This window comes from Exiguobacterium sp. SH4S7 (assembly GCF_004336795.1).
GTDB lineage: Bacteria > Bacillota > Bacilli > Exiguobacteriales > Exiguobacteriaceae > Exiguobacterium > Exiguobacterium aurantiacum_A.
Genome location: NZ_SJUT01000005.1, coordinates 114,309 through 170,503, shown reverse-complemented (window position 1 = coordinate 170,503; position 56,195 = coordinate 114,309). Strand labels below are relative to the sequence as shown.

The 56,195-nt window shown below is 52.0% G+C and carries 59 protein-coding genes, 1 tRNA gene and 2 riboswitches (2 of these 62 cut by a window edge); of the genes, 38 read left to right on the top strand and 22 right to left on the bottom strand.

Annotated features, from left to right (window positions below; all coding sequences use genetic code 11):
• Positions 1-52, top strand: the final stretch of a protein-coding gene (locus EVJ29_RS11010; protein ID WP_131505108.1) for an LCP family protein. The gene continues 1,052 nt to the left of window position 1, outside the view; only the last 52 of its 1,104 coding nucleotides appear in the window; its start codon lies off the left edge, out of view; the stop codon is at positions 50-52.
• 35 nt (positions 53-87) lie between these two features.
• Here EVJ29_RS11010 and EVJ29_RS11005 read toward each other — a convergent pair whose 3' ends face one another.
• Positions 88-816, bottom strand: a complete 729-nt coding sequence (locus tag EVJ29_RS11005; protein ID WP_131456711.1) for a GntR family transcriptional regulator — start codon at positions 814-816, stop codon at positions 88-90.
• Positions 817-911: 95 nt separating this feature from the next.
• Here EVJ29_RS11005 and EVJ29_RS11000 point away from each other — a divergent pair, with 95 nt between their 5' ends.
• The 10 genes from EVJ29_RS11000 to lysA all read left to right on the top strand — a co-directional run bounded on the left by EVJ29_RS11000 (position 912) and on the right by lysA (position 10,736).
• Positions 912-2,072 (top strand): alanyl-tRNA editing protein, encoded by a 1,161-nt coding sequence (locus EVJ29_RS11000; protein ID WP_131465762.1) that lies wholly within the window; start codon positions 912-914, stop codon positions 2,070-2,072.
• The gene (locus EVJ29_RS10995) at positions 2,066-2,494 is read left to right on the top strand and encodes a GNAT family N-acetyltransferase (RefSeq protein ID WP_131465760.1); all 429 of its coding nucleotides are present in this window, start codon (positions 2,066-2,068) and stop codon (positions 2,492-2,494) included. The genes EVJ29_RS11000 and EVJ29_RS10995 overlap by 7 nt, the downstream gene beginning before the upstream one ends.
• Positions 2,495-2,571: 77 nt before the next feature.
• Positions 2,572-2,752, top strand: a riboswitch (Lysine riboswitch).
• Between the two features lie 114 nt (positions 2,753-2,866).
• Entirely contained in the window at positions 2,867-4,066 is a 1,200-nt protein-coding gene (locus EVJ29_RS10990; RefSeq protein ID WP_070328972.1) for an aspartate kinase, read from the top strand.
• Between the two features lie 12 nt (positions 4,067-4,078).
• Positions 4,079-5,074, top strand: coding sequence for an aspartate-semialdehyde dehydrogenase (locus tag EVJ29_RS10985; protein WP_131465758.1), 996 nt, complete (start codon positions 4,079-4,081; stop codon positions 5,072-5,074).
• A 12-nt stretch (positions 5,075-5,086) separates the two neighbouring features.
• On the top strand, positions 5,087-5,968 hold the full coding sequence (dapA, locus tag EVJ29_RS10980; RefSeq protein ID WP_070328830.1) for a 4-hydroxy-tetrahydrodipicolinate synthase: 882 nt from the start codon (positions 5,087-5,089) through the stop codon (positions 5,966-5,968).
• Positions 5,965-6,714: a 4-hydroxy-tetrahydrodipicolinate reductase gene (gene dapB, locus EVJ29_RS10975; protein WP_070328831.1), complete on the top strand. Its 750-nt coding sequence runs from the start codon at positions 5,965-5,967 to the stop codon at positions 6,712-6,714. Before dapA ends, dapB begins: the two co-directional genes overlap by 4 nt.
• Entirely contained in the window at positions 6,692-7,399 is a 708-nt protein-coding gene (dapD, locus tag EVJ29_RS10970) for a 2,3,4,5-tetrahydropyridine-2,6-dicarboxylate N-acetyltransferase (protein ID WP_070328832.1), read from the top strand. Before dapB ends, dapD begins: the two co-directional genes overlap by 23 nt.
• Before the next feature lie 46 nt (positions 7,400-7,445).
• Complete coding sequence (locus tag EVJ29_RS10965; RefSeq protein WP_071399081.1) at positions 7,446-8,372, top strand: branched-chain amino acid transaminase; 927 nt, start codon at positions 7,446-7,448, stop codon at positions 8,370-8,372.
• Between the two features lie 13 nt (positions 8,373-8,385).
• Positions 8,386-9,474: an alanine racemase gene (gene alr / locus EVJ29_RS10960; protein ID WP_131505107.1), complete on the top strand. Its 1,089-nt coding sequence runs from the start codon at positions 8,386-8,388 to the stop codon at positions 9,472-9,474.
• A complete protein-coding gene (gene lysA / locus EVJ29_RS10955; RefSeq protein WP_236633520.1) occupies positions 9,444-10,736 on the top strand; it encodes a diaminopimelate decarboxylase in 1,293 nt (430 codons plus the stop codon). Before alr ends, lysA begins: the two co-directional genes overlap by 31 nt.
• Positions 10,737-10,835: 99 nt before the next feature.
• On the opposite strand, the gene EVJ29_RS10950 is transcribed toward lysA, so the two are convergent.
• Complete coding sequence (locus EVJ29_RS10950) at positions 10,836-11,450, bottom strand: hypothetical protein (RefSeq protein ID WP_131505106.1); 615 nt, start codon at positions 11,448-11,450, stop codon at positions 10,836-10,838.
• Between the two features lie 186 nt (positions 11,451-11,636).
• On the opposite strand from EVJ29_RS10950, the gene EVJ29_RS10945 reads away from it, so the two are divergent.
• Complete coding sequence (locus EVJ29_RS10945) at positions 11,637-12,185, top strand: nitroreductase family protein (protein ID WP_131465752.1); 549 nt, start codon at positions 11,637-11,639, stop codon at positions 12,183-12,185.
• Between the two features lie 428 nt (positions 12,186-12,613).
• Here the strand turns inward: EVJ29_RS10945 and EVJ29_RS10935 are convergent, their stop codons facing one another.
• Positions 12,614-13,150 (bottom strand): gamma carbonic anhydrase family protein, encoded by a 537-nt coding sequence (locus EVJ29_RS10935; protein ID WP_070328839.1) that lies wholly within the window; start codon positions 13,148-13,150, stop codon positions 12,614-12,616.
• A gap of 119 nt (positions 13,151-13,269) precedes the next feature.
• Here EVJ29_RS10935 and ade point away from each other — a divergent pair, with 119 nt between their 5' ends.
• The 3 genes from ade (at position 13,270) to EVJ29_RS10920 (ending at position 17,320) form a co-directional block, all read left to right on the top strand.
• Positions 13,270-14,979: an adenine deaminase gene (gene ade, locus EVJ29_RS10930; protein ID WP_131505105.1), complete on the top strand. Its 1,710-nt coding sequence runs from the start codon at positions 13,270-13,272 to the stop codon at positions 14,977-14,979.
• A 117-nt stretch (positions 14,980-15,096) separates the two neighbouring features.
• A complete protein-coding gene (locus EVJ29_RS10925; RefSeq protein ID WP_070328841.1) occupies positions 15,097-15,369 on the top strand; it encodes a hypothetical protein in 273 nt (90 codons plus the stop codon).
• Between the two features lie 69 nt (positions 15,370-15,438).
• Positions 15,439-15,614, top strand: a riboswitch (Lysine riboswitch).
• Between the two features lie 113 nt (positions 15,615-15,727).
• Positions 15,728-17,320, top strand: a complete 1,593-nt coding sequence (locus EVJ29_RS10920) for a Na+/H+ antiporter NhaC family protein (RefSeq protein ID WP_131465748.1) — start codon at positions 15,728-15,730, stop codon at positions 17,318-17,320.
• Between the two features lie 110 nt (positions 17,321-17,430).
• On the opposite strand, the gene EVJ29_RS10915 is transcribed toward EVJ29_RS10920, so the two are convergent.
• The gene (locus EVJ29_RS10915) at positions 17,431-19,059 is read right to left on the bottom strand and encodes a peptide ABC transporter substrate-binding protein (protein WP_131465746.1); all 1,629 of its coding nucleotides are present in this window, start codon (positions 19,057-19,059) and stop codon (positions 17,431-17,433) included.
• A gap of 224 nt (positions 19,060-19,283) precedes the next feature.
• Between EVJ29_RS10915 and EVJ29_RS10910 the strand changes: the two genes are divergently transcribed.
• A complete protein-coding gene (locus tag EVJ29_RS10910; RefSeq protein ID WP_131505104.1) occupies positions 19,284-20,687 on the top strand; it encodes a basic amino acid/polyamine antiporter in 1,404 nt (467 codons plus the stop codon).
• A 42-nt stretch (positions 20,688-20,729) separates the two neighbouring features.
• On the opposite strand, the gene EVJ29_RS10905 is transcribed toward EVJ29_RS10910, so the two are convergent.
• On the bottom strand, positions 20,730-22,772 hold the full coding sequence (locus tag EVJ29_RS10905; protein WP_131465744.1) for an EAL domain-containing protein: 2,043 nt from the start codon (positions 22,770-22,772) through the stop codon (positions 20,730-20,732).
• Between the two features lie 157 nt (positions 22,773-22,929).
• Between EVJ29_RS10905 and EVJ29_RS10900 the strand changes: the two genes are divergently transcribed.
• The 3 genes from EVJ29_RS10900 (at position 22,930) to EVJ29_RS10890 (ending at position 24,976) form a co-directional block, all read left to right on the top strand.
• Entirely contained in the window at positions 22,930-24,132 is a 1,203-nt protein-coding gene (locus EVJ29_RS10900; RefSeq protein WP_070328846.1) for an ornithine--oxo-acid transaminase, read from the top strand.
• 92 nt (positions 24,133-24,224) lie between these two features.
• On the top strand, positions 24,225-24,629 hold the full coding sequence (gene crcB / locus EVJ29_RS10895) for a fluoride efflux transporter CrcB (RefSeq protein WP_131441166.1): 405 nt from the start codon (positions 24,225-24,227) through the stop codon (positions 24,627-24,629).
• Positions 24,629-24,976 (top strand): fluoride efflux transporter FluC, encoded by a 348-nt coding sequence (locus EVJ29_RS10890; protein WP_236633519.1) that lies wholly within the window; start codon positions 24,629-24,631, stop codon positions 24,974-24,976. The genes crcB and EVJ29_RS10890 overlap by 1 nt, the downstream gene beginning before the upstream one ends.
• 29 nt (positions 24,977-25,005) lie before the next feature.
• On the opposite strand, the gene yhfH is transcribed toward EVJ29_RS10890, so the two are convergent.
• Positions 25,006-25,167, bottom strand: coding sequence for a protein YhfH (yhfH, locus tag EVJ29_RS10885; protein WP_016509445.1), 162 nt, complete (start codon positions 25,165-25,167; stop codon positions 25,006-25,008).
• Between the two features lie 145 nt (positions 25,168-25,312).
• Between yhfH and EVJ29_RS10880 the strand changes: the two genes are divergently transcribed.
• Positions 25,313-25,678: an ArsR/SmtB family transcription factor gene (locus EVJ29_RS10880; protein ID WP_070328849.1), complete on the top strand. Its 366-nt coding sequence runs from the start codon at positions 25,313-25,315 to the stop codon at positions 25,676-25,678.
• Between the two features lie 109 nt (positions 25,679-25,787).
• Positions 25,788-27,824, top strand: a complete 2,037-nt coding sequence (locus EVJ29_RS10875; RefSeq protein WP_131465740.1) for a heavy metal translocating P-type ATPase — start codon at positions 25,788-25,790, stop codon at positions 27,822-27,824.
• A gap of 45 nt (positions 27,825-27,869) precedes the next feature.
• Here EVJ29_RS10875 and EVJ29_RS10870 read toward each other — a convergent pair whose 3' ends face one another.
• Entirely contained in the window at positions 27,870-28,493 is a 624-nt protein-coding gene (locus EVJ29_RS10870) for a hypothetical protein (RefSeq protein ID WP_236633518.1), read from the bottom strand.
• A gap of 261 nt (positions 28,494-28,754) precedes the next feature.
• On the opposite strand from EVJ29_RS10870, the gene EVJ29_RS10865 reads away from it, so the two are divergent.
• Positions 28,755-30,731 carry an alpha-amylase gene (locus EVJ29_RS10865; RefSeq protein WP_236633517.1) on the top strand — a complete coding sequence of 659 codons (1,977 nt, stop codon included), beginning with the start codon at positions 28,755-28,757 and terminating at the stop codon, positions 30,729-30,731.
• Between the two features lie 43 nt (positions 30,732-30,774).
• Here EVJ29_RS10865 and EVJ29_RS10860 read toward each other — a convergent pair whose 3' ends face one another.
• From EVJ29_RS10860 to EVJ29_RS10850, 3 genes are all read right to left on the bottom strand, one after another.
• The gene (locus EVJ29_RS10860; protein WP_236633516.1) at positions 30,775-33,363 is read right to left on the bottom strand and encodes a putative bifunctional diguanylate cyclase/phosphodiesterase; all 2,589 of its coding nucleotides are present in this window, start codon (positions 33,361-33,363) and stop codon (positions 30,775-30,777) included.
• Positions 33,364-33,478: 115 nt separating this feature from the next.
• Positions 33,479-34,345, bottom strand: a complete 867-nt coding sequence (locus EVJ29_RS10855; protein ID WP_070328853.1) for a YitT family protein — start codon at positions 34,343-34,345, stop codon at positions 33,479-33,481.
• Between the two features lie 86 nt (positions 34,346-34,431).
• Positions 34,432-34,839, bottom strand: coding sequence for a YkvA family protein (locus EVJ29_RS10850; protein WP_070328854.1), 408 nt, complete (start codon positions 34,837-34,839; stop codon positions 34,432-34,434).
• Positions 34,840-34,953: 114 nt separating this feature from the next.
• Here EVJ29_RS10850 and EVJ29_RS10845 point away from each other — a divergent pair, with 114 nt between their 5' ends.
• Complete coding sequence (locus EVJ29_RS10845; protein WP_070328855.1) at positions 34,954-36,192, top strand: aminopeptidase; 1,239 nt, start codon at positions 34,954-34,956, stop codon at positions 36,190-36,192.
• A gap of 54 nt (positions 36,193-36,246) precedes the next feature.
• Here the strand turns inward: EVJ29_RS10845 and EVJ29_RS10840 are convergent, their stop codons facing one another.
• Positions 36,247-37,029: an alpha/beta hydrolase gene (locus EVJ29_RS10840; RefSeq protein WP_070328856.1), complete on the bottom strand. Its 783-nt coding sequence runs from the start codon at positions 37,027-37,029 to the stop codon at positions 36,247-36,249.
• A 127-nt stretch (positions 37,030-37,156) separates the two neighbouring features.
• Between EVJ29_RS10840 and EVJ29_RS10835 the strand changes: the two genes are divergently transcribed.
• From EVJ29_RS10835 to EVJ29_RS10810, 6 genes are all read left to right on the top strand, one after another.
• Entirely contained in the window at positions 37,157-37,735 is a 579-nt protein-coding gene (locus tag EVJ29_RS10835; RefSeq protein ID WP_131505102.1) for a TetR/AcrR family transcriptional regulator, read from the top strand.
• An 11-nt stretch (positions 37,736-37,746) separates the two neighbouring features.
• Positions 37,747-38,076: a DMT family transporter gene (locus tag EVJ29_RS10830; RefSeq protein ID WP_070328974.1), complete on the top strand. Its 330-nt coding sequence runs from the start codon at positions 37,747-37,749 to the stop codon at positions 38,074-38,076.
• Entirely contained in the window at positions 38,073-38,387 is a 315-nt protein-coding gene (locus EVJ29_RS10825; protein WP_070328858.1) for a DMT family transporter, read from the top strand. Before EVJ29_RS10830 ends, EVJ29_RS10825 begins: the two co-directional genes overlap by 4 nt.
• A 67-nt stretch (positions 38,388-38,454) precedes the next feature.
• Complete coding sequence (locus EVJ29_RS10820; RefSeq protein WP_131465726.1) at positions 38,455-39,012, top strand: GNAT family N-acetyltransferase; 558 nt, start codon at positions 38,455-38,457, stop codon at positions 39,010-39,012.
• Between the two features lie 86 nt (positions 39,013-39,098).
• Positions 39,099-39,171 (top strand) — tRNA-Val (locus tag EVJ29_RS10815).
• A 158-nt stretch (positions 39,172-39,329) separates the two neighbouring features.
• Positions 39,330-40,034 (top strand): DUF554 domain-containing protein, encoded by a 705-nt coding sequence (locus EVJ29_RS10810; RefSeq protein WP_016509421.1) that lies wholly within the window; start codon positions 39,330-39,332, stop codon positions 40,032-40,034.
• Positions 40,035-40,059: 25 nt separating this feature from the next.
• Here EVJ29_RS10810 and EVJ29_RS10805 read toward each other — a convergent pair whose 3' ends face one another.
• From EVJ29_RS10805 to EVJ29_RS10790, 4 genes are all read right to left on the bottom strand, one after another.
• Entirely contained in the window at positions 40,060-40,275 is a 216-nt protein-coding gene (locus EVJ29_RS10805; protein ID WP_131465724.1) for a FeoB-associated Cys-rich membrane protein, read from the bottom strand.
• A 15-nt stretch (positions 40,276-40,290) separates the two neighbouring features.
• Positions 40,291-42,267, bottom strand: coding sequence for a ferrous iron transport protein B (gene feoB / locus EVJ29_RS10800; protein ID WP_131505101.1), 1,977 nt, complete (start codon positions 42,265-42,267; stop codon positions 40,291-40,293).
• On the bottom strand, positions 42,264-42,500 hold the full coding sequence (locus tag EVJ29_RS10795; RefSeq protein WP_070328862.1) for a FeoA family protein: 237 nt from the start codon (positions 42,498-42,500) through the stop codon (positions 42,264-42,266). The genes feoB and EVJ29_RS10795 overlap by 4 nt, the downstream gene beginning before the upstream one ends.
• Positions 42,501-42,685: 185 nt before the next feature.
• Positions 42,686-43,483, bottom strand: coding sequence for a pyrroline-5-carboxylate reductase family protein (locus tag EVJ29_RS10790; RefSeq protein ID WP_236633515.1), 798 nt, complete (start codon positions 43,481-43,483; stop codon positions 42,686-42,688).
• Between the two features lie 208 nt (positions 43,484-43,691).
• Here EVJ29_RS10790 and yidD point away from each other — a divergent pair, with 208 nt between their 5' ends.
• Together yidD and EVJ29_RS10780 are read left to right on the top strand one after the other, a co-directional pair.
• Positions 43,692-43,961 carry a membrane protein insertion efficiency factor YidD gene (yidD, locus tag EVJ29_RS10785; protein ID WP_083274114.1) on the top strand — a complete coding sequence of 90 codons (270 nt, stop codon included), beginning with the start codon at positions 43,692-43,694 and terminating at the stop codon, positions 43,959-43,961.
• A 132-nt stretch (positions 43,962-44,093) separates the two neighbouring features.
• Positions 44,094-45,452, top strand: coding sequence for an alanine/glycine:cation symporter family protein (locus EVJ29_RS10780; protein ID WP_131505099.1), 1,359 nt, complete (start codon positions 44,094-44,096; stop codon positions 45,450-45,452).
• Between the two features lie 19 nt (positions 45,453-45,471).
• Here the strand turns inward: EVJ29_RS10780 and EVJ29_RS10775 are convergent, their stop codons facing one another.
• Both EVJ29_RS10775 and EVJ29_RS10770 read right to left on the bottom strand, forming a co-directional pair.
• On the bottom strand, positions 45,472-45,834 hold the full coding sequence (locus EVJ29_RS10775) for a potassium channel family protein (RefSeq protein ID WP_131505098.1): 363 nt from the start codon (positions 45,832-45,834) through the stop codon (positions 45,472-45,474).
• Between the two features lie 89 nt (positions 45,835-45,923).
• On the bottom strand, positions 45,924-46,673 hold the full coding sequence (locus EVJ29_RS10770; protein WP_131505097.1) for a sugar nucleotide-binding protein: 750 nt from the start codon (positions 46,671-46,673) through the stop codon (positions 45,924-45,926).
• 101 nt (positions 46,674-46,774) lie between these two features.
• Here EVJ29_RS10770 and EVJ29_RS10765 point away from each other — a divergent pair, with 101 nt between their 5' ends.
• Positions 46,775-47,329, top strand: coding sequence for a GNAT family N-acetyltransferase (locus EVJ29_RS10765; RefSeq protein ID WP_236633514.1), 555 nt, complete (start codon positions 46,775-46,777; stop codon positions 47,327-47,329).
• A gap of 105 nt (positions 47,330-47,434) precedes the next feature.
• Complete coding sequence (locus EVJ29_RS10760) at positions 47,435-48,244, top strand: DUF368 domain-containing protein (protein WP_131505095.1); 810 nt, start codon at positions 47,435-47,437, stop codon at positions 48,242-48,244.
• An 80-nt stretch (positions 48,245-48,324) separates the two neighbouring features.
• Here the strand turns inward: EVJ29_RS10760 and EVJ29_RS10755 are convergent, their stop codons facing one another.
• Both EVJ29_RS10755 and EVJ29_RS10750 read right to left on the bottom strand, forming a co-directional pair.
• On the bottom strand, positions 48,325-48,879 hold the full coding sequence (locus EVJ29_RS10755; RefSeq protein ID WP_016509434.1) for a methyltransferase family protein: 555 nt from the start codon (positions 48,877-48,879) through the stop codon (positions 48,325-48,327).
• A 99-nt stretch (positions 48,880-48,978) separates the two neighbouring features.
• The gene (locus tag EVJ29_RS10750; RefSeq protein ID WP_070328869.1) at positions 48,979-49,824 is read right to left on the bottom strand and encodes an ABC transporter ATP-binding protein; all 846 of its coding nucleotides are present in this window, start codon (positions 49,822-49,824) and stop codon (positions 48,979-48,981) included.
• A 190-nt stretch (positions 49,825-50,014) separates the two neighbouring features.
• Here EVJ29_RS10750 and EVJ29_RS10745 point away from each other — a divergent pair, with 190 nt between their 5' ends.
• A complete protein-coding gene (locus EVJ29_RS10745) occupies positions 50,015-51,064 on the top strand; it encodes an NAD(P)/FAD-dependent oxidoreductase (protein ID WP_070328870.1) in 1,050 nt (349 codons plus the stop codon).
• Between the two features lie 10 nt (positions 51,065-51,074).
• On the opposite strand, the gene EVJ29_RS10740 is transcribed toward EVJ29_RS10745, so the two are convergent.
• Complete coding sequence (locus EVJ29_RS10740) at positions 51,075-51,488, bottom strand: VOC family protein (RefSeq protein WP_070328871.1); 414 nt, start codon at positions 51,486-51,488, stop codon at positions 51,075-51,077.
• A gap of 102 nt (positions 51,489-51,590) precedes the next feature.
• On the opposite strand from EVJ29_RS10740, the gene EVJ29_RS10735 reads away from it, so the two are divergent.
• Positions 51,591-51,962, top strand: a complete 372-nt coding sequence (locus EVJ29_RS10735) for a hypothetical protein (protein WP_070328872.1) — start codon at positions 51,591-51,593, stop codon at positions 51,960-51,962.
• A 62-nt stretch (positions 51,963-52,024) separates the two neighbouring features.
• On the opposite strand, the gene EVJ29_RS10730 is transcribed toward EVJ29_RS10735, so the two are convergent.
• Positions 52,025-52,906 carry a hypothetical protein gene (locus EVJ29_RS10730; protein ID WP_131490648.1) on the bottom strand — a complete coding sequence of 294 codons (882 nt, stop codon included), beginning with the start codon at positions 52,904-52,906 and terminating at the stop codon, positions 52,025-52,027.
• Between the two features lie 331 nt (positions 52,907-53,237).
• Here EVJ29_RS10730 and EVJ29_RS10725 point away from each other — a divergent pair, with 331 nt between their 5' ends.
• Positions 53,238-53,459 (top strand): hypothetical protein, encoded by a 222-nt coding sequence (locus EVJ29_RS10725; RefSeq protein ID WP_035385937.1) that lies wholly within the window; start codon positions 53,238-53,240, stop codon positions 53,457-53,459.
• 176 nt (positions 53,460-53,635) lie between these two features.
• Here EVJ29_RS10725 and EVJ29_RS10720 read toward each other — a convergent pair whose 3' ends face one another.
• A complete protein-coding gene (locus EVJ29_RS10720) occupies positions 53,636-54,550 on the bottom strand; it encodes a hypothetical protein (RefSeq protein ID WP_070328874.1) in 915 nt (304 codons plus the stop codon).
• 201 nt (positions 54,551-54,751) lie between these two features.
• Here EVJ29_RS10720 and EVJ29_RS10715 point away from each other — a divergent pair, with 201 nt between their 5' ends.
• Both EVJ29_RS10715 and EVJ29_RS10710 read left to right on the top strand, forming a co-directional pair.
• A complete protein-coding gene (locus EVJ29_RS10715; RefSeq protein ID WP_131465707.1) occupies positions 54,752-55,966 on the top strand; it encodes an LCP family protein in 1,215 nt (404 codons plus the stop codon).
• Positions 55,967-56,045: 79 nt separating this feature from the next.
• Positions 56,046-56,195, top strand: partial view of an NAD(P)-binding oxidoreductase gene (locus EVJ29_RS10710; RefSeq protein ID WP_071399121.1) — the start only. It continues 555 nt past the right edge of the window; only the first 150 of its 705 coding nucleotides appear in the window; its start codon is at positions 56,046-56,048; its stop codon lies beyond the right edge, outside the window.

Sequence of the window (56,195 nt, the reverse complement as noted above, 5' to 3'; positions counted from 1 at the left end):
GCTCGAGTCTTATATGCTCGACCCGTCCGGCATCACATACGAAGCCCAATAAAAAATGGTTTGCCCTCAGCGGGGCAAACCATTTTTTTAGGTGCGTTCCATCGCGACAGTGAACGAATACGCATCGCCGCGGAACAAAGAACGACTGTATTCGAACATGTCGCCGTTCTCGAGATACGTCCGTTGGTCGATCAATAGGACGGGCGCGTTCGGGGAGATGGTCAACAGCTTCGCTTCAACAGGTCCGGCGCTTCGGGCTTCGAGCGTCTGTGTCGCGTTTTTCAAACGCAGTCCGGACTGTTCGGCGAACTCATAAATCGAGCCGACGGCATCTGCCTCGGTCAGTTCGGGCAATAAGGCGACCGGGATATAGGCGGTCTCTAAAGCGAGCACGTCCTCGTCGGCGAGTCGGAGACGCTTCATCTCATAGACCGGCGTACTGGCTGCGACATTCAATTTCTGCGCGATTTTATTCGAGGCCGGAATCGTGTCGAATGACAATAGACGGCTGAACGGGCGCATGCCCCGGTGTTTGATTTCTTCTGAGAAACTCGTCAAACCGGACAACGCCATCGTGATTTTTTTACTGGCGACGAACGTACCACGTCCTTTTTGACGGCTCAAATAACCGGCGTTGACGAGGTTTGTGATCGCCTGGCGCACCGTCATCCGGCTGACGTTATACCGCTCCGAGTATTCCCGTTCGGACGGGATCGATTCGCCGGGTTGGAGCTCGCCAGCGTCTATTTGTTGCTTTAAATAAGCTTCGATTTGATAATAAATAGGTAGCGGGGACTTTTTATCAATCTGTAACATACATATCGCTCCTGACCTAAGGGTAAGTGTTACTTATTATAGACCAAATCAGACTAGTTGTCTGAACATATCATGCAGAAAAGGTGGCGACCAATATGAACTCATGGCAATTTGAAACGACGGTGACAGCGCAGCGGGAAGATGAGCGGGGCACGTGGATCGCGCTTGCAGCAACACATTTTTACGCGGAAGGTGGCGGACAACCGGCCGATACAGGGACGATTGGCGGACAAGCCGTTTTAGATGTGCAACGTGACGACTCGACCGTGTGGCACCTCGTCAACGAGCCAATCGACGAAGCAACGGTAGTGATCGGTCAAATCGACGCAGCGACACGTCACGACCACTCGATCCAACATACGGCGCAACACGTGCTGACGGCCTTGCTTGAAGACCGATACGGTATCGAGACGCTCAGTTTTGGAATCAGTGCTGACGATTCATCGATCGAGATCGCGGCCGAATCATTCGATTGGGAGTTAATCGAAACGTTAGAACGTGACGTTCAGCAGATCATCTTCGACAACCGACCGATTCATATTTTTGAATTACAGGATGGCGAAGTCGAGCATGACCGGTTACGTAAAGCGACGGATCGCACCGGCACGATTCGGATCGTCGAAATCGATGGACTCGATTATAACGCTTGCGGAGGGACGCATGTGTCGACGACCGGCCAGCTCGGGATCATTAAAGTGACCTCGATGAAAAAAGTGCGGGGAAACGTTCGTTTGACGTATGTCGCAGGGATGCGGGCACTAACGGTCATCCAATCTTCGCGCACCGCGCTACGGGCGATCCATCAAACGTTGTCGACGACGAACGAGACGGTCGCGGCCCGTGTCGCCGAAGAGCGGACGGCGCGACTCGAACGTGAAAAAGAAGTGAAGGTGCTCGAGGCCCGGGTCGCCAAGGCAAAAGTCGCAGCATTCTTACAAGAGGACAATTACGTCATCACGCACATCGGCAAGACCGAGGCGGAGACGCTCACGACGATGATCGTCGAACGGATCGCGGCGACCGGACGGATTGCCGTCGGTGCCAATCATACCGGACAAAAACTGTTACTCATGCATGACGGGACGCATGACATCGCCATCGGCAAGTTTTTAAAACGGACGTTAGACGACCTTGGCATCGGTCGGGGCGGTGGCAGTCATAAACAAGCCCAAGCCCGCTTCGAATCGATCGTCGACCTAGAACGGGCCACGGCAGAAGTCGTCAAACGGTTACAGGAAGGAGTGGTGTCATGTTGACGATTGAACACGGCAACGACACGTCGCTCATCGAACGAGCCCGTTCCGTACGGGAGGTTGTCTTTATCGGCGAGCAAGGGATTGACCCGGCGCTCGAATATGACGACCTCGATCCAATCTGTATCCATTTTGTCGGGATGATAGACGGGGAGCCCGTGACGACGGCACGACTGCGACCAATCGGAGACGGTGTCGGCAAAGTCGAACGGGTCGCCACGCTCGCATCGGCGAGAGGGAACGGATATGCGAAAAAGCTGATGCTCGAAATCGAGGATGTGGCGCGCGAGAGCGGGCTGCATGAGTTGAAGCTCGGCGCTCAACTGACGGCGCTCCCGTTCTATGAACGGCTCGACTATACGACGTTCGGTGACGAGTTTTTAGACGCCGATATCCCGCATCGGATGATGAAGAAGTCGTGGTGATTATTTTTAGAAAGTTTCTTTTTTTCTAAAAAAAGGTTGGCAAGCCGGGAAGCATTTGTTATAACTAAAACTAACAACTGACAGATAGAGGTTGCGAATGACATGAGTAAGCTTGATTGAAACGGACGCATTCCGGATCGAGCCGAAAGGGGAAATTCGCCGAAGTCAACGTTCGCATGCGTACGAACGAAGGCTGGGGTAGTCGTGAACAACGCCTACACTGCCATGGATGAAATGCCATGGAGCGCTATCTACGGAACGATTTTTTAATCGTTTTTCAACTGCGCGTACAAGCGGCAGACCGTAGGGAGAGTGCTTCCTACCGGTCTGCCGCTTTTTCTGTTGGTCGACATCATGAAAGTGGGGAACCTGATGACAACCGTACTAAAATTTGGAGGAAGTTCTGTTGCCACAATCGAACAGATTCAGGCAATTTCTGAATATTTACAGACACGAGTCGTCGCTGGCGAGAAACTCGTCGTCGTCGTCTCCGCGATGGGGAAAACGACCGATTCACTCCTGTCACTCGCAAAACAAATTACAGAGCGTCCGATGATTCGTGAGCTCGACCGCTTGCTCGCCGTCGGAGAAGAACAGACGATCAGTCTACTCAGCATCGCCTTGAACTCACGAGGCGTCGCCGCCATCTCGCTCACGGGGCAACAGGCCGGGATCGACACGATGGGCATTCACACGAAAAGTAAGATCAAAGCGATCCGGAAAGAAGTGTTGGAAGAAAGGCTCAGAACGAATGACGTCGTCATCGTCGCCGGCTTCCAAGGCGTCAACGAGTTCGGGGATGTAACGACGCTCGGACGCGGTGGTTCGGATACGACAGCCGTCGCACTTGCCGCCGTCCTCAGTAAACGTTGTGAGATTTATACGGACGTCGCCGGTGTCTATACGGCCGACCCGCGTATCCATAAGACGGCACGGCGCCTAGATACGGTCTCCTATGACGAGATGATGGAAATGAGCGCACTCGGCTCGAAAGTGATGGAAATGCGCAGCGTCGAGCTGGCCAAAAAATATGATGTGAACATCTTTGTAGGGAAGACGCTATCGAGCGAAGGAGGAACATGGATCATGGATATGACACAGGCGATGGAACAAAAAGCGGTGACGAGCGTGAGCGTCGTGAAAAACGTGCTCAGCGTCTCGATCAAACATATTCCGCATTCAGTGGCAGGGGTTGCCGATATTTTCGAGAAGTTGTCACAGCGTCACGTCAATATCGACATGATCAGTCAGACAGCGTTCGACGGTGAAGTGTTCCTGTCGTTCACTTGTCCACTTGACGAGGAGGCGTTCCTCGAAGAAGCGCTCGCCGAACTGACGGAGGCGTTCCCGCAAATTAAAATCGACCGTCATACCGAACATGCGAAAATCTCGGTCGTCGGGATCGGCATGCGCGACGCGACCGGTGTCGCAGCCGGATTGTTCGCCACGTTCCGTGAGAGCGGGATCCCGTTCTATCAAGTCACAACTTCAGAGATCAGCATCTCTTACACGATTAACGATCAAGACGTCGAAGCGGCGGTCGCGGCCATCGCGGAGCGTTTCCATTTATAAGGGGGAGTTACCATGTACAACGTTGCCGTCATCGGTGCGACAGGCGCCGTCGGTCAAAAAATGATCGACGTGCTCACAGAATATGAGTTTCCAATCAACGAACTATTACTATATGCGTCAGCCCGCTCGGCTGGGAAAACAGTCGAAGTGAACGGTCGCGACATCGTCATCCGTGAACTGTCGGACGCGATTTACGCAGACGCGATCGACATCGCCTTGTTCTCGGCCGGTGGTAGCATCAGTGAACAGTATGCACCGCGCCTGAGTGAACAAGGGGTCATCGTCATCGATAACTCGAGCGCGTTCCGGATGCAAGCAGGAATCCCGCTCGTCGTACCAGAAGTGAACCGAGTCGAACTGGGCCCGGACAAGATGCTCATCGCCAATCCGAACTGCTCGACGATCCAATCGGTCGTCGCCCTCGCACCGCTCGCAGAAGTGTACGGATTGACACGCGTCGCCTATACGTCTTACCAAGCCGTCTCCGGTTCGGGACAAAAAGGCATCGAAGACCTCGAACGGGGCGCCCGCGGTGAAGAGCCGCAAAACTACCCGTATCCGATCTACGATAACGTGCTGCCGCATATCGATGTCTTCCTCGAGAACGGCTACACGAAAGAAGAACAGAAGATGATCGACGAGACACGCAAAATTTTGAACGCACCAGAATTAGGTGTGACGGCGACGTGTGTCCGCGTCCCGGTCCGTAACAGCCACGCCGTCTCGATCACGGTCACGCTCGATCGTGAAGCGACGCTCGCGGAAGTGAAGGCGGTCCTCAGTGACGCGCCAGGCGTCGTCCTCATGGACAACCCGAGCGAGCTCGTCTACCCGACGCCGCTCGATGCGAACGGGACGGACGAAGTGTACGTCGGTCGCGTCCGCCGCGACGAGTCGCAACCGAACACGTTCCATCTCTGGTGTGTCGCCGATAACGTTCGCAAAGGGGCGGCGGCGAACGCCGTTCAAATCGCCCAGTGCATGATCGGGCAAGTCGCTACGAAATAAGGGGGAAATCATATGTTCACAGGAGTCGCTACAGCACTCGCTACACCGTTCCAAACGGACGGTCAGTTAAATCTCACAGCGTGGGAAGCATTGATTGAAGATCAAATCAAAGAAGGCGTCAGCGGTCTTGTCATCGGGGGGACGACAGGCGAAGGGATGACGATCACGGACGAAGAGTTCGAGACGCTCCTCACGAAGGCGATCGAAGTCGCCGCCGGTCGTGCCGTCATCATCGCCGGGACAGGGTCGAACAATACGGCGTTAAGTATCACGAAGACGAAACGGGCGGCAGAACTTGGTGCCGAGATGGCGATGGTCGTCACGCCTTACTATAATAAGTCGACCCAAGCGGGGCTGATCGCCCACTTCACGGCGATCGCCGACGCGTCACCGATTCCACTCATGCTCTACAACGTCCCGTCACGGACAGGCGTCGCGCTCGATCCGGCAACGGTCGGTGAACTCGCCGAACACCCACAGATCGCTGCGTTGAAAGAAGCGAGCGGGGACATCTCGGTGATGGCGCAAATGATGGCCCACTTGCCGGAAGGTTTCCCGGTCTACTGTGGAAACGACGACCAAATCCTGCCGTACATGGCATGGGGCGCCCAAGGTGTCGTCTCGGTGCTCTCGAACGTGTATCCGGGAGCGACGGTCGCGCTCGCCGAAGCGCTTCTCGCCGGAGATTTAGAGACGGCCCGCACATGGCAGATCCGCTTGCTTCCGGTCATCGATGAACTGTTCGCCGAAGTGAACCCGATCCCGGTCAAGGCGGCGTTGAACGCACGCGGCTTCGAATTTGGCTCGCCGCGCCTCCCGCTCGTTCCGATGAGCGCGACGGCCGAGGCACGTCTGTTGTCGGCGATGGAGCAGTTTAATGAGGTGAGACAGTGAACTTGTTAATTCACGGATACGGCGCGATGGGGCAGATCGTTGAAGAAGTCGCGCTCGCTCAAAACTTGAACGTCGCGGCCATCGTCTCACCGGCGGGCGGCGATCATCCCGTTTCACTGAAAGAAGTTGACGCCGCGATCGACGTCGTCATCGACTTCTCGAACCCGGCGCTGCTTGATGACGTGCTCGCGTTCGGGAAAGACAAGCAAATCCCGCTCGTCATCGCGACGACGGGCTTCTCGGAAGCGGAACTGGCAAAGATCGAGGACGCATCGAAACAGATCCCGATCTTCCAGTCGTATAACACGTCTTACGGGATTGCACTGTTGAAGCAGTTGCTTGACCAGCTCGTGCCGCTCACGCTTGGTTATGATATCGAAGTGATCGAAGCGCATCACCGTAAAAAAGTCGACGCGCCGAGCGGGACGGCTGAACTGCTCGCCCGTGCCATCGAGGCTAAGCGGGACGTGACGCCGGTGTACGAACGTGCGTCACGCCGTGAGGCGAGAGGTGCCGACGAACTTGGCATGCACTCGGTCCGCGGCGGTACGATCTTCGGTGAGCATACGGTGCTCTTCGCCGGAGACGATGAAATGCTTGAATTAAAACATACGGCCCTGTCGAAACGCGTCTTCGCGAACGGGGCACTCGCCGCGGCGGCGACAATTCTCGACCGCCCAGCCGGATTATACAATTTAACGAACCTATACGAGGAGGCCACTCATGTTACTCACAAACGCTTATGAAATCGCACAATACATTAAAGATGCCAAGAAAGAAACGCCAGTCAAATTGTACGTCAACGGTCAGTTGGCAGGTCTAACAATCGAAGAAGCAAAAGCATTCGGAACGGACGAGTCGAAACTATTCCTCACGACGGCTGAACGTGCGGCCGCTTTCCTTGAAGCGAACGCGTCAGTCATCACCGACTCGCACCTCGAGTTCGACCGCCGCAACAGCGCCGTGCCGATGCTTGACACGACGAAGTTGAACGCCCGCATCGAACCAGGTTCGTTCATCCGTGACCACGTTCAAATCGGCAACAACGTCGTCGTCATGATGGGGGCGGTCATCAATATCGGCGCCGTCATCGGTGACGGGTCGATGGTCGACATGAACGCCGTCATCGGCGCCCGCGGCACACTCGGTAAAAACGTCCACCTTGGCGCTGGCGCAGTCGTCGCAGGTGTCCTCGAGCCGCCTTCAAAAGATCCGGTCATCATCGAAGACGGGGTCATGATCGGTGCAAACGCGGTCATCTTAGAAGGTGTCCGTGTCGGCGAGAATGCGGTCGTCGCAGCAGGCAGTGTCGTCACAGTCGACGTCCCGGCAGGAAGTGTCGTCGCCGGCACGCCAGCCCGTGTCATCAAGCAAAAAGATGAAAAAACAGCAGAAAAAACACAACTAGTGGATGACTTACGCTCCCTGTAACGTATAATAGACAGAAAATATCAAAAGTGAATGGGAGAGTTGAACAATGGAACAATATGGACAATGGATGTGGAAAGACGGGGCTTGGATCGAGCCGAGTGACGCGAACACGAGTATCATGACGCACGCGATCCACTACGGTAGCGGGTTCTTCGAAGGAATTCGGGCGTATCACACAGAGGAAGGTCCAGCCATCTTCCGACTCCGTGAACACTTGGAGCGACTCGTTCGTTCGTGTGCTTACTATCACGTCGAACTACCGTACACGGTCGACGAGCTCGAACAAGCGACGATCGAATTGATCGAACGCAACGGCTTTGAAGCGTGTTACATCCGTCCATTCGTTTTCCTCGGCACACCTTGGCAGGCACTCATGCCGACGCAGGAAACGAAAGTACACGTTGCCATCTCATGCTGGCCGCTCGGCGAATATTTCAGCAAGACGGTCGGTATCCGGGCGAAAGTCGCGTCATATCGCCGCGTCTCGTCGACGATGATGCCGATGCAAGCGAAAGCGGCAGCCAACTATATGAATTCGCAACTCCTTAAAGGAGAAGCGGTCCGAGACGGGTATGACGAAGCGATTGCCCTCGACATGAACGGAAACGTCAGCGAGGCGAGCGTCGCCAACATCTTCCTCGTCAAAGGCAATAAAATTTTCACACCGTCACTCGACTGTTCTGTCCTCGACGGCATCACGCGTCAAACGGTCATCGATCTTGCCCGTGAAGAAGGGTTCGAGGTCATCGAGCGCCATATCGGACGTGACGAATTGTATGTAGCAGATGAGATCTTCTTGACGGGTACAGCAGCTGAAGTGACGAGTGTCATCGAAGTCGACAATATCTCGATCGGCGGCGGGGTCCAGACGGTCGCAACGACTATGCTCGCCCGTTACCGCGAGACCGTGACGGGACTGATCCCGGCACATCGCGATTGGATCACGTTCGTCAAAGAAGCAGTCAAAGAATAAGGGAGCAATGTGTATGGGAGTCACAATTGACTTAAACGCGATTCGCGAGAACAAACGTCGGATCGAGGCACTCGGCCGACCGGTGTTTGCCGTCGTGAAAAACAACGCCTATAACTTAGGGATGGAGCCAGTTGTGACGACACTGTACGCAGAGGGGGTGCGTCACTTCATGGTGACGACGCTCGAGGAAGCGACAGAAGTGCGGAGTCATGCGGAAGAGGCGCGTGTCTTGGTCATGAACCCGGTCTATGATTGGGCAGCGGTCCATGCCCATCGCCTCGATGTAGCAATCGGTTCGTACGATTGGCTCGTCTCACAACGCCATGAGCTCGACGGCGTCCGTCTTCATTTGAAGCTCGACGTCGGCATGAACCGGTTCGGTGCGAAGACGTTCGAAGAAGCGCTCGCCATCTTAGCGTTCTGCCAAGATGAAAAGCTCAATCTCGTCGGTTTATGCACACACTTTCCGCTCGCCGACGCCGATAACGCCGAAATCGAGCACAGCGTCCATGTCGAACGGTTTGCCGACTGGTCGACGCGTCTGATCGAACGGCATTCGTTTGAAGTCGTCCATGCCGCCAACAGCGCGGCGACGCTTCAAGCCGATCCGCGTCTCGGGCACTGCACGCACGTCCGGGTCGGAATCTTTCTCTACGGCTACTCATCGGTCGAGGCGGTCGATTGGCTCGTCCCGGCGTTTCATTGGGAGACGGAAGTCGTTGCCGTGCACGACATCGAGGCCGGCGCACACGTCGGCTACGGGACGGGCTACACGGCACCGTCGAAAGAGCGGATCGCCGTATTGTCAGTCGGATATGGTGATGGCTTGATGCGGGCTCGCCGGCATTTGCCGGTCCACATTAATGGACGGGCGTTCCTGTTCGTCAGCAATATTTTCATGAGCCACAGCTTCCTCCGCGTCGACGAGACGGTTCAAATCGGCGACCGGGTCGAGCTGTACGGTAATGAGACGAAGATCGATGACGTGACCCGGACCGGGCACGCCAACAACTCGGAACAACTATGCGCACGCTCATGGCGTGTCCCGCATCGCTTTGAAGGAGGCATTTTATGTACACCAGCAACCAATCCGTTTGTATGATCGAGGGCGTATCCGTCCAAGAACTTCAAGCGACGTACGGGACACCGCTCTATATCATGAGCGAGCCAGAACTTGAAGCTCGGCTCGGGCTCGTCCGGAGCGCATTTTTAGATAAGTATCCGAACACGTACGCGCTCTATGCGTCAAAGGCGATGTCGATCGCGGCCGTGTATGAGAAAGTCATGACGGCGGGCTTGAGCATCGACGTCGTCTCACGCGGTGAGATGTTCGTCGCGCTCCATGCCGGTGTCCCGGCTGACCGGATTCACGTTCACGGGTCAAATAAGACGGTGCAAGACATCTCGTTCGCGCTCGAGAACGGCATCACCCATTTCACGATCGACAACATGCGTGAGATCGGTCTGCTCTCGGGTCTCGCTGTAAAGCATGATGTCGATGTCGACGTCTTGCTCCGCATCGTCCCGCAAGTCGTCGGAGGCGCCCACGAGGCGATCCAGACGGGTGGGGTCGATACGAAGTTCGGTTTCCCGACGCATGACGACACGTATCTCGAAGCGGTTCGGGAAACACTCGCAACGGAACGTCTTCATCTGAAAGGGATCCATTGTCACGTCGGGTCACAGATTCAAGAACCGACGCTGTTCATCAATACGGTCAAGACGATGGTCAACTTCATCGAGACGATTCGTCGGGAGACCGGCTTTACGGCTGATGTGTTGAACATCGGCGGTGGCTTCGGCGTCGCCTATCTCGAGACGGACGACCCGCTCGACTTTGCCGCTACGATGACGCAAGTGATGGATACGCTCGTTTCAGAAGTGGAGCGATTCGGTCTACCGCTCCCGAAAATTGGCATCGAGCCGGGACGTTGGCTCGTCGCCAACGCCGGTGCGACGCTGTATGAAGTCGGGACTGTCAAAGACGTGAGCGGTGTCCGCACATACGTCTCGGTCGACGGCGGCATGACAGACAACATCCGCCCTGCCCTCTATGATGCCGAATATGACGTCATTGCGGCGACGCGGATGGATGAAGCGAAGACGCTTGAAGCGAAGATCGTCGGGGCATGCTGCGAGTCGGGAGACATCATCTCGAACCGTTCGCTCATCCCGCCGGTCGAAGCCGGGGATCTTCTCCTCGTCAAAGCGACAGGCGCCTATAACTTCTCGATGGCGAGCAACTATAACCAAATGCTCCGCCCGGCCGTCGTGTTCGTGAAAGACGGGACACATCGTCTCGTCGTCCGCAGACAGACACTCGAAGACTTGGTCGCGTGTGAAGTGATTGGACAATCGACATAATTTTGTAGGTAGATAAAGAAAAGGGGTTCAGTCATAAACACGACTGAACCCCTTTTCGTATGAACGACCGATGCGACCTTACCGAGTCGATCTATCAGGTTAATCTAGTTGTGCGTTGACTTCCGCTTCATAACAATCAACGAGCTCGTTGTTGTCGTCTGTCTGGTACTTCTTTTCCAACTCAAGTTTCAACTTTAGCCAAATCGTATTCTTTTCATAAAGGTCTCGATCGAACTGATGATTTAGTTGTTGCAGCGACAAGCCGAGGGCGCTCGCGTAGGCGAGATGACTCGGTAAATCACTCCGGTCCGGTCCTTGTTGAATGTAACGGTCAATTTCTTCTTCCGTTACGTGAATGTTGTACTGCTCTTTTGCGACCATTTTCCATGCGATGTCATGCTTCATCGCTTCCGTTGAGAGCGTGATGACTTGTTCATCCGTCAAGTCGGTTTCATAATACAGTTTCTCTTGGGACAATGTCCGAATTACCCACTTTCGTAACGGTTCCTCAACGTCGAACTGGTTTGCTTCGATGATGACGTCGTCAAACAGTGCTTTATAATCTTCGAACGCGAAGTTGTCTACGATTTGGCGTTGTTCTTCTTCGCTCTTCATGTCAATCGTCAAAGGTGACGATGTCGCGGATTGACATGCTGTTGTAAAGATGACGAACGAGAGCGTACATAATAGAAACGATTTGAAACGTGGGGGCACGGTGATCCTCTCCTTATCTGTATCGTCTTCAAACGGAGTGCAAGTTTCAATCAAAAGAACAGTCTAGTCATTTCTATATACGGGACGATGAGCTACCAAGTTCCCATGCTTTTCGGTCAAATTGCTACACGTGAGAACCGTTTTCACTTATGATGAAAAAGACTACATCAGGGGAAGTGATTTCTAATGGAGAAGACAGTCGGACAACAGTTGATCGAGTCGCGGCGGACGATTCGGATGTTTGTAGAGGAACCGCTTGATACGGCATTGCTGTATCAGTTGCTGACATCGGCCCACCAAGCGCCGTTTCATAACAAAGTCGAGCCGTGGAATCTTTATTTGTTCAATGGAGACGGGAAAGGCGTGTTGTTAGACGCGCTCGAACCGGCGTTTCAAAACGGTCCTGAGGCCAAGCGAGAGAAGATTACCGGACGAATCCGCAACGCGGCGGCGTGTGTGTACGTGACGACGAAGCCGTTTGAGACGGAGAAAGGGCAAAAGGATGCACTGCTCGCGACGGCGACGTTCATCCAGAACTTCCATTTGCTCTGTGCCGAGCAAAACATCGGGCTCGTCTGGCGGACGGGCGGTATCTTCGAAGACGCTCGCCTGCAGGAGATGATCGGGGCGGACGGGGAGACGTTCGTCGGTCTGCTCCAACTCGGACGATTTGAAGACGTTCCGCCGACGAAGGCGCGGCAGTCGCTTGATGCGTGTTTGACGATCTTCGAGTGAACATGAAAAAGCTCGAGCACGGCGTGGCCGCACTCGAGCTGGATGTATAAACAGGCTGAGACGTTTAAAAACGTCTCAGTTTATTTTTTGAGCTTGCCAGCAAGCCAGTTTTGAATGACATTCGTCGGAATCATGGTAATTATTTTCCCCCAGTTTGAGTTTCTTCTTCTATGTCATTATCCGATTGCATCCGTTCCCAAACCTCTCGATGTGTACCTTTTAGCGTATCATCGAACGAATCATCGATGTGAAGGCAATAGCTCGGGTTAATGGACGAGGCGTACAGGTCTAACATGAGTTGTGCATGGTTTGGATACATACAATTGGCCCCTTTCAACACGTCGGCTTGACTACATCCTCAGTATACAAGGGAAACATGAAGAAAAATCGGGGTAATCGTTAACAATTTATGAATCTTGTAAACGCTTTCACAAACTTTGTGTCGGTGTTAACGGTTCACACGTGTTCAAATACTGCTCGGCCCGCTTCGCATACTTGTTGACGGTCCGTTCCATGATGAAGCGGTCTTCGTCATTGAGCGGACGGACGACTTTGGCTGGTACGCCCATGACCATGACACCTTCCGGAATTTGCATATTCGGTGTGACGAGGGCGCCGGCGGCAACGAACGAGCCTTTCCCGACTTTCGCACCGTCAAGCACGGTCGCATGCATCCCGATGAGACAGCCTTCCTCGATCTCACACCCGTGAATCATCGCCATGTGACCGATCGAGACACGGTCATGGATGATTGTCGGTGATCCTTCGTATTGATGGATCATCGACCCGTCTTGAATATTGACGTAAGCGCCGATCTGGATCGGACCCTCGTCTCCACGGATGACGGTGTTGAACCAGACGCCGGAATGGGCTCCGATCGTGACGTCACCGATGACGTGGGCGCCAGGCGCGACGAATACCGTCTCGTCGACTTGTGGGATCAGGTCTCCTAATTTGTATTGCATATGTGTAACCCCTTTCAATTAGATATGCTTTCATTGTCGCACAACTACAAAAAGAAATTGCACCCGAAAGATTATTCTTGATAAGATAGGTAAAATACGTTGCAAAAGGAGACAGACAGATGGAAAAACAATATTTGATCGACATTGCCGCCAAGAAAAAGAAAGCGGCGGTCGTCTTTAAGGACGTAGCGGTCATCGACGTCTATAGCCGCGAGACGATTCGCACCGATGTCGCCATCGACTCGGGCTATATCGTCGCCATCGGGGAAGGTTACGAAGGGGAGACGGAATATCATGACCCGTCTTGGACGCTCGCTCCGTCATTCATCGACTCACACGTTCACATCGAGTCGTCGATGGTACCTCCGCATGAGTTTGCGAAAGCAGTCCTGCCGCTCGGTGTGACGACGGTCATCGCCGACCCACATGAGATCGCGAACGTCAACGGTGCGCTCGGGATCGAGTATATGCTTGCCGATGCGAACGGGTTGCCGCTCGACGTCCGGATGATGCTCCCGAGCTGCGTCCCGGCGACGCCGTTCGAACACGCGGGCGCCAAACTGTACGCCGAAGACCTTGCGCCATTTTTAGGAGACCCAGGGGTGCACGGTCTCGGGGAAGTGATGGATTATCCATCGGTCGAAGCCGGAAGCGAGGACATGCTCCAAAAAATCGCACAAACGGAACTCGCGGGAAAAGTCGTCGATGGTCACGCGTCAGGCCTCAATCCTGATCAGTTGAACGTGTACCGGACAGCCGGCATCATGACCGACCACGAATGTACGACGGCAGAAGAGGCGATCGAGCGGGTCCGTCGTGGCTTTTACGTCCAGATTCGCGAAGGTTCGGTCGCGCGAAACGTCGAAAAAGTGAGTCGGGCCATCACCGAAAGTAACGCCCACCGCTTCTTGTTCTGTACGGACGACAAGCACCTCGATGATCTCGTGGCAGAAGGTGGTATCGACTATAACATCCGCATGGCAATCCGTCAGGGCGTCAAGCCGGAGACAGCATACGCCATCGCCAGCCTTCATGCGGCCGAAGCATACGGCTTGAAAGACGTCGGTGCGATCGCGCCGGGCAAGAAAGCGAACTTTGTTATCTTGTCAGACGTCGAATCGGTTAACATCGAAACCGTCTACGTCGATGGTGAAGTAGTCGCTCGAGCGGGGAAAGCCACGTTCGAGGCCGAAGGGATTGAAGTGCCGAAGCCGATGAAAGGTGAGCTCAAACTCCCGGACCTGACAACTGACTCGTTCCGCTTGCCGATCAAGGAAGAAGCGGTCGATGTCATTCAAGTGTTGCCGAACAGCCTGTTGACGAAGCACGTCCGCCACGTGTTCAATCCGGATGAATCGGGCGCTGATCTTAACGAGGACATCGTGACGCTCGCCGTCATCGAGCGGCATCACGGGACGGGCCATATGGCGCTCGCACCGGTGACGGGCTTTGGACTCAAACGTGGTGCGCTCGCAGCGACTGTCGCCCACGACAGCCATAACCTTGTCATCGCCGGTGTCAGCCCGGAAGACATGTTACTGGCTGCAGAGACGCTCGAGAAGGTCGGTGGCGGTGTCGTCGCCGTCTCGGAAGGGGAAGTGCTTGCCGTCTTGCCGCTCGAGATTGGGGGGCTCATGACGAGGCGTCCGTATCATGAAGTCGCAGACGTGCTCGAACAGCTGAACGACGCACTTGACGTCGTCGGGGCTCACCGTCACTTCAACCCGTATTTGACGATGTCGTTCCTGGCACTTCCCGTCATTCCCGACTTGAAGTTGACGGACATGGGACTGTTTGATGTGACGACGTTCTCATTTATCGAAAATTGACTCGGTCTAACGTATGATTTTCGTAAAGACCAACCCGAAACGATTGAATGCGTGCGCTTAAGTTGATATAGTTACAACAAGTTTCATCGGTACAAATTGAAAGGGGGGATATAACAGATGGAACAAGTTGCTTACAACCGGTCGTATGATGAACATGAGGATTTGATCAATTCTGTGTATCGTGCCTTCAAGGACCGATGTGAAGAATTGCCTAGCGAGACGCAGACGAAGCGACGGTTGCGCCGTTTGATTTTATTGACGATCAAAGATCATACGTCATCGCATGCCGAACGGTTCGTGCTTTATCATTTCTTTAGTGATTTCTTTAAAGCCGTTGAGTCAAACGACCAAGCCGCGCTCGCTGTATTAAAACAAATCGTCCGTGACTAAAAAAACTATTGATATGTTACTGTAACCTATGATAATTTAGACGTAACTTTAAATGAATATTCGTGCTATCGATGAGGTAGAGGTGCGATGCTGATGAGTAAGTAGTCCGAGGATGACAACGGTGAAGACTACAGAAAGGCAGAATCGCCGAAGTGTAAAGTCATGTCTCTGACTTTATGCTGGGCTGACGGGAAACACCCGTCAGACTGCCATACATATATTACGTATGGAGCGCTCCAAGTCGGCTAAGAAAGACGGAACATCCAGCGAGGGTGTCGGCTTTGTTGCCGATGCCCTCGCTTTGCGTTTTTTTAAGCATTGGGGGGCCTCATCTCAAACAGAAGAGGAGGAAATCAGCATGGTAGATTATTCAACATCGGTACTTTCGTTAGTACCGGCACTACTCGCCATCATTATGGCGATCACAACTAGGAAAGTCATTCCGTCACTCGGTGTCGGGATCATCGCAGGGGTCTTGCTCCTTCATAGCTTCAATCCGCTTGAATCGATTCAGTACTTATGGTCGAACGTCATCGCCTTGTTCTGGGCAGATGGTGCCATAAACGAATGGAACGTGCTCTTGATCGCGTTCTTGCTCTTGCTTGGTATTTTATCGTCGATCATCCAAACATCGGGCGGCGCTCGCGCGTTCGGTGAATGGGCGGCTTCTAACGTCAAAACGGCGCGCGGCGCGCGCCTCGTCTCGTTCGGTCTTGGAATCTTGATTTTCATCGACGACTATTTCAACAGTCTCGCTGTCGGGAACATTAGCCGACCGCTGACGGATCGCAAGAAAGTATCGCGCGCTAAACTCGCGTATACGATCGACTCGACGGCGGCTCCAGTCTGTGTCATCAGCCCACTTTCGAGCTGGGGTGCCTACATCATCGCCATCATCGCTGGTATTTTAACGAAGTACTCAATCGACAGCTACTCGTCGTTCTCGGCGTTCATTCAAATCATCCCGATGAACTTCTATGCCATCTTCGCACTCATGTTGACGGGGTACGTCGCTTTCACAGGGCTTGCCATCGGACCGATGCGGACGCACGAGCTACGTGCGCTTAAAGGCGAGCTCTACGATGTGTCGAAAGGTGCACCGATGGGAATGAGTGAAGACATTAAAGAGCATGATGGTGGGAAAGTCCGCGACTTGATCGTCCCGATCATCGTCTTGATCATCGCGACCGTCTCGGCCATGCTTTACACAGGTGGCCAAGCGCTTGCTGCTGACGGTCAAAGCTTCTCGCTGCTCGGAGCGTTCGAATCGACGGACGTGACGCGTTCACTCGTTGCCGGCGCGGTCATCAGTTTGATCGTGGCGTTCTTGCTTCTCATCGGTCGCAACATTCCAGCTGTAGACTACGGTCATGCAGCGTGGGCCGGTATCCGGGCCATGTGGCCAGCCGTACTCATCTTGCTGTTCGCTTGGACGATCATTGCCGTCATCGGGGATATGAGAACTGGTGATTACTTGGCAAGCTTCGTCACAGATACGATCGCGGCGTCATACTTGCCGCTCATCTTGTTCGCGATCGCCGGTCTCATGGCGTTCTCAACAGGTACGAGCTGGGGGACGTTCGGTCTCATGCTACCAATTGGTGCTGATTTGATCATGGCGGTCGACCCAGAGCTGTTGCTCCCGACACTTGCCGCTGTGCTCGCAGGTGCCGTGTTCGGTGACCACTGTTCACCGATCTCGGATACGACGATCCTCAGTTCGACGGGTGCCGGGTCGCACCACATCGACCACGTGTTGACACAACTCCCGTACGCGTTAATCGCGGCAGGAGTGTCGGCGGTCGGTTACTTGGTGCTCGGAATCACAAGCTCGATGTGGATTGGATTCTTCGCGGCGTTCGCGACGTTCGTCGTCGCTCTCGTGATTGCTCAAATCATCTCGAAGCGCGGCCAAGTGCCGGCAGAGATGCGTGCTGAGCGTGAAGCGTAAACAGCTCGTCTAACAATCCGAAAAGATGTGTGTCACGAATCGCGTGACACACATCTTTTTTGTATGGAATGTAAAAACAAATCCTGCCGCTATGCGACAGGATTTGTTTTTTAGTTAACGTCCAACCACTTGAAGCTAGCGTCAGCTCCGAACGGATGGCGGTACATGTTTTGAATGTTTGAGCGCTCGAGGTAAGCTTCACCTTTTTGGTAGATCGGTGCGATCGCGAAGTCGTCTTCGAGCAAGATGCGTTCAGCTTCTTGCATCGTCTCCCAACGCTTCATTTGATCAGCTTCTTTCTTCGCGCTTTGGATTAACTGATCGTACTCATCGTTCGAGTACGCCATCCGGTTGAACGGACCGTCTGTGATCCACATGTCGAGGTACGTCATTGGATCCTGATAGTCAGGGCCCCAGCCGGCAGCAGAGATATCATAGTCGCCTGCACCTTCAAGCTCGAGGAAGTTTTTGAACGGCTGTTGTTTGATGTTAAGCGTGAGTCCAGGCAAGTTCTTCTCGAGTTCACCTTTGATGTACTCGTTGACTTTCTTGAACGCTTCTTCATCACGTGAGAGGAATTCGAGTTCGATCGTCTCGACGCCGAGCTCGGCAAGTCCTTTATCCCAGGCAGCTTTCGCTTCGTCGACGTTGTAGCTTTGAAGATCAGGATACTTCTCGCGGAAGTCAGCTCCGTCTTCCGTGAACGTGAAGTCTTTAGCGACGATGAAGTTGGCCGGCTGTGAACCGTCTGTCAAGATGACGTCGGTTACGCCTTGCTTGTCGAAACCTTTCGCCAACGCTTCACGAATATTCACGTTTTGGAGTGCTTCATTCTTTTGGTTGAAACGAAGGAAGTTGATCCGTGCGTCAGCACGTGTTTTAAACTCTTCTGCTTCTTGGAATTGTGGAACGAATTCAGAAGACAAGAGCGTATAGTCGACTTCACCTGACTCGAACAAGTTGACACCGGTCGCGACTTCTTTGACGACTTTGACGTTAATCGTGTCCATCTTGACGTTTTCAGCATCCCAGTAGTCTGGATTCTTTTTATAAACCCAACCTTCGTTGTCTTGCCAGCTATCAAGTACGTAAGGGCCGTTGTAGAGCGTTTTATCGACGGCTGTCGCGAACGACTCGCCTTGTTCTTCGACGAACTCTTGTTTTTGCGGCATGTACGTCGGGAATCCTGTCAACCCGAGGAAGTATGGAGCCGGTGCTTCCAATTGAACTTCAAGCGTCTTCTCATCGACTGCTTTCGCACCGAGTGAATCGAGTTCAGCTTCGCCGCCGAGGATTTTGTTGGCATTCTTCAAGTCTTGAAGGATGTATGCGTACTCGGCACCCGTTTCAGGGTTGAGGGCACGTTTCCACGAGTAAACGAAGTCTTCAGCCGTTACTGGTGAGCCGTCTGACCAGTTGGCGTCACGTAATTTAAATGTGTATGTAAGACCGTCTTCCGAAATCTCGACGTCCTCAGCAATACCTGGTACTGGTTGGTTGTTTTCATCAAGACGATACAGTCCCTCGAAGACGTTGTTCGTCACGATGATCGATGTCGAGTCGGTCGTGAGTGTCGGGTCAAGCTGTGGCAAATCAGTTGCCGAAACGAGCGTGACTTCTTTTTTCGCGTCACTTGATGACGATCCGTCCGTCGAATCTGTTGCCTCTTCTCCACCGCCACACGCTGCTGTAGCAAGCAAAGCGACACCCGATAAAGCTAACCATTTTTTATTCCGCATTGTCTTACCTCCCGAAAATTCTGATTGTTTCGAATATATTGCAATTAAACTACAAACAGAATGAATGCGCAATAAAATTTTTTAAATTATTCGAAAATACAAACATTACTGAAATACCTATCTAAACGTTCCTTTATTCAGTAGAATGAGAAAATCGTCGAATGTTTATACATTATGTGTGTATAGTTATTCGATAAATGTGAACTAATGTTGGAGGGTTTTGAATGAAGTCACAATCAGCCGGAATCGGCTTTTTCGGGCTTGCTGCCATGGTCGTCGGGACGATGATTGGCGGAGGAGCTTTTAATTTGCCAGGAGCGATGGCCCAAGGTGCCGGGGTCGGGTCAGTGATGATCGGTTGGACGATCACAGGGGTCGGTATGATTATGCTGGCGTTCGTATTCCAATTTTTGGCGGATTCACGTCCTGAACTTGAGGGTGGGATTTATGCCTACGCTAAAGAAGGGTTTGGGAAGTTCGTCGGCTTCAATAGCGGCTGGGGTTATTGGATGTCCGCTTGGATCGGGACGGTAGCGAACATCACGCTGATCTTTAGCACGCTCAGTTACTTTTTCCCGATTTTTTCAGCAGAGCATCGATCGTTCCGGTTAGTGATGAGCGCGTTCTTCATTTGGGGGCTGTTCTGGCTCATCTCCCGAGGGATGAAGGAGGCGGCGCTCTTGAACATCGTCACGACGATTGCGAAGCTCGTCCCGATCTTCTTGTTCATCGTGCTCATTTTGTTTGCGTTCCAGATTGAGACGTTCCAAATCGATGTTTGGGGCGAGTCTGGTTTCAGTTGGTCGCACGTGTTTCCCCAAGTGAAATCGACGATGCTCGTGACGCTTTGGGCGTTTGTCGGCATTGAAGGCGCGGTCGTCTTATCGTCGCGGGCGCGCAATAAGCGCGATGTCGGGCGGGCGACGGTGATCGGCCTCATCGGGACGCTGTTGATTTACATGATGATTTCAATCTTATCCTTCGGCGTCATGACGCAAGAACAACTCACGGCGCTCCCGGAACCGTCGATGGCGTACGTGCTCGAAGCGGTCGTCGGTCCGGTCGGTGCGACGATCATCAATATCGGTCTGCTCGTGTCGCTCGCTGGGGCGTTGCTCGGGTGGACGATATTGGCGACGGAGATCTCCTACGTGGCGAGCCGGGACGGTGTGTTCCCGAAATTGTTCAATCGACTCAATCGAAATGATACGCCGGTGAGCGCCTTGTTCATCACGCAAGCGTTCACGCAAGCAGTCACGGTCATCGCCTTGTTCTCGGAACAGACGTACTTGGTGCTCTCGAGCATCGCCGGTATCGCCGCGCTCGTGCCTTACTTATTCTCGGCCTTGTTCGGCTGGAAAGAGGCACGGCGGACTGGTGTTCGGAAAATGGTCCTCGTTTCGAGTGTCGCCTCGCTCTACGCGGCATGGTTACTCTACGCATCCGGGATTGAATACATGCTCATCGCAATGATTTTGTATGCGCCGGGAATCTTCGTTTTCATGCTCGCAGAACGGGAGCAAGGACGGAAGTTCCTAAGCGGGATCCAGTATGCGATTGCGACTGTCATCATCCTCGCGGCGACTTATGGTGTGTACGGACTATGGACGGCTGCGATTAGCCTCTAATCAAAAGAAGCACCGGTCGTCGAGATGACGACCGGTGCTTCTTTATGTCTCGTTATTCGTGAGCAACCGGACGACTTGGTCGGGTGGCATTGGTTTGGCATATAAAAATCCTTGGAACGAGTCGCAATCGGTCTCTTTTAAATGGTCGAGCATGATTTGGTCTTCGACGCCTTCGGCGACGACGTGAAGGTTCAAACTCTTGCCGAGGTGGACGATGACGTCGAGCAAGTGAGACTTCGACGTCAACCAGTCGTCGAGGAACACTTTGTCGATCTTCAGCTCGTCGACCGGGAACGATTTCAAGTATTGAAGCGACGAGAAGCCGGTTCCAAAGTCGTCGATCGACAGGCGGTAATCGAGCCGTTTGATTTGATTCATCCGAGCGATGGTTTCTTCCGTCTGTTGCATGACGAGACTTTCTGTGATCTCGAGAATGACGTCGGACGGGTTCAAATCGAGTTGTTGCTTGATGTTTCGGAGCGTGTTGATGAAACTCTCGCTGCGGAACTGGTTCGGCGAAATATTGACCGCCATCGATAGAGGATGATTGACGAGCGGTTGCCACGCCTTCAGTTGCTTGGTGGCCTCAAGAATGACCCAGTTGTTGATCGGGACGATCAGCGCCATCTCTTCAGCGAGCGGGATGAACTCCGAAGGCGGGATTTGCCCGAGTTGGTCGTGATGCCAGCGCAGTAACGCCTCAAATCCAATCAGCTTATCCGTTTTCAAGTCGAACTTCGGTTGGTATTCGAGATAAAAATGTTTTTCTTCGAGCGCTTGGTACAGCGCTTTTTCGATATGGACTTGTCTTGAGAACGCATCGTCCATGTCTTTCGTGACGAATTGGATCGTCCCGACACCGATGCGCTTGCCTTTGAACAAAGCGCTCTCGGCCCGGGTGTACAGCTCGTCCAACGAATTAGTGGCCGATGGGTAGAACACGCAACCGATCGAGATCGATAACATGATCGAATGGTGGTAAATCCGGAACGGTCGTTGCAGTTCGTGTTGCAGTTGACGAAGCAGCTGGAACACTTCTTCTTTTGATTGTTCAAAGAAAAGAATACCGTACAAGCCGCCCGAAGGATGGAACATGACACTCGACTGGGGCAGGAAGCGTTCAGCCCGGTCTTTAATTTGGAGCAACAGTTCATTGCCGACGCGTGAACCGAACGACTCGTTGATAATTTTGAACCGATCGATATCGAAGAGGGCGACGTGCAATAACCCGTTATGTTCTTTCACGTCAGTAAGTGAATGCGCATATTGGCGCAAGAGCCCTTTTTTATTTAACAGCCCGGTCAAATCGTTGTGATAGGCGAGGTAGTTCACTTCTTGTTCGAGACGTTTTTTATCAGACACGTCGAAACCAAACGCCGTGTACTGGGCGATTTCGCCGTCTTCACTTAAAATCGGTACAATCGTCAAGTTGAGCCAGCAGATGTTCGTCACATGTCGTTGCGATCGAACCGGCATCTCGCCGTTCCAAATTTGATCGGTCGTGAGCGCTTGACGTACCACACCCGCAATCGGATCATCTTCAAAGGATGGGTGAATGAGCTCGAACCAGTTACGACCGATGAATTGTTGGTCAGGTGCCCCGATCAAGTCGCACAACAGCGGATTGATCTCGGTGATCTCGCCACGAGCGTTGGCTGCCAAATAATAAGTCGAATGCTCGATCATCGCTTGGAAGTGGTGGAGCAGGTTGAACTGCTCGGTGCTGATGAGCGGACCGAAGCCTTTCGGTAGGAAGGCTAAAAAATAGCCGTTGACGTCGTTGATCGAAAAAGTTTGTAAGTAAGCGGTCGCATAGACGACCGAGCCGTTTTTATGTTTAAACGCCGTCAACGCCGTCGTCGAGAATGGATATTGAAGGAGCAATGGTGACCACGTTTCAAGCGCCTGCTCTAAATGTTGGACGACGGGTAATGCGTGGTGAAGTACCTCGTCACGCTCCCAACCGAACAGCGTCTCCGCTTGTTCGTTCCAAAGAAGGACGGTGCCGTCAAAATCGATGTAACAGCATGGGATCGATAGGGCATCGATGAACGTATCAATCGGCAAATCACGCAATGAAGTCACACAAATTCCTCCAATCTACATCAAATAAGTCATACTATACGTTCAGTGTACCTTATTTTCCCAACCCAAGGAACGGGCAAGTTCGTCGTTGTCAAAAGAAAGACGGTCATCATATACTGAAGGTGTAAGGTAGTTCTTTTCATAAGGGGGAAATCAAATGTCAAAAACACAAGAAGTGATTGAATTGACAGAGAAATTCGGGGCGCACAATTATCATCCGCTTCCAATCGTCATCTCGGAGGCGAAGGGGATTTGGGTGACGGATCCGGAAGGGAATCGTTACATGGATATGTTGAGTGCGTATTCGGCTGTCAACCAGGGGCATTGTCATCCGAAAATCATTCAAGCGTTAAAAGATCAAGCCGACAAGATCACGTTGACGTCACGTGCTTTCTACAATGATCAGCTCGGTCGCTTCTACAAAAAAGTGGCAACGCTTACAAATAAAGAAATGGTGTTACCGATGAACACCGGTGCCGAAGCGGTCGAGACCGCGGTCAAGGCATCACGGCGCTGGGCCTATGAGGTCAAACAAATTCCGGGGCAAGCCGAGATTATCGTCTGCACCGGCAACTTCCATGGACGGACGATGGCGGCTGTGTCGATGTCGACAGAAGCGGACTATCAGCGCGGTTTCGGACCGCTCCTCCCAGGCTTCAAAGTCGTGCCATACGGAGACATCGACGCGTTCGAGGCGGCGATCACGGAGAACACGGCGGCGTTCATCGTTGAACCGATTCAAGGGGAAGCGGGTATCATCATCCCGCCGGCGGGTTACTTGAAGCGGGCGGCTGAATTGTGTAAGGCGAACAACGTGTTGTTCATCGCAGATGAGATTCAGTCAGGTCTTGGCCGCTCTGGAAAATGGTTCGCGATCGAATGGGAAGGCGTCGATCCCGATATGTATATCCTCGGAAAAGCACTCGGTGGCGGTGTCTTCCCGGTATCTTGCGTGGCTGCTAACGAAAGCGTCCTCCAAGTGTTCAATCCAGGATCGCACGGGTCGACGTTCGGGGGGAACCCGCTCGCGGCGGCGGTATCGATCGCTGCGCTCGAGGTGCTTGAAGAAGAACAGCTTCCGGAGCGTTCGCTCGAACTCGGGACGTACTTTATGGACCGTTTAAAGTCAATCGACAACCCACGCATTAAAGAAGTCCGGGGCCGCGGCCTATTCATCGGGATCGAGTTGACGGAAGCGGCTCGTCCTTATTGTGAGGCGCTTAAAGAGCGGGGCTTGCTCTGCAAGGAGACGCACGAGACGGTCATTCGACTCGCGCCACCGCTTGTCATTACGAAAGAAGAACTCGATGAGGCGTTCACGGCAATCGAGGCTGTATTCGCACCGACTCCTATTTCATAATGCGGGAGGGCTTGTTATAATTTGAGAAGAAATGCAGACACCTGCCGGGCGATGTTTTCGCGGCAGGTGTCTTTTCGTAAGGAGGAACGGTCGTGCTCTACGTTTACGTTGGTTTAGCAGGAGCGCTTGGAGCGCTAGCAAGGTATGGGGTCGGTATAGGGATGCATACGTTGTGGACAGGTACATTTCCGCTAGGGACGCTCACCGTCAACTTGATCGGCAGTTTTCTACTCGGTTGGCTCACCCATTACTTGTTTCAGACCGGAAAGTTTTCACCGATGGTCATTACGGCGGTCGGTACAGGGTTTATCGGTTCGTTCACGACGTTCTCGACGTTCAGTGTCGAGACGATTGTGATGATCGAGTCAGGGAACCTGGTCGGAGCGCTCACCTATGTGACACTGAGCATCGTCCTCGGTCTGTTCAGCTCGTGGTTAGGCTATAAACTAGGAAGAAGACGATTCCGGCGTTTTGTGAAGCGAGAGGGGGAGGCGTGATGACTGTTTTGACAGTGATGATCGGTGCCTTTTTCGGGGCGATGGCCCGCTTCGGGATTGGTCAGCTCGTTAAAGTATGGACGACATCGGTCTTTCCTTGGGCGACTTTGTTCGTGAACGTGACCGGATCGTTTTGGCTCGGATATTTGTATGCGGCCCCTGTACCTTCGGTGGTGGGATTCGGAATCGGCGTCGGCTTCCTCGGTTCGTTCACGACGTTCTCGACGTTCAAACTTGAAGTGATGCGGTTCGTGACGAAAGATTGGGTTCGCTTTGGTTTATACTTACTGGCGACGTATGTCTTCGGTTTAATTGCCGCCTACCTCGGCTACCAATTTGGACAATAAACAATCCCTCGGAAACTCCGAGGGATTGTTTATTGTTCAGCGAGTTGAAGCTTTTCAGCACATGATGCGCATGTGTTTTCATAAGACTCACACTGCTCATCCATATGTTGTCCGCATTCTTGACACGTCTTATCTGGTAATTTCCGATAAAATTCGACTGACGATTCGAGTCGGCTTGCCCATTCATTCATATAAAGCGCCTCCTTTAAGTATGCGTGCGTTTGTTAAGTTGTATTCATTGTATTATAACAGTTCTGTTTAAGTCAATTATAATCTATAACAGATTTTTCTGTTTGGATTTGCTAAAATGAAATTATACGAAATGAGGTGACACGGATGAAGGCACCACAATGCGAAACAATCGCCATCCAAAGTGAAGATGTGGCTGTATTGCAACAGGCACTTGTGCGATTGGATGCTAACCGAGTCAGTCGGTTGTTTAAGGCGTTCGCTGATCCGACGAGACTGAAAGTGCTGTACGTCCTGACGCTCGAGCAAGAATTATGTGTCTGTGACGTCGCCGCCGTGATCGGACACTCGAACGCGACCGCGTCTCATCATTTACGGACGCTCCTCGATCAAGGGCTCGTAAAATATCGTAAAGATGGGAAAGTTGTTTATTACTCATTAGATGATGAGCACGTTCGTCTTCTCGTCGAAATCGCGATGGCGCACAGTGCCGAACAGCAATCAGGTCTTTGAGAAGTGTCTACTGCGACAACACAGTAGACACTTTTTTATATTGTATTCTCTTCCAATCAGCGTTACGATATATTCAAATAAACGTTTGAATGAAGTGGGAGGAAGAGCGATGGAATCACGTGACGTCTTACCAGTCGAAGGTATAACTTGTACAAATTGTGCGGCGAAGATCGAGAAAAGCGTCTCGGAGCAGACCGGTGTCGCATCCTGTCAAATCGACTTTGCGACGAGCCGGATGATCATCGAATGGATTGATCCGTCCGAGCGTGAAACAGCGCTCCGTTCAATTGAAGAGACGATGGGGCGGATTGAACCGGGCGCGCATTTCGTGAAAACTGATCAAATCGAGCAAGCATCGAACCACCTGTTGTGGCGCTTTGGTATCGCCCTCAGCCTGCTTGTGCTCGCTCTCTTGACTGAATCACTGCCGTTATACGTTGTTGCTTATGCGGTCGCCGGCTATGATGTCGTCTATGCGGCAGCACGAAACGTATGGCATCGCGAATGGTTCGATGAGAAGTTTTTAATGACGATTGCGACGATTGGAGCGTTCGCAATTCGAGAATATCCGGAAGCGGTCGCCGTCATGCTATTTTATCAACTCGGCGAATACTTCCAAGGACGAGCCGTCCACGCGTCGCGTCGGTCGATCCAGTCATTATTGAATATGAAACCGACGATGGCACGTGTGCTCGGTCCGGACGGTGAGTTCGAACGGCGTCCTGAAGATGTGGCAATCGGCTCGGTCATCATCGTCCGTGCCGGAGAACAAGTTCCGATGGACGGGAGCGTCGTGATCGGCTCGAGTTCACTCGATACGGCATCATTGACGGGCGAATCGGTTCCCCGTCAAGTCGGACCGCACGATGAAGTGCTCGCCGGAATGGTCAATTTAGAAGGGCGACTTGAAGTGCGCGTCATACGATCTGCGACGGAGTCGAGCTTGCAAAAGATGATTGCGCTTGTCGAACAGGCAAGCTCGAACAAAGCGAAGACAGAGCAGATGATCACACGCTTAGCCAGAGTGTATACGCCGATTGTCGTCGTTTTAGCAGCAATCGTTGCGTTCATCCCACCTCTTTTCGTTGGGAATTTAGAGGAGTGGGTGTATCGTGCCTTAATTTTCCTCGTCATCAGTTGCCCGTGCGCACTCGTCATTTCAATTCCGTTAGGTTATTTCGGCGGGATCGGGGCTGGTTCTAAACGAGGGATTTTGGTCAAAGGCGGCGAGTATTTAGACGTGCTCGCCGAAGTGAAGACGGTCATCTTTGACAAGACGGGAACGCTCACGACCGGTCGCTTTGAAGTGACGGACGTGACGACGAACGGAGACGTGACAGAAGCGGAGTTGTTAACGCTCGCTGCCCGTGTTGAGATGGCATCGACGCATCCGTTGGCAAAAGCAATCGTCGCGAAGGCGAGCAAGACGACCGCGTTTGCGAATATTACCGAAGACCCGGGCTACGGTCTGACAGCGACAGATAGCACGGATACAATCTATGTCGGAAGTGCTCGTTTCATGAGGAAGTTAGGACATTCGATTCAAGATGAACAAATGGGCACAAGCGTCCACGTCATGAGAAATGACCGCTGGCTCGGGCGGATTGAACTGATGGATACGGTGAAAGAGGATGCCGCAGCAGCCATTGCCGCGCTAAAACGTCTCGGCTATCGGACGGTCATGTTGACAGGGGACCGGGATGAAGTTGCGACGTCGGTCGGTTTGAAAATCGGAATCGATGAAGTGAAAAGTGAGTTACTTCCCCATCAGAAAGTCGAGGAAGTGGAGAAGTTGGCCGCACGAGGGAAAGTCGCGTTCGTAGGTGACGGTTTGAACGATGCGGCAGCGCTGGCCCGTGCGGACGTCGGACTCGTCATGGGTGGAATCGGGAGCGATGCCGCAGTGACGGCGGCAGACCTCGTGCTCATGAATGACGCACCGAGCGATGTCGTTGCGGCGATTGAGCTAAGTCAGCGGACGAAGCGGATCGTGTGGCAAAATATTATCCTCGCATTCGGGATGAAGGCGCTGTTCCTCCTGCTCGGCGTGCTCGGACTCGCATCGATGTGGGAAGCTGTGTTCGCAGACGTCGGCGTCGCGTTGCTCGCGATCGGCAACGCGACTCGCTTGATCCGTTCCAACTAAAAAAACTTCAAGCGAGCTTGAAGTTTGGTGAATACTTGAGACCGATCAGTTGTGATCGGTCTTTTTTTGACGTGTTTTGAAAATCATGAACATGAGGATGATGAGGACCGCTACGAGTAAGAAAACGATTGAGTACAGTGCTTGAATGACGATATCGATTTGATTTTGAGTGGATACGAGCTCTTTCCGGATATCGTTGTATTGCATCTGTTTCAAAGCTCTTAAATCTTCTAGTATCGTCTGCCGTTGATCGGTCATCGACTTGGCCGTCACCGTCGCCTGTTCGATGTCACCGCTCTCGTACATGACGAGGACGCGGTCGGCTTCTTGTTCCCAAATGCCGTCCCGATGCAGTAAGTCGAGGAATGAACTTGGCGTTCTCGGATCATTCTTGATAGATTCCTTCAACTCTTTCGTACGTTGGGACATGCTGTAATAGGCTTCTAAAAAGCGGTGGTCTTCATAGGCGAGGAGACCGCGGATAGCGTTGGCGCGTTCGATATTGTAGTACATGATTTCTTCAATTGCTTCATATGAATCGAACCGTTGCTCGTGAATGGTATCGATCTGGTCAGTCGTATTTCGCAGTTGAACGATGAAACTGGCGATGACGAGGACGATTAATACGGACAATGAGGCGAGCAGCAGCAGCCACTTTCGTTGGGACATGTTCATCCCTCCTTTATGAAGACAATCGTACAATATTTTTCGGGTTTCAGCATAAAATATTTTTTTGGGAAAGGAAAAACCGGGTAAAGAGTTAAATATATAATATGACGTTTCTTGTTATCGCTTACAATAGACGATGGAATGATTTCATTCATAAGGAGAGTAAATATGCCAGAGAACTCGTCGTTAAAAAAGTTACATCAGGTCTTAAAAACAAACCGGACCAATCTTCAATATGAAATCCCGACCTTGTGGAACCGGATGCGATTTCCGGCAGAACCCGTGCGCGACGGTGTCGAACGGGTGAACCCGTACGACTTTTTAATCGATACGATTGAACGAGGCATTCTTCCGCACGCTGTCAACGGGCGTGATTATCGTCAGTCGGTCGCACAAGCGGACGGGCACCTCGAGACAGGGGGAGACTGGATTAAGCGCTCCTCGGTCTACTCGATGCAAGTCCGGACCTCGACGTCGTGGGACCATGACGGGTCAGGCTACGTCGAGATGGACAACTCTCAAGGCATGAAAGATACCGGCACGTTCGTGAAAACGCTGGCTCTGTTGCCGCACTTGTTATACATGGGGATCGACACGTTATTTTTATTGCCGATCTCGCAGCACAGTCATAAAAATAAGAAAGGTGAGTTCGGTTCCCCATACGCTGTCCAAGATTTCTTTGCCATCGACGAAGAACTAAAAGAGACATTGACAGGGGACGGGTTGACGGTCGAGGAAGAGTTCGCCGCTTTCGTCGAGGCGTGTCATATGGTGGGCATTCGTGTCGTCATCGATGTCATTCCTCGCACGTGCGCCCGCGATAACCGTCTCATTTTAGAAAATCCGGAATGGTTCTACTGGATTCCGGTTGCGGAACTCGATTACTATCACCCGCCTCACGTCCCGGGAATCGGAGAAAACGTGAAGCCTGAGTATGCATTCCTGCCGATGATCTATGGATCTGAGGACGTTTGGCACCATCTCCGCCGCTTCTCGATGGCGCCTAATCTTGTCGATGCTGCCAAGTGGGAGACGGTGAAAGCCTACTTGGTCGAACATCCGGACGAAAACTTACTTGCCGTCATCGAGCGTGAGTTCGGTTTGACGACCGCTCCGGCGTTCTCGGATTGTATCAACGATCCGCAACCGCCGTGGTCGGACGTCACATACTTCCGCCTGTTCCTCGATCACCCGACAGCAGCTGCACCTTATGTCGGCGAGGCGAGTCTGGCACCGTATATTTTGTTCGACTCGATCAAGTCGAACCAGTTCCGGGGTGACGAGATCAACGAGCCGCTTTGGGTGATGTTAGCCGACATCATCCCGCATTATCAACGCGAATATGGGATTGACGGTGCCCGAATCGACATGGGACACGCTTTGCCAGTCGATCTCGCCCAGCGCATCTTGACAGAGCCGCGTCAACTCGATTCGAACTTCAGTTTCATCGCCGAAGAACTGATCGAAGTCGGGGCTTGGTCGGCGCGTGACGCCGGCTACAATATGATCATCGGATACGGATTCTATAAAGAGCCGCGTTTTGACACGCATGACACCCATCAATTCATCTACGACTCACGTTTCTTGCCGTTGCCGGTATTTGCGGCTGGTGAGACAGCCGATACACGCCGGATTGCGACACGAGACGGTGGACGCCAGGCGAGTCGCTTGCTCACCGTACTGAACGGCTTCATGCCGAACGGGGTGCCATTGACGAACTCGGGGCTTGAACTGTATGAGACGCAGCCGATGAATACCGGTCTCGATTGCCGACCGGAAGAGGCGTATCAGTTGTTCCCGACCGATCCATATTTCGGGAAACTTGCTTTCTTCGACGCGTATCAGTTCCATTGGGATCATCCCGAGCGGACTGAAATGGTTGAACTCATGCATCAAGTGGCGGAAGTTCGCCGCCGTTGGCTCGATGTTCTCGTCGACCCGAGTCACTTTGAACCGCTCACGATGATGGATATGGGGGCGCCGTTCATCGGTCTAGCTTGGTTACGGGCAGATACGAACGAGACGTTGCTCATCATCGCCAACACGAATATGCAAGAGCACCTGCAAGGGAAGGTGCCGCTCGATGGGGTGCGTCGCCGGAACTGGAACGCGAGTCGTTTCGCCGAGATGGTGTACTCACCGAACTCATGGCCGTACGCCGAGCATTCGTTCGACGACAACTGGGACCTTTGGGTCAATTTGATGCCAGGCGAAGTCAAAATCTATGAAATGAAATAAGCAACGCCTCGGATCCGTAAGTGGATCCGAGGCGTTTGTCTGTTCAAGCGTTTTGTTTCATGTAATAGATGACGAACTCGTCGAGCGGCATCGGTTTCGCGTAACGATACCCTTGCATCGAATTGCAACCGATCCGCCGAAGGAACGTCTCTTGGTATTCGGTCTCGACGCCTTCAGCGACGAGAGCCATCCCAAGTTGTCGTGCCATGGCGACGATGGTCGCGGTCACGGTTTGATACTCGCGATTTTCTTCTAGCTGCATCGTGAACTCCCGCGGGATCTTTAACTCGTCAATCGGATAGCGGACGAGATAGGCGAGTGAGCTGTAGCCGGTCCCGAAATCGTCGATCGATAGTTTGATGCCGAGTGCCTTCAACTCGAGAATTCGATTTAAGACGCGGTCCGACTGGTGCGCCGCGACCGTTTCGGTCAACTCGAAGTTCAAGCGGCTCGGTTCGATCGGGAAGCGTTCGAACAACGTCGTCAAATAATCGATCAAGTGTTCATCGAACAATTGCCGGACCGACAAGTTGACCGATAGTTTCGGCAAATCGATGTCGCCTTGTTCAAACGCATACATCAGTTGGAACGTCTCATGAATCATCCAACGACCGAGGTCATGAATATGACCGGTCTCTTCGGCAATCGGAATGAATTCGCTCGGCGGGATGAACTTGCCGTCGCGTTGCCAACGCATGAGTGCCTCGGCGCCGATGATCGCCTTCGTCGAGGCATCGACCTGTGGCTGGAGATAAAGTGAGATTTCACCTTTCTCGAGTGCCATATCAAGTCCTTCCATCAACAATTTTCGTTCTTCCTTGTCGACGCGAAGCGCAGGAGCGAAGATGACGGTCTCATCGCGTCCTTTGTCTTTTGCCTTATACATGGCCAAATCAGCGTTCGATAAGAGGTGCTTCAGCGTCGTGCCGTGCTCCGGATAACGGACGATTCCGATTGAAGCATGAATTTCGACGAGGTTCCCGGCCATGAAATAAGGAGGACGATAAACGAGACGACGTAAACGTTCAACGAGAATTTCATCATCATTGTGTTCGGCGACGACGATGAATTCATCGCCTCCAAGTCGTCCGGCATATTCGTTTGGCAACAAGGCGCTGCGTAGACGTTTACCGATGTGCTGCAGCAACTGATCACCCATATGATGGCCGAACTGGTCATTGATTTCTTTGAACCCGTCGAGGTCGGAGAACATGAGTGTGAACGGTCGGCCGTCCGCAATCAGGCGCTCGATCTGTTCTTGCAGCGCGTAACGGTTATGCAGCCCGGTCAAGCTATCGTGGTTAGCCTGATACAGGATCTGTTCTTGCTGGACGATCATTTGCGTGATGTCTTTGACGATGGCATAGATGCCTTCGACTTCCCCATCAATGATCATCGGGATGTTCATCAATTGCCAAACGCGTGCCGAACCATCTTCTGTCACGACATTGACGTCTAATGTTTGCGGCCGTCCGTTCGTAAGGTCACGTAACACGTTCGTATAGGCGGATCGATCCGTTTGTTCGATGATGTCTAAAATATTTGATCCGATGAGCGTCTCGGTGTCATGACCGAGGACAGAGCTCCCTGCTTCGTTGACGGACAACACTTCGCCGTCAAGGTCGAACAAAAAGATGGGCTCTGCGTGATACGCGAACAGCGAGCGGTACTGTTGTTCACGGAGTTCGAGCTCGTGGGCTTTCGTCGTGACCGCGACTTCGAGGTCTGTATTGACGGTATGTAAGCGATGGCTAATGAGTGCGTTCTGTTTGGCGACAACGAATTGACGGATGAGCAGTAGCAACACCGCGTTCGCAATCATCGAGTCGACGATCGAGGTGCCGAGCAGTCGATCCGAGGCGAGCATGTACAGCATGACAATCGTACTGTAGATGACGTAATCAAACACAGAATCATGGGCGAGGACGTCTTCTGTCGATTCATCGAACAAATAACTGATTGAAATGATGAGAATGCTGATGACTTGAAGCAAATGGAGAAGCTCATGGCCGATACCGGTTAACAACTGCAGCTCATTGATGATCGAGGCGGTTGTAAAACCGAGAATCCCGATGAGGAGCATCACGCGGAAGCCTTGCCCGGATGTCACGATGCGATTCAAATATAAGAAACCGAGCACCATGTAAAGGCTGATGAGCACCATCTGTTCTTCAAAGCCGTTCAAACTCGTGACATACTGGCCGCCGTTCTTTGTGTAAAAGAAGATATGCAACGCACCGACAATCAAAAAGCTGAGCAGTGCGAACACATCAAACGTACGCAACTTCAACGTTCTAATTTCAATCGATTGGGTGATGACGATGAGGGCCATGATCAAATAAAAGAAGTTTTGAATGAACAGCATCATATCAATTGGCATCGCCGTGGTAAAGCGGTGTCCCACCAAATAAGCGATGAAACAGACGTTGCCAGCGCTAATGAGAAGATAGATATAGCGGCGCATCCCGTGATGGCGCAATATGGCACTCCCGCTTACCACGGTGGCGACGAGTGCGATGATCATAAAGTAGACGAACAAGCTCGTCTCCCTTAACGCATAAGGGCTGAATAAGATAACGAATAGACCGATAAAAAACGTCCCGACGAGAAGAGCGGGGACTGATTGGCGCAAAGTGTGGCTAGACAACTTATGCACCTCCTTCTGTATATGTCTCTGAGGCTCATCCTTATTATCGGACCGTTCGGGTATTTATTACACAAAAAAATCGACAGCACGATGCTGTCGATTAAAGTGTATACGAATGTTCTTTAAAGTTACCGACAATCGAGTCGATTTCTGAGACAGTGACGAACGCCTCGGAATCAATGTCTGAGACGATTTGACGCAACTTTGGAATCTCATTGTTTTGAACGACGACGTATAGCATTTTTTTCGCGTCGTTCGAATAGCCGCCGGTCGCGTCCATGATGGTGACCCCACGCTTCAAGTTTTGTTTGATGACCAAGTTGATCTCATCCGCTTTTTTACAGATGATGAAACACTGTTTTTGGGCGGAGAAGAAGCGATGGATCGTCAACAGCGTCCGCGACCGGACAAAACTGAGAACGAGTGCGTACATGACCGCTTTAATATCGAACGTGATGAACACGAGAATGTAGACGATGATATCTTGGGTCAAAAAGATTTTTGGGAGCGATAAGTTGCGGTTGTTCATGAAGATGACTTTCCCCAAAATATCGAGCCCGCCTGTCGATGCCCCGGCAAATAACAAAAGTGCCAAACCGAGTCCTGAGACGATACCGCTGAAGACGGACGCGACGAGCGGATCGTCGAGTGGCGTCGGTGGAATGAGGACAGGCAGCGCATCGATTAAAATCGATGATAATATGACGACGAGTCCTGTCATGAGAATAAATCGTCTCCCGAGATATTTGATCCCGATGATGAAGAGCGGGATGTTTAGTACCAACTGGGTGAGTCCGATCGGTGTGCCGAACAGCTCGTTGACGATGAGCGTGATTCCGACAATCCCGCCGGATCCGATTTCATTCGGTTTGAGTAACAGACCGACAAAGATAGATTGTAGGATTGTTCCGGCGATGATAAAAAGGATAGTCTCGACAGCGATCCGTTTACGTGATTTTGCGTACATATGAGTGGCTAAGGCGCCATACGCCTCCTTTGAATGAACTCATGCAAGCGTACTCCGATGACGCCGGAATTTCAAGTCTTGAAAGATTATAACTCGTTATGGAAGCGGTCGATATCACTCGCTAGCTGTTCGTGGACGTAGTCGATGACTTGAGCGTCGTCAAACAGTCCGAGCGGGGCGTCGTCCGGAATCGCGTCGAACGGTGAGACGAAATAGAGCACGGCCGCGACGAGAGCGTGTTGCTTGTCGGGCTGCATCTCGAACTGGGCGTTGTAGACGGCACGTAGCATGTTGAGCAGTTGTTTCATTTGGAAGTATAGTGTGAGCTCCTCTTCCCGTTCGATGTCGCTGATTTCGTTTGAGGCGACGTCGACCGTGACTTTTGCTAGGGCGAGTTCTCCTTGGACTAATAAGTCACCTAGCTTTTCGTTCTCGGTGAATTCGGTTTGGGCGTTGTTTAAAAAGTGTGAATAAGTCGTTTTCCAATCTGACATGTTTTTCTCCTCCTTCTCTCTACAACTACTAATATGCCCGTTTTTGCGATTTGGTTGCAACTTTTCCGAAAATTTAAGAAAATAGAAGTAAGTGAAAAAGGAGGAACTGTACATATGTCTACTGTAACTTTACCGACCGAGGCAGAATTTGCCCGCTATGCCGAGCTTGCTGTCAAAAAAGGTGTCAACATTCAACCGGGTCAACAGCTCGAAGTCCGAGCCGATATTAGCCAAGCACCGCTCGTCCGCCAAATCGTGAAAGCGGCCTACGCGGCCGGAGCGAAACAAGTGTACGTCAACTGGAGTGATGAAGAGACGACGAAAGTGCGTTACTTCAACGCACCGACTGAAGCGTTCAAGGAGTTCCCGGAGTGGCTCAAAGCACGATTCGAGCAACTCGCGGAAGAGAAGACGGCGTTCTTGTCGATCGTCAGCGACGATCCTGACGCGCTGAACGGTGTCGAATCATCACGCATCGCCGACTCGAACCGGGCGTCTGGTGTCGCGCTCGCGAAATGGCGTAAGTATGTCATGAGTGATAATGTCAGCTGGTCAATCGTGGCCGGTGCATCTGAAGCATGGGCGAAAAAAGTATTCCCAGACCGTGAAGATGCGGTTCCAGCCCTGTGGAGAGCGATTTTCGCAGCGACACGAATGGACCAAGACGATGTCGTTGCCGCCTGGGACGAGCACGATCAAGCGTTGCGCTCGCGGGCGCAGCTGTTGACGGATAAGAAATACGCGAAACTTCACTACAAAGCACCAGGCACGGAATTGACGATCGGTCTTCCGAAGAAGCACGTCTTCCTCGGCGGCGGTGGTCCGAACATGGACGGCGTCGACTTCATCGCCAACATGCCGACGGAGGAAGTGTTCACGCTCGCCGATAAAGATGCGGTCGAAGGACACGTGTCGAGCACGAAGCCGCTCAGCTACAGCGGGAACTTGATCGACGGGTTCACGCTTTGGTTCGAAGGCGGAAAAGTCGTAAAAGCGGAAGCGAAGCAGGGGCAGGCAGCACTCGATGAACTGTTGAACCTTGATGAAGGGGCGCGCCGCATCGGAGAAGTCGCGCTCGTGCCGGACGATTCGCCGATCTCGAACTCGGGACTCCTCTTCTACAACACGTTGTTCGATGAGAACGCATCGTGCCACTTGGCGCTCGGACGTGCCTACTCGACATGCCTTGAAGGCGGACCGACGATGTCGCCCGAAGAACTCGCTGAGAATGGCGCGAACGATTCGATGACACACGTCGACTTCATGATCGGTTCGGCCGAAATGAATATCGACGGTGAGCTCGAGGACGGAACACGCGAAGCGATCATGCGTGATGGGAACTGGGTCATCTAATAGAAAAAGATAGTTGAAAAGACGCAAAGGCGACCGCCTTTGCGTCTTTTCATGTCATGAGAGTTCATACAGAAATGCGAGCGCGTTCGGCAACCGACGCCGCCATGCAATCTCGTTGTGGACCGCCCCGGGCTCGACTTCGTAGCGGAAGGCGACGCCGGTCCGAGCGATCGTTTCGACGAGTCTCGCATTCGTGTATAAGTAGTCCTCGGGCGTGATCGGTCCGCTCGTCTCGTTCGTGCCGATATCCATATAGAGTCGGGCAGACAGGTCAGTTTGTTTCAGTTCGCGAATGAGCGAGTCGAGGTTGGACCAGGCGGCCGTCGACAGCGAACCGACACGACGTATTGCCGGATACGTCGCCATCATGTAGAGCGAGATGACGCCGCCCATCGAACTGCCCATCACGCCGACGTCATCCGGATCGGTCGCATAGCGTGCGTCAATCCACGGCTTCAGCTCCTGCATGAGCCAGTCGGCATAGAGGCGCCCCTTGCCGCCGAGTGTCGGCCGGGTCTTAGCGAGTTCAGGCCCGATGCGCTTGTAAAGCATCTCGTCTTCATAAAATGAGTACTCATCGTATCGGTCGAGCCAATCGGGGGCACTCGCGATGGCGACGACCATGAGCGGCAGTTGCAAATCGTCGAGATGGCGGTCAATCGCCCAACCTTCCCCGATTGTCGCGGTCTTGCCATCGAAGACGTTTTGGCCGTCATGCATATAGAGCACGGGCAACGCCTCGTCGGTACGAGCGAAGTCGGGACGGTAGACGCGGACGATTCGTTTTCGGCCGCGCATCGTCTCGGTCGGCAAGGTGAAACTAAACTGTTCGATCATACAATCATTCCTTCCTCTGACAATTTCTTCTCATTTTGGCGTTGTCTGTACAAAAACTCAATCCGGAAATTTGACTACCTACCGTTCGTTAGGTAAAGTAAGAGGAGATGAAAGGGGTAGATCGCACATGACCACGAAACAGCGCATTGAACAAGCTGCCAGACGCCGGTTCGCGCTCGAAGGATATGAAGGACTGTCTTTGGCGGCGCTCGCCGAAGATGTCGGGATTAAGAAGGCGTCTTTATATGCGCACATCGACGGAAAAGAACAGCTGTTCAAACAAGTCGTCGAACAGATGGCCGAGCGTTACCAGGGAGCTTGGTCACAAGCGCGGGACGCGTCAAATGATGCGGCACCGCTCGAACGGATCGAGGCAATCGTTGAAGCGCTGATTCATTTCTTCGAAGAAGAAGAGACGTGGATGCTGACGAAACGAATGCTGCTCGTACCGCCTCCTGAGCTGCGCGTCTTCATCGAGACGACGATCGGGTCGGTCGAGACCGAGCTCCAGGCGTTTGAGAAAGAGCAATTCCGTTTGGCGATGGAGCGTGGCGATTTACCGGAACAATCGCTCGACGACGTATATGACGCGTACTATTGTTTTTTGGACGGGGCGTTGCTTTCACTCTTTTCGTTTGCAACGAATCGAGCGCAACGACAGCATGCAGCATTTAAAATTTTCAAGAGAGGAGTCGGGTGGACATGAAAAAGGAACAAATGGCTTGGTTGTGGCTCGTGCTCGCCGGACTTCTTGAAATTGTTTGGGCGACGACGATGAAATTGTCGAACGGGTTTACCGTGTTAGGACCGACCGTCGTGACCATCGTGTTATTGATTGTCAGTTTTGGCTTGTTGGCGATGTCGTTCCGTGTGTTGCCAGCTGGCACCGGGTACGCCGTTTTTACGGGTATTGGCGCCGTCGGGACGGTCATCGTTGGAAATATTTTGTTTGATGAGACGATGACGGGAATGAAGCTGTTGTTTATCGCGACGCTCCTCATCGGGGTGGTCGGTTTGAAGCAAGTGACAGGAGGTGAGTCGGCATGAGTTGGACATTTTTAATCGGGGCTGGGCTCGCTGAGATGCTTGCTGTTTTCTTCATGGGAAAATCAAAAGGCTATCAGATTTTAAAATGGTCGCTTCTTTCGATCACGACGTTCGCACTAAGTTTTTATTTATTGTCACGTTCGCTCGAGACGTTGCCGCTCGGACTCGCTTACTCGATTTGGGTCGGGATCGGTGCGGCGGGCGGAGTGATTCTCGGTATGTTGTACTTGAACGAGTCGAGGGATCGCTGGCGTATCTTCTTTTTAATTCTCATTATCGGGAGCGTTATCGGATTGAAAGTCGTGGCGTGAATAGGATTGAAACGAGATAAAAACGGGAATCGAATAGTTCAGACTGTGAACGAAAGGGGCGGGAAAGATGAATCTTGTCGAGTTGCAATCAGAACGTCTACGGCTTGAACATTACACGATCTCCGATTTCTATTTCGTAAAATCGCTACTCCAAGATCCGCGAGTGATGCGTTTCATCAGTCCGGACGGCAAGCCATATACGGATGAACAGACAATCGAATGGTTCGAGAGACAATTGGTCCGCTATACAACGGGCCGACAGACCGGACTCCTCAAACTGATGACACATCACAGCGATGAGCCGATCGGCCATGCCGGGACGCTCTTGCATGAACTTGATGGCAACATCGAGCTCGAGGTCGGTTATTGGCTGGCACCAAAGCACTGGCACATGGGCTACGGCCGGGAAGCGGCCGCGCGTCTCATGCGGCATGCGTTCGAGGAAGGCGAGAAAGACATCATCTCGCTCATTCACCCGGACAACGTGCCGTCACAACGAGTCGCGAAAGCGAACGGATTGCATTGGGACCGTGACACCGAACACGGAGGCATGATTGTGTCCGTGTATGCCGGCGATTTGGAACGTCTATGCCGTCACATGAAGCGGGAAGAAATGACGCGGTGAAAAAAATAAAAAAAGTTTTAAAAAACAGTTGCCAAGGCATTAGTTTCTTGATATATTAATAGTGTCCTAAAGAGAGGACACGACCTGATTCTGTAGCTCAGCTGGGAGAGCGCTACCTTGACAGGGTAGAGGTCGCTGGTTCGAGCCCAGTCAGAATCACTTGGGTGCCAAACCCGATGCGAAACCCATAGGAACGTGGGTTTCCGCGCAGCCACTTCTTACGAGAAGTGGCTTTTTTTGTGTATTCTTTTAATTGACAGCCCACATAAACAGTTGGTATATTCCTCTCAATACATACAGAAACGGGGAATTATACGATGGTATTAACCGGAACAATCGTCAATGCGGCCTTGATCGTGGTCGGCACATTACTCGGGTTGTTGTTTCACCGAATCCCCGAGCGGATGAAAGAGACGGTCACGGCTGCCATCGGTCTCGCCGTCGTCGTGCTTGGCGTGCAGATGGGCATGAAGAGTGAGAACTTTTTAATCGTCATCGGCAGTCTCGTTATCGGAGCCGCACTTGGCGAATGGTGGAAGCTCGACGAGAAGTTGAACGAGATCGGCTATCAGTTGGAACGGCGTCTCGGTGGAAAAAGTAAGTCGAGCATCGCGGAAGGCTTCATCACGGCGACGCTCATCTTTGTAATCGGGGCGATGGCCGTCATCGGGGCGCTCGACAGCGGCCTGCGCGGGGACCATGACGTCCTCTATACAAAAGGGTTGATTGACGGTTTCACGGCGCTTGTGCTCAGTTCGACGCTCGGCATCGGCGTCATGTTCTCGGCCGTACCGGTCTTGTTGTACCAAGGAGCGATCGCGTTGCTCGCCATCCAGATCATGAAGTTTATTCCGGAGTCGCTCATGGATGACTTTATTTTGGAGATGACGGCGACCGGCGGCGTCATGATCGTCGCCATCGGGTTGAACCTGGTCGGGATCACCCGGATTCGTGTCGCCAACTTGCTGCCCGGTATTTTGATGGTCGCGATCATTGTCACCACGTTACATATCTTCCAATGAAAAACGGACTAGCGAAAAAAATGCGCTAGTCCGTTTTTTTGTGGGCCGTGACTGGTTGATCAGGATGTAGTGCTTCCGCAATGATTTGATCCCAGTCTGCGGCGTCACAGGATGTCGTACAAGTCGGTGCGATTTCGCACGTGGCGCATTTACCGGCTTTTGCTTTACGGGTGTAGCGATGGAGCGAATAAGCGGCGTACCCGAATACGGCAAGACCGATCAGTAAATCAAATAAGAACATATGATTTCCTCCTTGTTAAGACAATCCGAACAGACGACCGATTTGATAGATCATCAGTGATACGACGTACGCAACACCAAGCCCATAAAGGCTAGCGATCCACGTCAACTTGGCACTTCCCACCTCGCGCCGAATGACGGCGACGGTCGCTAGACAAGGGACATACAAGAGGACGAACGCCATGAAGCTATATGCGCTCAACGGCGTAAACACCGGAAGCAACGAAGCGGACAAGTCAGATTCGCTGACCGCATAAATGATCGCCATCGTCGATACGACGACTTCTTTCGCCAAAAAACCTGTGATGAGCGAAGCACCGGCCTGCCACGTCCCGAAACCGAGTGGAACCAACAACGTCGCAACGACCCCGCCGATCATAGCGAGAAAACTCTCATTCATCGGGACGTCCATTCCGGCTGGACCGGAATAGGCGAGTAACCAAATGAAGACGGAACCGCCAAAGATGAACGTACCTGCTTTTCGGACGAACCCTTTCGCTTTTTGCCACGTGCTGCGCCAAAGCGTCAACCCTTGGGGGACACGGTATGGAGGCTGTTCGACGATAAAGAGGCTGTTCCGATCTTCCGCCGCCAATACGGACGTGAATATTTTCGCGGCAATCAACGCCAGGACGATCCCGAGCATATAGAGCGATAAGACGACGAGCGCTTGGTTTGATGCGAAAAAACTGGCAGCGAAGACGGCATAAATCGGTAGACGCGCCGAGCACGACATGAACGGCGAAATAAAAATCGTGACGAGCCGCTCCCGTTCTTCCTCGACCGTCCTTGCCGCCATAATACCTGGGACGTTACAACCAAATCCAATGATCATCGGAATGAAACTTTTCCCGTTCAGTCCGACGAGTTGCATAAATCGGTCCATGACAATGGCGACACGCGCCATATAGCCAGAGTCCTCTAAAAACGAGATAAAGAAAAAGAGCACGAAAATCTGTGGGACGAAGACGAGGACACCGCCGACACCGGCAATTACCCCATCAATCAGCAACGCCTGGATGAAAGAAGAGGTCCCGAGCAGTTGTAACAACGAGCTCGTTCCGGACGTGACCGGACCCGACAGAAATCCATCCAACAGATCAGACAACGGGGCACCGATCCAGTTGAACGTGATGTGGAACAAGGTGTAAAGTACTGTAAAGAAAATAGGTAAGCCCCAGATCGGATGTGTCACGACGGCATCGATGCGGTCGGTGACCGTGGCTTGTTGTGCGCCTTGCTGATCGACGACGTGATGGCGAACGTCTTTCGTCCAGTCGCGTCTGCGTTCTGTAATGTGGGCGTGGGCGAAGCGTCCGAGTTTCACTTCTAACGCTTTACGAATTTCATTGACGGTTGGCGACGACGATTCGAGCTGTTCTGAAATGACGCGATTTCCGGCCAAGTATTGAATGGCGACCCAGCGATCGCGCTCACTCAGTCCCGTCGCTTCAAGAATTTGTTGAATCGCCAGTTCGGTCTCTTCCCCGTAATCGAGTACGAAAGGTTCGCGAGGGGTCGTTCGCAGGGAGGACAGGAGGACTTCACAGCCGGCGCCTGTGCGCGCTGTGATCGGAAACACGTCCACGTCCAAACGTTCTTTCAAGCGCTCTAAATTGATGTGGATGCCCCGTCCTTTGGCGACATCGACCATGTTCAGACCGATTTGAAGCGGACGGCCCATTTCGAGCAATTGGAGCGTTAATTGTAAGTTACGTTCGAACTGCGAGGCATCGATGATATTGATCATCCCATCGAACGGTTCCTGAAACAGGAATCGCGAGACGATTGCTTCGTCAGCCGATAGCGGGTCTAAATCATAGACACCGGGCAAGTCGATCAACTGTCCGATGTTTCCATGCAGCTGCCCGATTTTCTGTTCGATCGTGACACCTGCCCAGTTACCGACGTGGGCGAAGGAGCCGGTCAATCGGTTAAATAGAGACGTTTTTCCGGTGTTCGGGTTTCCGATTAAGGCAATCCGTTGCGTCATGGGACGATCACCCCAATCTGTTCAGCGTCACAGCGACGGATGGCAATCATTTGTTGATGTTCGATTTGTTCAATCGTGAGCGGTCCGGAAAAGATGGCCCGGCGCTTGATTCGGACGGAGCAACCTTCATAAAATCCTAAGGCGATCATGCGACGCCGCAAGCGGTCATCAATTCTCGTTAAATCGGATATGAGCACTGGTTGATGTAGCGGCATAGCAAGTAATGAACTCATTAAGATCTCTCCATTTTAGTCAAATGATAATTCTTCTCATTTGGTAGCATAACACGTTCTTTACTATCGGGAAGCAGGATTATTTGTGGATTTTATGACTTCTAAAAAATAGTAGTGCGAGAATTAAAAAAACCGCCCGATGTAAGTCGGAATAAAATCCGGCTTGCATCGGGCGGTTCAAGTACTTACGTTCTTTCAATCGTTGCGTCGATAGGATCATGATCTTCTTTCGCGCTCTCGCGGAGCGCGGACGACATCACGTCAGACAAGTCACGTGAGCGGAGCACGCCGACACCGCGGTCGGTCGGTCCATCAGGTGCGGCGACGTCTGCGATCAGCTCGTCGGTCGGACGTGTCTCATGCAACAATAACTCGGCTGATCCTTTCATCGCTTGAGCGACGATTTGGCGGGCAGTGTCTTCATCAAACCCGGCTTCTGTCAGCACCGGGGTCATCGAACCGACGATCTCGTAAAAGAACGCAGGACTGCATCCGGCCGCCGCCATGAAAGCCGACATCGTTTTCGCGTCCGTTACGGCCGTCCGACCGACACGGTTGAACAGTGCCGTCGCCGTCTCGCGGTCGGTCGCATCTGTCTCAGGTCCGAACCAGAGTCCGGTCATCCCGGTTTGATGGGCGACCGGGGTGTTCGGCATCGCGCAGATGGCTGGGATGCCGGCTACTTCTTCAAGCTCGCTCGGCTCGATATGCGCCGCAACGGATACGAGCAGTGGTGTTTTCCACGTCTGTGATTGAGCGTAAGCTAAGACGCCGTCTGGTTGCATCGCGAGCACGACGATTGTATAAGCGTTGACGTCTTCTGTTTCGACGATCTGTACGCCGAGTTCATCTTGCAGCTGCTCTAGACGTGTAAGGTCGCTCCGGTTCGTCATCGTAATCTGTTCAGGGGAGAGCCCGGAAGCGATCCAGCCTCGGACGAGTGCCTCGCTCATCGATCCTGCTCCTACCATTAATATGTTCATTTCCGTCACCTCTTCATTCATTTGATTCGGTCGTATATATGTTGCCTATCATAACAAATGTTCGAACAATTATCGCCTGCCACGCTTTAATTGTAAAAGAAAGGAAAAAAATCGTCGTTTTGTAACGAGAATCGACGAAGCGCTGCAGATGACAATTCACGCAGTCCGGGCTATCATTGCAGTAATCTGACTGAGCGAGGCGATTGAAATGAAACGAGTATTAGTACGTGGGATTCAAGGATACCAGCGCTTTATTTCTCCTTTAAAGCCCCCGACGTGCCGATTTTATCCGAGCTGTTCGCACTACGGGATTGAGGCGATTGAGAAGCATGGCGCTGTCAAAGGCGGATATTTGACGACGCGGCGCCTGTTGCGCTGCCAACCGTTCCATTCGGGCGGACTTGACTATGTGCCGGACGATTTTGATTGGAAAGCCCCTCTGCAACGCGAAAAGCCACCGTCACAGCGAGACGTCTAACCGACGGCTCGCTGTTTTAGATACAGGGCGTTTATCCCCTTCTTTGTTTTAGCACAATACTTTTGACAACGTTCCGAGTATTCTGAAAAAATAGAGGTGTATTTATTACATAAGGGGAAAGGGGATTACAGCATGAGTCAATCGTTCAGCGAACTAATCGGTACGATTTCAGACTTTGTGTGGGGACCGCCGCTGTTAATTTTGCTTGTGGGGACAGGCGTTTATTTGACGGTGCGTCTCGGGGGACTCCAAATCACGAAGTTGCCTTACGCGTTGAAACTCGCATTCTCTAAAAATCAAGATAAGACGTCACGAGGAGATATTAGCCACTTCCAAGCGCTCATGACAGCGCTCGCGGCGACCGTCGGTACGGGGAATATCGTCGGTGTCGCGACTGCGGTCGTCCTCGGGGGACCAGGCGCGATCGTTTGGATGTGGGTATCGGGCTTCTTCGGGATGGCAACAAAGTACGCCGAAGCCGTGCTCGCCGTCAAGTACCGGGTGACGGACGAACGTGGTCAAATGGCCGGAGGACCGATGTATTATTTGGAACGGGGCTTGAAGCAACGCTGGCTCGCAGTCGCGTTTGCAGCGTTCGCCTCACTGGCCGCGTTCGGGATCGGGAACGGGGTTCAAACGAATTCGGTCGCGTTAGCGCTCAACTCGACGTTCGACGTTCCGCTTTACGTGTCGGGTATCTTGATGATGATTTTCACGGGCGCCGTCATTCTCGGTGGTGTCAAATCGATCGGTCGTGTCGTCAGTTACTTCGTCCCGGTCATGATTGTCTTTTACTTAGGGAGCGGTCTCTTGATCATGATCATGAACTACACACTCATCCCCGATGCGATCGCGCTCATCTTTAGCAGCACGTTCAGTGCCGAAGCGATTGGCGGCGGGGCCATCGGGGCAGCCATCCGGTACGGGGTTGCGCGCGGAGTCTTCTCGAACGAAGCTGGTCTTGGCTCGGCTCCGATCGCTGCGGCCGCGGCCAAGACGGACATGCCAGGTCGTCAAGGCCTCGTCTCGATGACGCAGGTGTTTCTTGATACGTTGATCGTCTGTTCGGTCACCGGGATCACGCTCGTCATGGGCGGTCAAATCGGATCGGGACTTGAAGGGGTCGAGTTGACGACGGCGACGTTCGAACAGTTCCTCGGGCCGTTCGGCAGTTATGTCGTCACAATCGGTCTCGTCATGTTCGCTTACTCGACGGTGCTCGGTTGGTCGTATTATGGTGAGCGATCGATTCATTACTTATTCGGTCAAAAATCGATCATCCCATATCGGATCGCATTCGTACTCGTCGCTGGACTCGGGGCGATTACGACGAACTTGAACATGGTGTGGGCACTGTCTGACGTCTTCAACGGCTTGATGGCCATCCCGAACTTGATCGGGCTCTTGTTCTTGTCGGGCGTCGTCATCGCTGAGACGAAGCGTTTTAATCAGCAATTGGCAATCGAGAACCGAAGTCGAAAAGCATCATAACGAACGAACGCCGCTATCCTTAATCGGATGGCGGCATTTTACGTTTGTTCTTGATTTCCTCGAGTCGTGCCTGCTGCAAGTGATTGAATACTTGTGTCACGAACCCGACCATGATGCCGACGCCGGTGATGACGTAACCGATCGTGAACACTTTGCCGATATCGGTCGTCGGGACGAGATCACCGTAGCCGATCGTCGTGAGCGTGATGACGCTGAAATAGAGGGCGTCTAACCAACGCATATCTTCAAAACGGGAGTAAAACAGCGTACCTGACAAAATCGTGAGGAATGCTAGACTGAACAGAACTTGAAATTCAGGCTCTTTCAACCCACGCCATATTCCACGAAACATGCGACGGAACGTCAAAATGAATGAGAGCATACGGCCCCCTCCCTTCCTATGTAAGTTTGTTCGGTAGAAGCGAGGTAACATCCTTTATAACCATAAAATGAGTCGACGAATTCGTCGACTCATTTTGTATGAAGTGTCAATCGTTTCGTGATCGGTTGGATCGTGATGTTCATGTCGACCATCCGATTGTCGCGTTTTGGTTCATCCGTTCGCTCGACGCGCCACGCGAGGTCATGCAACTCGTTTAACGCAGTGGCGATGTCATAGAACGACAGGCTCGGATTGCCGTTCAATTGATATAGACCCGGACCGCGCTTCGTCAATATCTCGAACAATGCGTCGGCCGTGTCTTCTAAAAAGGAGCACGATGGATACCAGTGTGCGCTCGCAGTGATGACACCGTGCTGGTTCATTTCATTCGTGAAATAGTCCATCATATTATTCGAACCGGCAGCTTCGCCGATTTGCCAGCCGAGTCGGACGATTTGTGCCCCGGGGTTGGTCCGGGCGATCGTTTCTTCGCAGGCACGTTTATAGGCACCATATTCGTCTGATGCGTCAGGTGGTGTGTCCGGCGTGATTGGACCGGTCACATTGTCTGAGAATACCGAGACCGTGCTCGTAAACAAGAACGGGATGTTGTATTCTCCGCAAAGGCGGGCCAACGTTTCCGCCCATTCAACCGATCCCATACCGATATGAAGAAAATAATGAGGACGCACCGATTCGATAAATTCACGCATCGCCGCCTCGTCTGACGTCGAGACTGTTGACCTGTCCCAGGCGACAGGTTCGATCCCATGTCGTTGTATCGTTTTGGCGACGACCGGTGCGACTGTACCGTTCATGCCCGTTAAAATAGCTTTCATTACAAATTCCTCCCTTCTGTTTCTATCATCCCACACTTCTAGATGTGACAAACCACCAGTTTCTAGCTTTGTGCTAAACTGATTGATGGAGGAGATAAATGATGAACATTCGACACGCACAGTCAAACGAAAGTGGAGCAATCGCACCGCTCGTTTACGCAGCGATTCATGATATCGCCTATTCATTGACGGGGACGGCAGACCAAAAGCAAGTGCTCGAACGCTTAGCGATGTGGATCGGCCGACCGAACAACCGGTTAAGTTATGAAAACATTTGGGTGGCAGACATAGACGGCGTCATCGCAGGCGTTATTATCGCCTATGAGGGCAAGCGCGCGATTGAGTTGGATGAGCCGATTAAGCAATGGCTCATCGAGCATGGGAAGCCTGGACATCTTGACGTGGAGACGGAAGGAGACGTTTTGTATATCGATTCCGTGGCCGTCGACTCAGAATTTGGAGGACGCGGCATCGGTACGAAGTTGATCCAGCGAGTGGTCGAACATGCTCGCGAAACAAACATCCCGGCCGTCACACTCAACGTCGACCAGGGCAATCCGGCAGCGGCTCGTCTGTACGAACGTCTTGGATTCCGCAAACATAAAGAGATTGAGATTTCAGGAGACCGTTTCGATTATATGATGCTCGACTTGTGAAACATGGACCGAAGTCCGAGTCTCAGTCTCGAAACCGATGCAAAACCCGAGCTTCTCGGATATACTAAGTGCTTGAAACGAATCAGATATAAAAGGAGATCGATTATGGAGTGGAAAAATATCCTGCGCGGTATCGCGATGGGGACGAGTGACTTGATTCCTGGCGTCAGCGGGGGGACAATCGCAGTCATTTTAGGGATTTACGATCGATTGATCGAAGCTATCAGCGGTGTGTTCAGTCGGCAGTGGAAAAAGCATATTGGGTTTCTAATTCCGTTAGCAATCGGAATGGGAACCGCGATTTTAGGACTGAGCCGTCTGATTGAATTTTTATTGTTAGAATACTATGCACCTACACAGTTCTTTTTCATCGGCTTGATTCTTGGGATTATCCCGCTATTGATGTTTGAATTGAAATCGCGTGCGACGATGCGTCCCGTGCACATCGTGGCGATGGTGATCGGAGCGATTCTAGTAGCAAGTATGGCAATCATCAAACCGGCCGACACAGCCATTATTACTGAACTGTCGACCGGCACGGCGCTGTTGTTGTTCTTCTCGGGTTGGCTCGGCAGTATGGCGATGTTGCTCCCGGGGATCAGCGGCTCGTTCGTCTTGCTCTTGATCGGCGTGTACCCGACGGTCATCAGCGCCTTGTCGAACTTGAACGTGCTCATTATCGGGATCGTCGGACTCGGTGTAGCCGTCGGATTCATCGTCAGCAGTAAAGTGATCCGTTATTTGCTCGGGAATTTCCCGGGCATGACGTTCTCGGTCATCTTAGGACTCGTCATCGGGTCCCTCGCCGTCGTCTTCCCGGGTCTTCCGGAGACGGCGACGATGTGGGTCTTGAGCGTTGTTTCGTTCGTTGCCGGTTTTTTGATCGTCCGACTGCTCGGCCGATTTTCCGTATAAAAAATGCGATCCTGTCATTTGCTGACAGGATCGCATTTTTGTTGGGTCGAGGTTATCAATTCGTGTTTTTCGACGCTTGTTCAATAAATGAACGGAATCAATCGTTTTCGTGATTTCGCCCAAGTTTGATAGGCGCTGCCGAAGTGTGACGTCAACATCTGTTCTTCGATATGGATGCGCCAAAGCAAGGCGATCCCCATGGCGAACGTACCGACGAGCGCGACGCCCCAATGACTGAAATAGAGCGAAAATCCGAACGTGATAAATAATAGCCCGGTATAGAGCGGATGGCGCAAAAAGCGGTACGGTCCAGAGCTGACGATCTCATCAGCAGGACGGACGACGACGTGACGAGTGAATTGATGACGCAAATGCGCGATTCCCCAGTAACGAAGTGAAACACCGGCTATGTAACACCCGAGCCCGAGCCAACGGACTAGGAGCGGTTGGCGTGTTTCAGTGAAAATAGATAAACCGATCGAGACGGCGAACACGGTGACCATAATGAGTGAGACGATGTAAAAGCTCATGTGCTCACTGTTGCCATCGGTCGGTTCATCACGATTACGGTATCGCCTCATCTCATACAGCCATGCGGTCGAGACGAGAATGAACAAACCATCGAGCCAATCCATAGCGTTTCCCCCTTTCTTCAATATGTTCCACTCATTACCCGCCTCTTCCTGCTGAAAAACGCCTCGCAATGTGCGAGGCGCTCCGTTCGCTTCATCATACTAACGAGAACTAGCAACGAGATCAGCACTCGAAGGGTCGAGCGCTTCACGTTGAATCTCATCTTTTATAAGTTGGTAGGTGAGGCACATCGGTTTTTCGGTCCGTGGGTCTCGTCCGATGATGGCATCGATATGAAAGACTTGTCTAAGGACGAGCGGACAAATGACTTCCTCGGCGGAGCCCGTCGCGAGCACTTCTCCGTCTTTCATGGCGACGATATGGTCGGCAAACCGGGCGGCCTGATTCAAGTCGTGGAGGACCATGACGATCGTCCGGCCCTGCTCGCGGTTCAACGTCTCGAGTAGTTCGAGCACTTCGAGCTGATGCGCGAGATCGAGATACGTCGTCGGCTCATCTAAAAATATCAAGTCCGTCTCTTGGGCCAGTGCCATCGCGATCCACACCCGTTGGCGTTGTCCGCCTGAAAGGGCGTCGACGCTTCGATCTTTGAACTCGAGCGTACCGGTCACGTCAAGCGCCCAATCAATCACTTCATGGTCATGTTTCGATAAACGACCAAACCCGGATTGATAAGGAAAGCGACCGTACGAGACGAGTTCTCCCACGGTCAAGCCGCCAGCGCCTTCAGGCGTTTGCGACAAAATCGCCATCTTTTGGGCGATTTCTTTCGTATTGCATTTGGCGATGTCCGCTCCGTCTAAATGGACCGAACCGTTAGACGGGGACAGAATCCGAGTCATGGCTTTCAAGAGTGTCGATTTCCCACAACCGTTCGGGCCGATGATGGTTGTGATTTGACGGTCCGGGATCGATAAACTCAATTGCTTCACAATTGTTTTGCCGCCGTAACCGACCTCGATGTCTGCCGTATGGATCCGTGACATGTGGATTCCCCTCTCCTCGTAACAGTAGTTTTGATAATGATTCTCAATGTAACGTCAACTATAGCAGTCTGAATGAAAAGCTGTCAACGAATGTTTTGATATCAAAATAGATTGTCTGAACTAAAATTTCGATGTATATTAAATGAGAATGATAATCAGTGACGGTAAATGTTTAAGGAGGATGGAGCGGATGAGCGAACAGGACGTGTACGACGTAACAATCATTGGTGGCGGTCCGGCGGGATTGTATGCCGCTTTTTATAGCGGGTTGCGCGGGATGAAGACGAAGTTGATCGAATTTCAACCGCATCTCGGTGGTAAGATCCATGTCTATCCGGAGAAGATGATATGGGACATCGGTGGCGTCACCCCGACGACGGGTGCCCGCCTCATCGAACAATTGATTGAGCAAGGTCTCACGTTCGATCCGACCGTCGTGCTCGGCGAGAAAGTAGAATCGATGGCGAAAGATCACACTGGTCATTTCGTGCTCGATACGACAAACGGCCGGCACGTGTCAAAGACGGTCATCGTCGCGACGGGGAGCGGTATTTTACAACCTCAAAAAATTGAGATCAGCGGGGCGGAGCGGTTCGAAGTCTCGAACCTTCATTATACGGTTAAGTCGTTGATGCGTTTTAAAGGGAAGACGGTATTGATTTCCGGTGGCGGCAACAGCGCCATCGATTGGGCGAACGAACTTGAGCCGATTGCGGAGCGCGTGATTTTGACGTATCGAAAAGAAGCGCTCAAAGGGCATGAATCGCAAGTCGACAAGCTCCTCTGTGGCCGAGTCGACTGCCGACTTCATACAACGATCGAGGACTTGATTTCCAATGATGGCACGACGATCCATGCCGTCAAGCTCATCGATTGCGGGACCGGGGCAAGTGAATTGGTCGAGGTCGATGAAGTGGTCATCAACCACGGCTACGAACAGGACTCGGCTCTCCTCAACGACAGCGAATTAAAAGTCGAGATGGTGGATGGGTTCTATGTGAACGGGAACGCGAGCAGCGAATCGTCAGTACCTGGACTTTATGCGGCGGGCGATATTTTGACGCATGAAGGCAAGGTGCATCTGATTGCGGGAGCGTTCCAAGATGCGGCTAACGCGGTCAACCGGGCCAAGACGTTCATCGATCCGGACGCGACGAAGTCGGCGATGGTGTCGTCGCACAACGAACGGTTGAAAGCGAAAAATCGTGATATTATCGAGCGGACAATAATGAAGCAGTGAGGGATGTCCCTCACTGCTTCATTGCCGGATAATCACATAGTTCGACGATGACCCCGCCCGAGTGGCGTGGGTCCATATAGATGAGGCGTCGGCCTTTTGCCGTCGTTCGGAGCGTATCTTCTAAAAACGTGATGCCGTCGCGTTTCAAAGCGGCAATCGATGCTTCTAAATCATCGACCCGATAGGCGATGTGGTGAACGCCTTTGCCGCGTGCTTTCATGAATCGGGCGATCGGGCTCGTCGAACTTGTCGGCAAGAGCAACTCGATCACGTCTTCACCGACGTGAATCACGGCGAGCTCGGTTTCGACACCGGCTGCCGTATTCGTATAACGGTCGACAAGTTTTCCTTGTAACACGTTCGTGTAAAACGAGATCGCTTCGTCTAAGTCGCGAACAGCGATCCCGGTGTGGTCAATTTGCATACTAATCCCTCCTCTTGCTCTAGTTTGCCGAAACTTGAACAAAATGTCACTTCACAACGTTTTAGCAAAATCCGATATAGTAGAAGAGGGAGGGACGGCGACATGAACGGAAAGATCACTCTTGGATTGATCAGCGCGTTCGCGCTGGTATCATTTGTGTTTGGACTCTCACTTGCGACGTTTGTCGATTATCAGATCAATGAGGAGCAAGTCGTTCTCGAACGACTGACGACCCACAAAAAAATCGGCCCGGCAGAAATCCTTTCGACCGAAGTGGATTTTCATTTGAACGGTTCGAATTATGCGCTTCGCTTCACGGATGAACCTCACATCACGTATTGGTTCAGTGTCGCGGACCGTGAAATTCAATTCGATCGGATTGAATCGTTGGACCGACGTGATATCGGGCTTCGAACCGTGCTGTTCGAAGAGATGCCACCCTTAGCAATCGAATCGGCAAACGCTGCTGAATGAAGAAAAGACGCCAAACGAACGAATCCTTTCCGTGAAAAGGACGTGACGTTTAGCGTCTTTTTCTAATTGAGTGGAAACGATGGCGCGGAAGGCGCCACTTCTTTAATCATCGTGTAGGTTCCTGCTTGGGTTGGCGATCCGCCTTGTCGGATCAAAGCGTATCGTAGCTCTGGTTGGAGTGAAGTCAACGTGACCCGAATTTGTTCAAGCGACCTGAACCGGAAATAAAATTCTTGCTGAATAAAAGACACGGCCTCTTGAATCAATTCATCGCTACCTGACACGTGGAGTTCATATACGTCCAGTCGTCCAGATCCAATTCTTGATCGCATGATGCCGACGATTTTCCCTTTCAATTTAAGGGAATGGAAGACTTCCTGACGACGTTCATGCTCGAGCAGTCGTGATGCAGTCAGCGGCAACACATCAGTCAGCATATGCGCATATTGATTTCGGTAGGCGAGCCAGCTAGAGTGTGTCGCAAAATAATCAACGTGAAGCGACCAGTTCTCGTATGTATATTTTTGGAAAGGGATGAGCGGCAATGTGTAAGTGACAGTCTCGTGATATGGATCAAAACCGAGCACTTCAAACATTCGACGCTTATCTTGGTCGTGGTCTTGTTTGACGTGTAACAGCAACGTTGTGTCATGTATACTGTTTCGACGTATCTCACGGATCAGTCGGTCGAGCAAACCTCGGAAGACATAGCGGTCCCGATACGCCTCGTGCGTGAGCCGGATCATCTGATCCGTTGCATAATCGCTATAGTCGGAGGCGATTGCTGCGACGGGAACATCTCCTTGCCAGGCCGTATGGACATATTGGTGTGGTCGGATGGCGAGGATGTGAGGCGACTCGCCCGGGTTGTACAATTGGTGAAGCAGTGAACGTTTTTTAGGTTGGATTTGGCGACACTCCGCGAATATAAGCGTCCGTTTCATGAGGAATCCTTCTTTCTTCTAAAATAATCACTACCCTTAAATTGTAAGGGCTACCAATTGAAAAATGTCGTGTTCATTTTATGAACATTCATCATGTTTGATTACTGTTTTGACACGTGGAAAGTCAGATTTTTAAAGGGGAATGGTGAGGGAAATGGCTTTGGAATGAGCATTTTATCGAAGTGTGATCCGTGTCGGAACGAGGAAGTTTAGAGCAACGAAGGGGCTGTGAGATTTGTTAAACTTTTCCGGTGGGAAGAGGAGAAACGAATGGGTCGAAGCGAGAGAGACGTGCTATACTGTCAGTGAGAAAAAACGACAGGAGTATGATATGCGATACGTAATAAGTTTATGGTTGGCGCTGCTATTGGTCGGTGTCCCGGCCACGGCTCTTGCCGAGACTGAACCGATTGTAGTCCATGACAATGTCATCGTTGAAGAACAGGTCGAGTTATACGAAGGCTTCCGGTCACCAAATGAGATGGTGTTTATTTTCGTTTTAATTGTTCTGTTGTCAGTGATCGGGTTGGGCATTATTAACGCGATTGAATAACGTGAAAACGTTCACAAAACTGCAATAACTATCCCGGAAGCGGTTTCAAATATCTTTTATACTAGGTATGTAGGAAGGAAGTTCTGCACCAACTTCCACTCCTCTTTTCAGATGAACACCCCTCGTTCATATCATGTTTTGGAGTCAACCGACGCCGTCGGTTGACTCCCTTTTTTTTAAAATTGGATGCGTTTCTCTTTGGCTAGCCGGCGAAGTCGTTTCGTTTCATCAGAATGTCCGCGGCTCTCGAGCATATTGACATACACTTTGAACGGTTCTGAACGGTGTGAGAAGAAGGGGATGTACTCAGAAAACAACTTCCGTTCAGCTTCTGACAATTGTCCGCGCTCAACGAGGAGTTCGAGTTCAAGCATTTTAAGTGCTTGATAGTCCTCAAGTGCACTGTCATCGGACGGGGCTTTGGCAAGTGTCCGTTCACAAAGTGTGATGATGCGTTGATGGAATAAATTCCATTCAAACGAAGTGTAGGGTTGCTCAAGAAGTGTAGAGAGTAAGTCGACCCGTGTCGAGTCAACATCTTTTGGGACGTGGAGCGCCGTGTACAAAGAACGATCGATCCACACGTCGGAGGTGGGGGCGTCGAGTTGATAGTAATGAATCAATTGAGTGAGCATCGTGGTTTGCGAGAGTTTCAGCAGTCGAAACGGGTCACTTGTTGAAAATAGGGGCTCTTCCCCTGCCGAAGAGGACAAGAGTAAAAACATTTCCTCATACATCGTCCGTGCCTCTGCTTCATCTTCGGCGTAATACGATAAGTCACGAATGATTTTCTTGGCGTGTATATACCAATTCTTTTGATCGCGTTCGCTCATGATTTGATTTGGCAGCAAGTAGAGGTGATCGTAAGCCAATTCCACGAAGCGTTCAGCGAGGATTACTGTCTGCGAGAGCGAATGTCGCTCGTCTGACGATTTTTGTTCTTTGTAACGAGTGAACTGACTAATCATGTAATCCATATCTTTTTCTTCGATAACGGCTTTAGGGGTGTTTCGGTACATTTCGACGACTAAATCGCGAAGAGTCGTCTCTCCGTACTGTTCAAGTAACATGCGGAGCTTCCCGATGCGCATTAGCTCTCCCTCCCTTCAAAGGACATCGAACGGGCTGCCATGTCTCGTTTATAGGCAGACACCGATTATTATTCCTTTCCCGCTTTTCATTTAAAACAATCCTCGCGTCTCATGCTTAAGACGGATTTTTGCGCTAACCGTTGTCAGAATAGAGTTTGTCGATGATAATGTAGGAAAATCTAAACTATAGAGGTACATCATATGAATGACGATCAACAACTCTCACGTGTCGAACGACGCAGACGTGAATTAGAACGCGAGCGGCTAGAAGAACTGTCTCGCGATGAACAAGTGAATCCGGGTGAGGCGGAAGACGAAGTGATTCGCCCTTCACCAGAGTCGAAGCAAGCGGAAGGACAAGACCATCCATTTTTAGATCGTTCCGATGAAAAACGGACCGAGACGAACAATAATCGAAAACGGAAGGTTCAGGCACCTAAACTGAAGATGCCGTTCGGGAAAAAAGCGAAGCGCCAAAAGCGTGAGGACAAGCGAGAACCTCGCTCTCATGACACGAAAGAGCGTGTTCCGAAGCAGCAAAGCAGCGTACCGCCGAAACAAAAGCCGCAAAAAGACAAGCGCAAGCGCCGAAGTTGGAAAGGAAAGCTCTTGCTCGTCTTGTTGCTCCTCGTGATCGGGGTCGGTTATATGGCATCAAACCCAGTTACGTTCTTAGTCATGGGCAGTGACGCCCGTGTCGGCGAATCGGTGTCCGGTTCACGAACCGATTCGCTTCAGTTGATGGAGTTCGTCCCGCGTTCGCGGACCGTTCAAAACGTATCGATTCCACGAGATACGTATACGACGATCCCTTGTGAACCTGAGCGCGAAGGCGATAAGATTACCCATGCCTTCGCTTATGGAGGCGCTGAGTGTACGGTCGGTGCAGTCGAAGGATTGACCGAGACTTCGGTCGACGGTCAAGTCGTCATCACGTTCGAGACGTTCATGGAATTGATCGACGTCGTCGGCGGAGTGAACATCACGGCCACCCATTCGTTCAGCGAAAAGGGGTTTAATCAAACGTATGAATACACGGAAGGTGTATCGTATTCGATGGACGGGGATATGGCGCTCGCCTACGCGCGACATCGTAAATCGGATACAGACGGTGCCCGTTCAAGTCGCCAAACCGAAGTCATGTCGGCAGTGGCCGACAAGTTGGTAAGCCCGGCCGGATGGTCGAAGATCCCGGCCACGTACAGTTTTATGAAAGATGAGATGGGGCTCGAAATGAATCCGCTGCAAATGGCGTCGGTTGGCCTCACGATGATGCTTCAACCCGAAGTGAACAAACTTCAAGTCGACGGACAAGATGCTTACATTGACAACATCTACTATTACCAACCGAATGAAGAGAGCGTCCAATCGATTCGTGACGCGCTCGACTTAACGATGTGGGGAACTGTGAGATAATTTTGCGAAACGGGTTTGATTCCGTACGGAAAGAGGAATTTTAATCAAATGAACTACTCTTTTGAGGAGGGAAATTTGAATGAAAGTTTTAGTCATTGGAGCAACAGGAAAGATCGGTAGACGTGTCTTGAAAAGTTTAGCGAAAACGCATCAAGTGACCGCTTTAATTCGTTATCCTGAACTGCAAGCAGAGTACGAAAAAATGGGTGCGCGCGTGCTCACCGTCGAT

Excerpts from the sequence above, each read along its gene's own strand:
- EVJ29_RS10915 (WP_131465746.1), bottom strand. The coding sequence starts at position 19,059 with ATGCGGAATAAAAAATGGTTAGCTTTATCGGGTGTCGCTTTGCTTGCT.
- EVJ29_RS10735 (WP_070328872.1), top strand. The coding sequence starts at position 51,591 with ATGAACGGAAAGATCACTCTTGGATTGATCAGCGCGTTCGCGCTGGTA.
- EVJ29_RS10730 (WP_131490648.1), bottom strand. The coding sequence starts at position 52,906 with ATGAAACGGACGCTTATATTCGCGGAGTGTCGCCAAATCCAACCTAAA.
- ade (WP_131505105.1), top strand. The coding sequence starts at position 13,270 with ATGGAAAAACAATATTTGATCGACATTGCCGCCAAGAAAAAGAAAGCG.
- EVJ29_RS10820 (WP_131465726.1), top strand. The coding sequence starts at position 38,455 with ATGAATCTTGTCGAGTTGCAATCAGAACGTCTACGGCTTGAACATTAC.
- feoB (WP_131505101.1), bottom strand. The coding sequence starts at position 42,267 with ATGACGCAACGGATTGCCTTAATCGGAAACCCGAACACCGGAAAAACG.
- EVJ29_RS10775 (WP_131505098.1), bottom strand. The coding sequence starts at position 45,834 with ATGCTCTCATTCATTTTGACGTTCCGTCGCATGTTTCGTGGAATATGG.
- EVJ29_RS10990 (WP_070328972.1), top strand. The coding sequence starts at position 2,867 with ATGACAACCGTACTAAAATTTGGAGGAAGTTCTGTTGCCACAATCGAA.
- EVJ29_RS10770 (WP_131505097.1), bottom strand. The coding sequence starts at position 46,673 with ATGAAAGCTATTTTAACGGGCATGAACGGTACAGTCGCACCGGTCGTC.
- EVJ29_RS10985 (WP_131465758.1), top strand. The coding sequence starts at position 4,079 with ATGTACAACGTTGCCGTCATCGGTGCGACAGGCGCCGTCGGTCAAAAA.
- EVJ29_RS10755 (WP_016509434.1), bottom strand. The coding sequence starts at position 48,879 with ATGGATTGGCTCGATGGTTTGTTCATTCTCGTCTCGACCGCATGGCTG.
- EVJ29_RS10825 (WP_070328858.1), top strand. The coding sequence starts at position 38,073 with ATGAGTTGGACATTTTTAATCGGGGCTGGGCTCGCTGAGATGCTTGCT.
- dapD (WP_070328832.1), top strand. The coding sequence starts at position 6,692 with ATGTTACTCACAAACGCTTATGAAATCGCACAATACATTAAAGATGCC.
- EVJ29_RS11000 (WP_131465762.1), top strand. The coding sequence starts at position 912 with ATGAACTCATGGCAATTTGAAACGACGGTGACAGCGCAGCGGGAAGAT.
- EVJ29_RS10855 (WP_070328853.1), bottom strand. The coding sequence starts at position 34,345 with ATGTACGCAAAATCACGTAAACGGATCGCTGTCGAGACTATCCTTTTT.
- EVJ29_RS10875 (WP_131465740.1), top strand. The coding sequence starts at position 25,788 with ATGGAATCACGTGACGTCTTACCAGTCGAAGGTATAACTTGTACAAAT.
- EVJ29_RS10790 (WP_236633515.1), bottom strand. The coding sequence starts at position 43,483 with ATGAACATATTAATGGTAGGAGCAGGATCGATGAGCGAGGCACTCGTC.
- dapA (WP_070328830.1), top strand. The coding sequence starts at position 5,087 with ATGTTCACAGGAGTCGCTACAGCACTCGCTACACCGTTCCAAACGGAC.
- EVJ29_RS10835 (WP_131505102.1), top strand. The coding sequence starts at position 37,157 with ATGACCACGAAACAGCGCATTGAACAAGCTGCCAGACGCCGGTTCGCG.
- EVJ29_RS10920 (WP_131465748.1), top strand. The coding sequence starts at position 15,728 with ATGGTAGATTATTCAACATCGGTACTTTCGTTAGTACCGGCACTACTC.
- EVJ29_RS10780 (WP_131505099.1), top strand. The coding sequence starts at position 44,094 with ATGAGTCAATCGTTCAGCGAACTAATCGGTACGATTTCAGACTTTGTG.
- EVJ29_RS10900 (WP_070328846.1), top strand. The coding sequence starts at position 22,930 with ATGTCAAAAACACAAGAAGTGATTGAATTGACAGAGAAATTCGGGGCG.
- EVJ29_RS10850 (WP_070328854.1), bottom strand. The coding sequence starts at position 34,839 with ATGTCAGATTGGAAAACGACTTATTCACACTTTTTAAACAACGCCCAA.
- EVJ29_RS11005 (WP_131456711.1), bottom strand. The coding sequence starts at position 816 with ATGTTACAGATTGATAAAAAGTCCCCGCTACCTATTTATTATCAAATC.
- EVJ29_RS10720 (WP_070328874.1), bottom strand. The coding sequence starts at position 54,550 with ATGCGCATCGGGAAGCTCCGCATGTTACTTGAACAGTACGGAGAGACG.
- EVJ29_RS10865 (WP_236633517.1), top strand. The coding sequence starts at position 28,755 with ATGCGATTTCCGGCAGAACCCGTGCGCGACGGTGTCGAACGGGTGAAC.
- EVJ29_RS10965 (WP_071399081.1), top strand. The coding sequence starts at position 7,446 with ATGGAACAATATGGACAATGGATGTGGAAAGACGGGGCTTGGATCGAG.
- EVJ29_RS10740 (WP_070328871.1), bottom strand. The coding sequence starts at position 51,488 with ATGCAAATTGACCACACCGGGATCGCTGTTCGCGACTTAGACGAAGCG.
- alr (WP_131505107.1), top strand. The coding sequence starts at position 8,386 with ATGGGAGTCACAATTGACTTAAACGCGATTCGCGAGAACAAACGTCGG.
- EVJ29_RS10765 (WP_236633514.1), top strand. The coding sequence starts at position 46,775 with ATGAACATTCGACACGCACAGTCAAACGAAAGTGGAGCAATCGCACCG.
- EVJ29_RS10745 (WP_070328870.1), top strand. The coding sequence starts at position 50,015 with ATGAGCGAACAGGACGTGTACGACGTAACAATCATTGGTGGCGGTCCG.
- EVJ29_RS10935 (WP_070328839.1), bottom strand. The coding sequence starts at position 13,150 with ATGCAATACAAATTAGGAGACCTGATCCCACAAGTCGACGAGACGGTA.
- EVJ29_RS10750 (WP_070328869.1), bottom strand. The coding sequence starts at position 49,824 with ATGTCACGGATCCATACGGCAGACATCGAGGTCGGTTACGGCGGCAAA.
- yidD (WP_083274114.1), top strand. The coding sequence starts at position 43,692 with ATGAAACGAGTATTAGTACGTGGGATTCAAGGATACCAGCGCTTTATT.
- EVJ29_RS10845 (WP_070328855.1), top strand. The coding sequence starts at position 34,954 with ATGTCTACTGTAACTTTACCGACCGAGGCAGAATTTGCCCGCTATGCC.
- yhfH (WP_016509445.1), bottom strand. The coding sequence starts at position 25,167 with ATGAATGAATGGGCAAGCCGACTCGAATCGTCAGTCGAATTTTATCGG.
- EVJ29_RS10715 (WP_131465707.1), top strand. The coding sequence starts at position 54,752 with ATGAATGACGATCAACAACTCTCACGTGTCGAACGACGCAGACGTGAA.
- EVJ29_RS10945 (WP_131465752.1), top strand. The coding sequence starts at position 11,637 with ATGGAGAAGACAGTCGGACAACAGTTGATCGAGTCGCGGCGGACGATT.
- EVJ29_RS10995 (WP_131465760.1), top strand. The coding sequence starts at position 2,066 with ATGTTGACGATTGAACACGGCAACGACACGTCGCTCATCGAACGAGCC.
- EVJ29_RS10725 (WP_035385937.1), top strand. The coding sequence starts at position 53,238 with ATGCGATACGTAATAAGTTTATGGTTGGCGCTGCTATTGGTCGGTGTC.
- EVJ29_RS10810 (WP_016509421.1), top strand. The coding sequence starts at position 39,330 with ATGGTATTAACCGGAACAATCGTCAATGCGGCCTTGATCGTGGTCGGC.
- lysA (WP_236633520.1), top strand. The coding sequence starts at position 9,444 with ATGTACACCAGCAACCAATCCGTTTGTATGATCGAGGGCGTATCCGTC.
- EVJ29_RS10760 (WP_131505095.1), top strand. The coding sequence starts at position 47,435 with ATGGAGTGGAAAAATATCCTGCGCGGTATCGCGATGGGGACGAGTGAC.
- EVJ29_RS10880 (WP_070328849.1), top strand. The coding sequence starts at position 25,313 with ATGAAGGCACCACAATGCGAAACAATCGCCATCCAAAGTGAAGATGTG.
- EVJ29_RS10890 (WP_236633519.1), top strand. The coding sequence starts at position 24,629 with ATGACTGTTTTGACAGTGATGATCGGTGCCTTTTTCGGGGCGATGGCC.
- EVJ29_RS10795 (WP_070328862.1), bottom strand. The coding sequence starts at position 42,500 with ATGAGTTCATTACTTGCTATGCCGCTACATCAACCAGTGCTCATATCC.
- EVJ29_RS10925 (WP_070328841.1), top strand. The coding sequence starts at position 15,097 with ATGGAACAAGTTGCTTACAACCGGTCGTATGATGAACATGAGGATTTG.
- EVJ29_RS10910 (WP_131505104.1), top strand. The coding sequence starts at position 19,284 with ATGAAGTCACAATCAGCCGGAATCGGCTTTTTCGGGCTTGCTGCCATG.
- EVJ29_RS10830 (WP_070328974.1), top strand. The coding sequence starts at position 37,747 with ATGGCTTGGTTGTGGCTCGTGCTCGCCGGACTTCTTGAAATTGTTTGG.
- EVJ29_RS10870 (WP_236633518.1), bottom strand. The coding sequence starts at position 28,493 with ATGTCCCAACGAAAGTGGCTGCTGCTGCTCGCCTCATTGTCCGTATTA.
- EVJ29_RS10840 (WP_070328856.1), bottom strand. The coding sequence starts at position 37,029 with ATGATCGAACAGTTTAGTTTCACCTTGCCGACCGAGACGATGCGCGGC.
- EVJ29_RS10805 (WP_131465724.1), bottom strand. The coding sequence starts at position 40,275 with ATGTTCTTATTTGATTTACTGATCGGTCTTGCCGTATTCGGGTACGCC.